Annotated in this window: 45 protein-coding genes (1 of these 45 running past the window's edge); 20 read left to right on the top strand and 25 right to left on the bottom strand. The window is 59.4% G+C overall.

Going from position 1 to position 57,671, the window contains the following annotated elements; genetic code table 11:
• Positions 1–1,218 carry the 5' portion of a PVC-type heme-binding CxxCH protein gene (locus tag M9Q49_RS35195; protein WP_254514041.1) on the bottom strand. 1,797 nt of this gene lie to the left of the window's left edge, so only the first 1,218 of its 3,015 coding nucleotides appear in the window; its start codon is at positions 1,216–1,218; its stop codon lies beyond the left edge, outside the window.
• Positions 1,219–1,526: 308 nt separating this feature from the next.
• Between M9Q49_RS35195 and M9Q49_RS35190 the strand changes: the two genes are divergently transcribed.
• Positions 1,527–2,534: an NAD-dependent epimerase/dehydratase family protein gene (locus M9Q49_RS35190; protein WP_254514040.1), complete on the top strand. Its 1,008-nt coding sequence runs from the start codon at positions 1,527–1,529 to the stop codon at positions 2,532–2,534.
• A gap of 103 nt (positions 2,535–2,637) precedes the next feature.
• The gene (speA, locus tag M9Q49_RS35185; RefSeq protein ID WP_254514039.1) at positions 2,638–4,572 is read left to right on the top strand and encodes a biosynthetic arginine decarboxylase; all 1,935 of its coding nucleotides are present in this window, start codon (positions 2,638–2,640) and stop codon (positions 4,570–4,572) included.
• Positions 4,573–4,613: 41 nt separating this feature from the next.
• Here speA and M9Q49_RS35180 read toward each other — a convergent pair whose 3' ends face one another.
• The 5 genes from M9Q49_RS35180 to M9Q49_RS35160 all read right to left on the bottom strand — a co-directional run bounded on the left by M9Q49_RS35180 (position 4,614) and on the right by M9Q49_RS35160 (position 13,496).
• Entirely contained in the window at positions 4,614–6,446 is a 1,833-nt protein-coding gene (locus M9Q49_RS35180; protein ID WP_254514038.1) for a M48 family metallopeptidase, read from the bottom strand.
• A gap of 46 nt (positions 6,447–6,492) precedes the next feature.
• On the bottom strand, positions 6,493–7,410 hold the full coding sequence (locus M9Q49_RS35175) for a DUF4886 domain-containing protein (protein ID WP_254514037.1): 918 nt from the start codon (positions 7,408–7,410) through the stop codon (positions 6,493–6,495).
• A gap of 123 nt (positions 7,411–7,533) precedes the next feature.
• Positions 7,534–8,913 carry a DUF1501 domain-containing protein gene (locus tag M9Q49_RS35170; RefSeq protein ID WP_254514036.1) on the bottom strand — a complete coding sequence of 460 codons (1,380 nt, stop codon included), beginning with the start codon at positions 8,911–8,913 and terminating at the stop codon, positions 7,534–7,536.
• Entirely contained in the window at positions 8,910–11,399 is a 2,490-nt protein-coding gene (locus M9Q49_RS35165; protein WP_254514034.1) for a PSD1 and planctomycete cytochrome C domain-containing protein, read from the bottom strand. The genes M9Q49_RS35170 and M9Q49_RS35165 overlap by 4 nt, the downstream gene beginning before the upstream one ends.
• Positions 11,400–11,480: 81 nt before the next feature.
• Positions 11,481–13,496 (bottom strand): YjhG/YagF family D-xylonate dehydratase, encoded by a 2,016-nt coding sequence (locus tag M9Q49_RS35160; RefSeq protein WP_254514032.1) that lies wholly within the window; start codon positions 13,494–13,496, stop codon positions 11,481–11,483.
• A 70-nt stretch (positions 13,497–13,566) separates the two neighbouring features.
• On the opposite strand from M9Q49_RS35160, the gene M9Q49_RS35155 reads away from it, so the two are divergent.
• Positions 13,567–15,063, top strand: coding sequence for a carboxypeptidase M32 (locus M9Q49_RS35155; RefSeq protein WP_254514031.1), 1,497 nt, complete (start codon positions 13,567–13,569; stop codon positions 15,061–15,063).
• 14 nt (positions 15,064–15,077) lie between these two features.
• Here M9Q49_RS35155 and M9Q49_RS35150 read toward each other — a convergent pair whose 3' ends face one another.
• Both M9Q49_RS35150 and M9Q49_RS35145 read right to left on the bottom strand, forming a co-directional pair.
• Positions 15,078–17,090, bottom strand: a complete 2,013-nt coding sequence (locus tag M9Q49_RS35150; protein ID WP_254514029.1) for a serine/threonine-protein kinase — start codon at positions 17,088–17,090, stop codon at positions 15,078–15,080.
• A 109-nt stretch (positions 17,091–17,199) separates the two neighbouring features.
• Positions 17,200–17,928 (bottom strand): RNA polymerase sigma factor, encoded by a 729-nt coding sequence (locus tag M9Q49_RS35145; RefSeq protein ID WP_254514027.1) that lies wholly within the window; start codon positions 17,926–17,928, stop codon positions 17,200–17,202.
• Positions 17,929–18,092: 164 nt separating this feature from the next.
• Here M9Q49_RS35145 and M9Q49_RS35140 point away from each other — a divergent pair, with 164 nt between their 5' ends.
• From M9Q49_RS35140 to M9Q49_RS35130, 3 genes are all read left to right on the top strand, one after another.
• Entirely contained in the window at positions 18,093–18,314 is a 222-nt protein-coding gene (locus M9Q49_RS35140; protein ID WP_254514025.1) for a hypothetical protein, read from the top strand.
• 90 nt (positions 18,315–18,404) lie between these two features.
• Entirely contained in the window at positions 18,405–19,304 is a 900-nt protein-coding gene (locus M9Q49_RS35135; RefSeq protein ID WP_254514024.1) for a hypothetical protein, read from the top strand.
• A 107-nt stretch (positions 19,305–19,411) separates the two neighbouring features.
• Positions 19,412–19,675 carry a hypothetical protein gene (locus M9Q49_RS35130; protein WP_254514023.1) on the top strand — a complete coding sequence of 88 codons (264 nt, stop codon included), beginning with the start codon at positions 19,412–19,414 and terminating at the stop codon, positions 19,673–19,675.
• Positions 19,676–19,677: 2 nt separating this feature from the next.
• Here the strand turns inward: M9Q49_RS35130 and M9Q49_RS35125 are convergent, their stop codons facing one another.
• From M9Q49_RS35125 to M9Q49_RS35110, 3 genes are all read right to left on the bottom strand, one after another.
• Positions 19,678–20,295: a hypothetical protein gene (locus M9Q49_RS35125; RefSeq protein ID WP_254514022.1), complete on the bottom strand. Its 618-nt coding sequence runs from the start codon at positions 20,293–20,295 to the stop codon at positions 19,678–19,680.
• Between the two features lie 84 nt (positions 20,296–20,379).
• Positions 20,380–21,453, bottom strand: a complete 1,074-nt coding sequence (locus tag M9Q49_RS35900) for a dienelactone hydrolase family protein (protein WP_254514053.1) — start codon at positions 21,451–21,453, stop codon at positions 20,380–20,382.
• Between the two features lie 601 nt (positions 21,454–22,054).
• A complete protein-coding gene (locus M9Q49_RS35110) occupies positions 22,055–23,719 on the bottom strand; it encodes a sigma-70 family RNA polymerase sigma factor (RefSeq protein ID WP_254514021.1) in 1,665 nt (554 codons plus the stop codon).
• An 819-nt stretch (positions 23,720–24,538) separates the two neighbouring features.
• On the opposite strand from M9Q49_RS35110, the gene M9Q49_RS35105 reads away from it, so the two are divergent.
• Complete coding sequence (locus M9Q49_RS35105) at positions 24,539–25,951, top strand: hypothetical protein (protein WP_254514020.1); 1,413 nt, start codon at positions 24,539–24,541, stop codon at positions 25,949–25,951.
• Between the two features lie 583 nt (positions 25,952–26,534).
• Positions 26,535–26,822 (top strand): hypothetical protein, encoded by a 288-nt coding sequence (locus M9Q49_RS35100; protein ID WP_254514018.1) that lies wholly within the window; start codon positions 26,535–26,537, stop codon positions 26,820–26,822.
• Between the two features lie 97 nt (positions 26,823–26,919).
• Here the strand turns inward: M9Q49_RS35100 and M9Q49_RS35095 are convergent, their stop codons facing one another.
• On the bottom strand, positions 26,920–27,537 hold the full coding sequence (locus M9Q49_RS35095; RefSeq protein WP_254514016.1) for a DUF2314 domain-containing protein: 618 nt from the start codon (positions 27,535–27,537) through the stop codon (positions 26,920–26,922).
• A 197-nt stretch (positions 27,538–27,734) separates the two neighbouring features.
• On the opposite strand from M9Q49_RS35095, the gene M9Q49_RS35090 reads away from it, so the two are divergent.
• The 7 genes from M9Q49_RS35090 to M9Q49_RS35060 all read left to right on the top strand — a co-directional run bounded on the left by M9Q49_RS35090 (position 27,735) and on the right by M9Q49_RS35060 (position 31,667).
• Entirely contained in the window at positions 27,735–27,881 is a 147-nt protein-coding gene (locus M9Q49_RS35090) for a hypothetical protein (protein ID WP_254514014.1), read from the top strand.
• 229 nt (positions 27,882–28,110) lie between these two features.
• Positions 28,111–28,488 (top strand): hypothetical protein, encoded by a 378-nt coding sequence (locus M9Q49_RS35085; protein WP_254514012.1) that lies wholly within the window; start codon positions 28,111–28,113, stop codon positions 28,486–28,488.
• Positions 28,489–28,777: 289 nt separating this feature from the next.
• Entirely contained in the window at positions 28,778–29,563 is a 786-nt protein-coding gene (locus M9Q49_RS35080; RefSeq protein ID WP_254514011.1) for an SDR family oxidoreductase, read from the top strand.
• A gap of 231 nt (positions 29,564–29,794) precedes the next feature.
• Positions 29,795–30,142, top strand: coding sequence for a ribosome hibernation-promoting factor, HPF/YfiA family (hpf, locus tag M9Q49_RS35075; protein ID WP_254514010.1), 348 nt, complete (start codon positions 29,795–29,797; stop codon positions 30,140–30,142).
• A 102-nt stretch (positions 30,143–30,244) separates the two neighbouring features.
• Positions 30,245–30,718 carry a PTS sugar transporter subunit IIA gene (locus tag M9Q49_RS35070; RefSeq protein ID WP_254514009.1) on the top strand — a complete coding sequence of 158 codons (474 nt, stop codon included), beginning with the start codon at positions 30,245–30,247 and terminating at the stop codon, positions 30,716–30,718.
• A gap of 152 nt (positions 30,719–30,870) precedes the next feature.
• Complete coding sequence (locus M9Q49_RS35065; protein WP_254514008.1) at positions 30,871–31,176, top strand: HPr family phosphocarrier protein; 306 nt, start codon at positions 30,871–30,873, stop codon at positions 31,174–31,176.
• A gap of 53 nt (positions 31,177–31,229) precedes the next feature.
• The gene (locus M9Q49_RS35060) at positions 31,230–31,667 is read left to right on the top strand and encodes a hypothetical protein (RefSeq protein ID WP_254514007.1); all 438 of its coding nucleotides are present in this window, start codon (positions 31,230–31,232) and stop codon (positions 31,665–31,667) included.
• 28 nt (positions 31,668–31,695) lie between these two features.
• Here the strand turns inward: M9Q49_RS35060 and M9Q49_RS35055 are convergent, their stop codons facing one another.
• Both M9Q49_RS35055 and M9Q49_RS35050 read right to left on the bottom strand, forming a co-directional pair.
• On the bottom strand, positions 31,696–32,232 hold the full coding sequence (locus M9Q49_RS35055) for a YfcE family phosphodiesterase (protein WP_254514006.1): 537 nt from the start codon (positions 32,230–32,232) through the stop codon (positions 31,696–31,698).
• 162 nt (positions 32,233–32,394) lie between these two features.
• The gene (locus M9Q49_RS35050) at positions 32,395–32,871 is read right to left on the bottom strand and encodes a hypothetical protein (protein WP_254514005.1); all 477 of its coding nucleotides are present in this window, start codon (positions 32,869–32,871) and stop codon (positions 32,395–32,397) included.
• 293 nt (positions 32,872–33,164) lie between these two features.
• On the opposite strand from M9Q49_RS35050, the gene M9Q49_RS35045 reads away from it, so the two are divergent.
• Entirely contained in the window at positions 33,165–34,067 is a 903-nt protein-coding gene (locus M9Q49_RS35045) for a sigma-70 family RNA polymerase sigma factor (RefSeq protein WP_254514052.1), read from the top strand.
• Positions 34,068–34,209: 142 nt separating this feature from the next.
• Positions 34,210–35,196 (top strand): alpha/beta hydrolase, encoded by a 987-nt coding sequence (locus tag M9Q49_RS35040; RefSeq protein WP_254514004.1) that lies wholly within the window; start codon positions 34,210–34,212, stop codon positions 35,194–35,196.
• A gap of 85 nt (positions 35,197–35,281) precedes the next feature.
• Here the strand turns inward: M9Q49_RS35040 and M9Q49_RS35035 are convergent, their stop codons facing one another.
• From M9Q49_RS35035 to M9Q49_RS34995, 9 genes are all read right to left on the bottom strand, one after another.
• A complete protein-coding gene (locus tag M9Q49_RS35035; protein ID WP_254514003.1) occupies positions 35,282–36,112 on the bottom strand; it encodes a CAP domain-containing protein in 831 nt (276 codons plus the stop codon).
• 431 nt (positions 36,113–36,543) lie between these two features.
• Entirely contained in the window at positions 36,544–39,264 is a 2,721-nt protein-coding gene (locus M9Q49_RS35030; protein WP_254514002.1) for an aminoglycoside phosphotransferase family protein, read from the bottom strand.
• Positions 39,261–40,001: a hypothetical protein gene (locus tag M9Q49_RS35025; RefSeq protein ID WP_254514001.1), complete on the bottom strand. Its 741-nt coding sequence runs from the start codon at positions 39,999–40,001 to the stop codon at positions 39,261–39,263. The genes M9Q49_RS35030 and M9Q49_RS35025 overlap by 4 nt, the downstream gene beginning before the upstream one ends.
• The gene (locus M9Q49_RS35020; RefSeq protein ID WP_254514000.1) at positions 39,998–41,170 is read right to left on the bottom strand and encodes an AAA family ATPase; all 1,173 of its coding nucleotides are present in this window, start codon (positions 41,168–41,170) and stop codon (positions 39,998–40,000) included. Before M9Q49_RS35020 ends, M9Q49_RS35025 begins: the two co-directional genes overlap by 4 nt.
• A complete protein-coding gene (locus M9Q49_RS35015) occupies positions 41,167–41,817 on the bottom strand; it encodes a hypothetical protein (RefSeq protein ID WP_254513999.1) in 651 nt (216 codons plus the stop codon). Before M9Q49_RS35015 ends, M9Q49_RS35020 begins: the two co-directional genes overlap by 4 nt.
• Before the next feature lie 86 nt (positions 41,818–41,903).
• The gene (tsaE, locus tag M9Q49_RS35010; protein WP_254513998.1) at positions 41,904–42,371 is read right to left on the bottom strand and encodes a tRNA (adenosine(37)-N6)-threonylcarbamoyltransferase complex ATPase subunit type 1 TsaE; all 468 of its coding nucleotides are present in this window, start codon (positions 42,369–42,371) and stop codon (positions 41,904–41,906) included.
• Entirely contained in the window at positions 42,368–43,294 is a 927-nt protein-coding gene (thiL, locus tag M9Q49_RS35005; RefSeq protein WP_254513996.1) for a thiamine-phosphate kinase, read from the bottom strand. The genes tsaE and thiL overlap by 4 nt, the downstream gene beginning before the upstream one ends.
• 10 nt (positions 43,295–43,304) lie before the next feature.
• A complete protein-coding gene (locus M9Q49_RS35000) occupies positions 43,305–44,666 on the bottom strand; it encodes a toxin-antitoxin system YwqK family antitoxin (RefSeq protein WP_254513995.1) in 1,362 nt (453 codons plus the stop codon).
• A 68-nt stretch (positions 44,667–44,734) separates the two neighbouring features.
• Entirely contained in the window at positions 44,735–45,067 is a 333-nt protein-coding gene (locus tag M9Q49_RS34995; RefSeq protein WP_254513994.1) for a hypothetical protein, read from the bottom strand.
• 187 nt (positions 45,068–45,254) lie between these two features.
• Between M9Q49_RS34995 and acs the strand changes: the two genes are divergently transcribed.
• Positions 45,255–47,204: an acetate--CoA ligase gene (gene acs, locus M9Q49_RS34990; RefSeq protein WP_254514051.1), complete on the top strand. Its 1,950-nt coding sequence runs from the start codon at positions 45,255–45,257 to the stop codon at positions 47,202–47,204.
• A gap of 54 nt (positions 47,205–47,258) precedes the next feature.
• Here acs and M9Q49_RS34985 read toward each other — a convergent pair whose 3' ends face one another.
• Positions 47,259–48,182 (bottom strand): hypothetical protein, encoded by a 924-nt coding sequence (locus M9Q49_RS34985; protein WP_254513993.1) that lies wholly within the window; start codon positions 48,180–48,182, stop codon positions 47,259–47,261.
• A gap of 62 nt (positions 48,183–48,244) precedes the next feature.
• Positions 48,245–49,123 carry a UDP-N-acetylmuramate dehydrogenase gene (gene murB, locus M9Q49_RS34980; protein WP_254513992.1) on the bottom strand — a complete coding sequence of 293 codons (879 nt, stop codon included), beginning with the start codon at positions 49,121–49,123 and terminating at the stop codon, positions 48,245–48,247.
• Between the two features lie 256 nt (positions 49,124–49,379).
• On the opposite strand from murB, the gene M9Q49_RS34975 reads away from it, so the two are divergent.
• Positions 49,380–51,104, top strand: coding sequence for an alkaline phosphatase family protein (locus M9Q49_RS34975; RefSeq protein WP_254513991.1), 1,725 nt, complete (start codon positions 49,380–49,382; stop codon positions 51,102–51,104).
• A 399-nt stretch (positions 51,105–51,503) separates the two neighbouring features.
• On the top strand, positions 51,504–57,671 hold a 6,168-nt coding region (locus tag M9Q49_RS34970; protein ID WP_254513990.1), incomplete at its 3' end, for a beta strand repeat-containing protein.

Here is a 57,671-nt window from a genome sequence, read left to right as displayed (position 1 = left end):
ATACAAACAGCCGTCCGGCGCATTGGCAAATTGCACTGGGCGGAACCAGGTGTCGCGCGAGGCCAGAAACTCCTTGTCTCTTTCGATGCGCGAAGCGCGGAAATCGCCTCCGGAAAAAACAAGTTGCTTGCGATGCACGATGTTGCTGCCGACATCGCCGACAAATGCCTGACCGACCATCTCGGGCCACGCGTCGCCGTTGTAGATCGTCAAGCCCGTGGCACTGGTGAAATAACCTGCCGGCCGGCCACCACCTTCGACAATGCCCGGCACGATTTTGTTGGCGCGCAACCGGGTGCGCACGATCCGCCACGGTTCCACCGGGCTGATGCGAAAGACATCGGCTTGCGGACCATCGGTGGCAATGCTCCGGCGAACCTGGCCCACGGCCAGATACGGATTGCGCGAGAGATAGCGATCTTCGTAGAGAATGGCTTGAATATGATCGCTGTTGCTGCAGACGAATCGATTTCCCCAAATGTCCGTCGTTGCCCCGTGCTGACCACCGCCGCTGATCGCGGCAAGATCCATGGTCTCCGGATCGAACGACAAATCGCGCCCGCGGAGTGACAAAGCCTTGCCGTTCGGATCGTCCGGCTTTCGCAATTCGGCGCCGCTGCTGCTAATGGCTGCAGTAATACGATTATCGAGCGACCACTGAAACGTATTCACCAGGCCTTGCACATTACTCGTCTCAAAACCGGTGAGCACGACTTTCTTGACGTCCGCTTGGCCGTCGCCGTTCGTATCTTTGAGATAGAGCAAGTCGGGAGCATCGGCGACGAACACGCCGCCGCGCCAGCAATGAATGGCCGTCGGCCACAGCAAGCCATCGGCGAAGGTCGTGCTCTTGTCGAACTTGCCGTCGTCATCGGTATCTTCGAGCAATTGAATTCGGCTGAGCTTTTCTTCGCGGTTCTCCGAATAGCCACGCATTTCGACGACGAACATCCGGCTGTTCTCGTCGAAGCAGATCGCAATCGGATCGGCGACAAGCGGCTCGGCGGCCACTTGTTCCAATCGAAAACCAGGAGCGATTTCAAACGACTTCATGGCCTCGGCTGGCGACAGCGGCGCTGTTCGCGGCAGTTCGGCGGCGTAGTCCTTGTCGAGCGTGTCAGGAGCGACGGGCTTTGGTTCTTGAGCCATCACATCACTGACGATGACGAAGCTACACGCGATCGCGTAGAGCAAACGGCGAAACGAAAGATGCGACATGGCAGTGCCTTTTTGTTGAAATAGCTCGGGCATCTTCGCCCGATTAGCACGGGATTTCAACCAAATTGCGCGCGGTTAGAATGAGAGGCATGAAAGTTTACGGACAACGAGAAAAGTCGGCGCGGCGAATCGCGCAAATCAACGGCTGGATCGTGCTGTGCGGTTTGGCGCCTGGCTTGTTATTGTTTGGTTTGAATACGTTTTTTGAGCACCCATCTATCAGCACGTGCCTCGGGGGAGTGGCGGCTCCCCTGGTAATTGCCGGTCTCGCTTGGCGGTGGATTCGATGGGGAAGAGGACTGATCTAAGTGCATGCACTCGTCACCGGCGCCAACGGGTTTCTCGGCCGCTATATCGTCGAACAACTGATCGCCCGCGGCGATCGCGTGCGCGCCCTCGTGCGGCGCGATACTCCCGAATTGACCGCGCTCGGCGTCGATCTCGCCCGCGGCGACGTGCGCGAGTTGCCGTCGGTGGTGAAAGCCGCCGCAGGTGTCGACGCGGTGTTTCACGTCGCTGCGATCGCCGGCATCTGGGGGAAGCTGCGCGATTACTGGGATGTGAACGTCAACGGCACGGCTAATGTGCTGGAGGCTTGTTACGTCAATAAAGTGAAAAAGCTGATCTACACCAGCAGCCCGAGCGTGACTTTTGCCGGTGGCGATCAGTGTGGTGTCGATGAGAGCGTGCCGTATCCGCAGAAGTTTCTCGCGCACTATCCCCACACCAAAGCCATCGCCGAAGAACTGGTGCTCGATCCTAATTGTCAGGATATTCTCACCGTGGCGCTGCGGCCTCATTTGATTTGGGGGCCTCGCGATCAGCATCTCATTCCGCGGCTTCTCGCGCGGGCTCGCAGCGGCAAGTTGCGTTACGTCGGCGATCGCCACAATCAAGTCGATGCAGTGTATGTAGAGAACGCCGCGACGGCCCATCTGCAAGCTGCCGACGCCCTCAAGCCGGGCTCGCCCGTTTGCGGCAAGGCGTATTTCATCACCAACGACGAGCCGGTGAACTGCTGGAACTGGATCGACCAGATCATGTCGCTCGCACACTTGCCGCCGGTACGAAGAGGCATCAGCACCCGCGGCGCGTATGCCGCCGGCGCGCTGCTCGAAGGGCTATGGACGCTGCTCCGCCGCACCGACGAGCCGCGAATGACGCGGTTCCTCGCGCTGCAGCTCGGCACTTCGCACTGGTTCGACATTTCGGCGGCGAAGCGCGATTTTGGTTACGAACCCAAGATCACGATGGCCGAAGGGATGCAACGGCTGGCGCTGTCGCTGCAAACACCTGCCGCGCCGGCCCATCGTTAATTTTCCCCGCTGCGGGAAATTGCCGTCCTTGCTATGCAGCCGAAGCGCGTATAATCATTCGTTTTCCTGTTCCGAAAATCACTTGCCTTGGGGACTGCCTGAGATGCTGAAAGATGCCGTGGAGCGTTGGACCATTACCGATGCCAGCGAGCTGTACGATGTGCCGCGCTGGGGTAAGGGCTATTTCTCGATCAACGCCCAAGGGCACATGGCGGTCCATCCCAACAAGGACCCCAACATCAGCATCGACATGAAGGAGCTCGTCGACCGGCTGCAGCTGCGCGGCCTCGATTTGCCGATTCTGTTGCGCTTCAACGGCATTCTCAAGGATCGCCTCCGCGAGATGCACGATGTCTTCGCCCAAGCCATCAAAGAGCACGACTACAAGGGTCGCTACGTTTGCGTTTACCCGATCAAGGTAAATCAGCAGCGGCACGTCGTCGAACAAGTCGTGCAATACGGCAAGCCTTACGGCTTTGGTCTCGAAGCGGGTAGCAAGCCCGAGCTCCTCGCCGTGGTCGCGATGACCGACGCCGTCACGCCGATCATTTGCAACGGCTTTAAGGATGCCGAGTTCATCGAAATGGCGATGCTCGCGCAGAAGATCGGCCGCAATGTGATTCCGGTCGTCGAGAAGTACACCGAGCTCGCGCTCATTTTGAAATACGCCGAAAAAGTCGGCGTGCGGCCGCAGATCGGCATGCGCATCAAGCTCGCCGCCAAGGGCTCGGGCCGCTGGCAATCGTCGGGCGGGTTCCGCAGCAAGTTCGGTCTGACCGTCGGTGAAATCTTGAAAGCGGTCGAAGAGCTGAAGAGCCGCGACATGCTCGACTGCTTCAAGCTGTTGCACTTCCACCTCGGTAGCCAGATCACCAACATCCGCCAGATCAAGGGCGCGATGACGGAAGCCGGCCGGGCGTATGTCGATCTGATCAAGCGCGGCGCGGGGCTCGAGTACCTCGACGTCGGCGGCGGTCTGGGCGTTGATTACGACGGCAGCCAGACCAATTTCGAATCGAGCATGAACTACACGTTGCAGGAATACGCCAACGACGTGGTATATCACCTGCAGAACGTCTGCGACGAAGCGCAGGTGAAGCATCCCAACATCATCAGCGAAAGCGGCCGAGCGGTTGCTGCGTATCACGCGGCTCTCGTCTTCGGCGTGCTCGGCGTTTCGGGCCAAGGAAACCCTGGGCCGAATGGCAGCGAAGAGCATTTGCCAGAGATCACGGAGCAGTCCGAACAGCCGTTGCACGACTTGATGGATACGTACAAAGGCGTGACCGCGCGCAACGTGCTCGAGAGTTTCCACGACGCTCAGCAGGCGATGGACGTGTCGATGACCCTCTTCGGCACGGGCTACCTATCGCTCGAACAGCGGTCCGTCGCCGAGACGATGTTCTGGGCCATCTGCCGCAAGATTCGCCGTTTTGCGGAACAGCTCGACTACATGCCGGAAGAGCTCGAAGGGCTCGACCTGATGCTCAGCGATACGTATTTCTGCAACTTCAGCCTGTTTCAATCGATGCCAGATAGCTGGGCCATCAAGCAGTTGTTCCCGGTCATGCCGATCCATCGGCACACCGAACGCCCGACCCGCCCCGCGGTCCTCGGCGACATCACCTGCGACAGCGACGGCAAGATCGATCAGTTCATCGACCGCCGCGACGTCAAACGGACGCTGCTGCTCCATACCTACGACGGCCAGCCGTATTACCTCTCCACGTTCCTCATCGGTGCCTATCAAGAAATTCTCGGCGACTTGCACAACCTCTTCGGCGACACCAACACGGTGCACGTCGACGTCGGCTCGAACAACGAAGTCATCCTCGAAGCCATCGTGAAGGGTGACACCGTCCGCGAAGTGCTCGACTACGTCGAGTTCGACCACAGCGACCTCGTCACCCGCCTGCAAACCGCCGTGGAAACGGCAGTCCGCGAAGGCCACCTTAGTTACCAAGAAGCAGGCCGCTTCCTAAAGTTCTATGAGGATGGGCTGAATGGCTATACGTATCTCGAAGAACCAGGGGACTAGTCGGAAACCACCAATCGCCACCGCCGCAGAGGCGGTGGCGGTTATTTCGCTGCTCCCTTCGCCTTCTTCTGCTTCTGATACTCCGCCGCGGCCAGGTACCTGCCGTAGTAGTTTTGGATCGCGCTGATCAGCGATGTTTGGCGGGCGAATTCAGAAATGGGGAGCGTTAGCGACTGTTTCCGCCCATCGTTGTAGTCGATCTTCAGTACGTTGTTTTCGAGCAAGAGGCCGGTGATTTCGGCAAAGCGAATTGGGGCCGGCCAGTTCGCGCGTTTGAACTTTTCGTGATCGAGCGACAAATCACCTTTGCGGCTGGTGAACGTCTCGGGCGGAAAGGTTTGCTCGACGATGGCCCGTTCTTCATCGGTTTCGGGCAAAAAGCGGTAAGGGAGCGACTGCTCGTGGATCGCGCAAAAGCGATCTTCGTATGCTTTCCACTGTTCTGCTTCCAGCGGTTCCGCGGCTGGAATGGTGCGATACCATTGGCCGTCGCCGGGCGTGGTCAGCAACGCCTGAGTATCGGCCGAATCGAGTTGCATGCCGAGGGCGGCGAGTCGCTGTTCGAGCGGTGGATGCGAGTCAAATGGATGGGCCGGGGCTAGTTCGCCGATGTCGGTGCTGCTCGCAAATTTCGACGCATATTCGTGAAATCCACGTTCGATGCGTTCGCAAACATTGATGTTTTCCAGTGCCCGCTCTTGTTCGAAGAGTTCCGCTTCGATTCCTGACCAATACTTCGAATAAGCCACCGTGCGGAGCAGTGCGCCGGCGGCATCGCGCGGCGAAGTCGCTTCCATGGCGACGCGATCGGCGCGAAATTCTCGCTGCCGGCTGAGCTTGCCCAGCGACAGCTGGAAGAGCGCGCGAAAGCAGAGCATGAACGAATAGATCGGCCAGGTCACAAAGCCATCGTGCAACGCTTTCAAATAGGTGTCGTACCGCACCAGCAGCGGTCCGATCTTCCGTGAGTAGAGCGTGTCCTGGCCGCTGAAGTGCGCCATCTCGTGCGCCAGCACCGCATCGGCTTCGCCGCCCTGCAGTTGCTTGAGCAGCGACAAACTGACGAACAGCGTCCTGCCGTGATACTCCTTGCCGCCGACAGTGACGGGGCGCTCGGTGACATAAAAATTATCGTCGATGCCCGCGATGATCTGATCGGGTGGTTCGGTTCCCACGCGGGCACAGATACGTTTCATTTCATCCCAAATCGGGCCGGCTGCGTCTTTTTCCAGCATTTGCCCCGGGACGACAAAGTCATTCTTCACGCGGCGAAAAATGGCAGCGATCACCAGGCACACCGCCACGACGGCCAGAATGCCGACCACAACGATCAGCTGCGGATAAAAACTGTTGGTCCACAGCGCTGTCATCCAATACGACAAGGCCACCAACAGCGTGCCTTGCGCGACCGCTTGCAGAGCTCCAAAGATCCGCAGTACATGCCAGCCCACCAGCAAGCTCAAGTACTGCGCGTAATGCGAGCGGAGCGAACATACCACGCAAATTCCCGCCACGACAAACACGCCGATTCCAAGCACGATCGACGCCCCCGCGATCAAGATCATCCAGCGAAACGTCGCGAAGTAAATCTTGAGGTTGCTGGGAACATCGCGGGCAAACTCCTCGTTCTGAACCAATCGAGAGAACGGCACCTTCGAGAAAAACTCAACCGCATTGGCCCGCCCTTCAGCATCAAGTCTTTGATCGGCTTGCACCTGGCTCAAGATCGTCTCTCGCATCATGCCGTCATAACGACTTTGCGCATGCCGAAAGAAGAAATAGCCGATGAGGGGAACAAGAAAGATGAGGAGCGCAGGGAGAACAAAGGTCTTGAAGAAGGGGAAGACCGTCGCGTTCTGATTGGCTGCGGGCATACGCTGTCCTTACTGGAGAGCCACTCCAGCTAAAGCTAGGAAAATACTATTTTGCGGCAGCATGCGCCGTCTCTTGCAAGAAGCGAGCGTAATCCGCATCCAGGCCGGCAATGAACTTATTGCCGACGCAACTCGTCTTGAAAAGCATCTCGTACCACACGCAAGCGCCCAGGTAGCGGCCCGCCGTGCTCGAGTGATGGCCGTCCATGCCGAGGGTGGTTTCGCCCTTGGCATCCTTGCTCCACTTGCGGCCGACGTGCAGTGAGTGCTTTTGGTCGGGGAGCTCAGGGGACTTGGCGGTCTTGGGATCGAACTTCGTGTCGGGTTTGTAGCCCCACTGCGCGTCGTTGTCGGCGGCCCAAAAAGCATCGCCAACAGGTATCAATCGCACGCCCAACTCACCGGCGACGGTGCGGTACGATTTGGCGAGCATCTCGTACATGTCCTTTTGCGTCTTCGGCTCGCCTTCCTTCGGCTTGGCAACGTTGAAGCGCGGATCGTCAACGCGATAAGCCCAGGTTTCGTGCAGCAGCAGTTCCGCATTCGGCGCGTGCTTTTTCACGTAGTCGCGCAGGTTCGTCGCAAACGGCTGATAGGTGTCGATGTTGTGGCTTTTGATGCTCGCCTGTTGAATCGTGACGAAGTCATACTTGTCCTCGCCGAGCAGATCCTTCAAGCCTTTGCCGTTGTATTGGCCAGCTTTATCGGTCGGGTCCTTCTCATTCAGCTGAGCGCGAGTCCAGTGCAGTTCCAGCGGACTGCCGCCGACAAAGGCCCCCTTTTGAATCAGCAAGTTCCCATCCGCTGCGGCCAAGTCATCGAGAAAGAAGGTCGCATCTTGCGAAAAGCTGTTGCCGATCGTGAAGAGGCGGACAGTTTTCTTCGGAGCAGGTTTCTCTTGGGCGCTGCTTATGGCGCAGGCCGATACCAATGCCAACAACATCAACGCGGTTCGACGAATCATTTGGTTATCTCGTTTATTACTTAGGCACAAAGCAGCGCAAACCCGGAGTACTGAGGAGAGGGAATTCAGATATTCATCATCGTATCTCGCCTCCCGCCTCTCGCACCTCGCCTCCCCCATCCCTCACGCCAGCACTTCCTTCACGACGCGCCCATGCACATCGGTTAAGCGAAAGTCCCGCCCGCCGTAGCGATAGGTGAGGCGTTCGTGATCGAGCCCCATCAGATGCAGCATTGTCGCGTGCAGATCGTGCGTGTGAACACGGCCGTCGATGGCTTCGTACCCGTAATCATCAGTCCGGCCGTAGGCGGTGCCACCTTTCACGCCGCCACCACACAGCCACATCGAATAACCTTTGTGATTGTGCCCGCGGCCGTTGCGAGTCGGATCATCGGGCGTGCGGCCGAACTCGCCACCCCACACGACGAGCGTATCCTTGAGCAAACCGCGCTGCTTGAGATCGGCCAGCAGACCAGCAATCGGCTTATCGGTCGCGCGGCTGTTGTTCCCCATGATCGCCTGCAAACTGCCGTGGGCGTCCCAGTCGCCATGCGTGATCTCAATGTACCGCACGCCCGCTTCGGCAAACCGCCGTGCGAGCAAACACTGCTTCCCAAACTCTGCCGTCGCCGGCTCATCGATGCCGTAGACCTTCAGCGTGTCTGCCGTTTCTTCCTTCGTATCGAGCACGCGTGGGAACTCGCTCTGCATCCGAAAGGCGAGTTCATACGCTTCAATGACTCCTTCGAGCTTCGGATTCACTTGCTGCGAAGCGAGAGCCTGGCGATTGAGCTCTTGCACCAGCGCGAGTTGCTCGCGCTGTTCGCCTGCCGTCAACTTCGGATTGGCCAAGTTGCTGACAACGGCTTGGCTGATTCCCTTGCCGTGCTCGCCGACCGGCGTGCCTTGATAAAGGGCGGGCAGAAACGCACTGCCGTACTGCCGCGCGGTACCGCTCTTCGGACTGATCGTCACGAAGCCCGGCAGCGATTGATTCTCGGTGCCTAGGCCGTACAGCGTCCAAGCGCCGACGCTCGGGCGGATGAATTGAAAGCTGCCGGTGTGGAGCTGATCGAGCGCCTGCGGATGATTCGGATTGTCAGTCAGACAGCCGTTGAGCAAGCACAACTCATCGGCGTGCTGAGCCACATGCGGAAACAGTTCGCTAACCCACAAGCCGCTCTCGCCGCGCTGTTTGAACTCCCACCGCGACGCCAGATACTGCAAATTTGGATTCTTGTGCGACGGCTTCCCGTCATCGGCTTGCAACTTGGGTTTGTAGTCAAACGTCTCGACATGCGTCGGCCCGCCATGCATGCACAAAAAGATGATCCGCTTGGCCCGGGCCGCAAAGTGCGGCTCCTTCGGCGCGAGCGGACCTTTCTCGGCAACGAGCTTATTCGCGCGGGCTTCCTCACCGCACAAGCCAGCAAACGCGACCATGCCAAAGCCGCAAGAGACTCGTTGCAGCATTTGACGACGAGAATAGTTGAGAGCGTTCATTGCAGGTACCGAAACTCCGCGCTGGCATAGAGTGCCTGAACAACGTGCATCCACACTACCACTTCGTCGCCTTGGACTCGCTCACGCTGAGCTGCGATGAATTTCAACAGCGTCGCATGTTCATCCTTGGTTGCGGCTCGGCAAAAGAATGCCTGAAACAACCAGTTCAGCTTCGCTTGATCGTCGTTCATCTTCAGCGACAACATCCGCTCGGCTGCCAATTTCGCCTGCGCCCACAGCCAAGGGCTGTTGAGCATGAAGAGAGATTGCGACGGAATCGTTCGCTCATCGCGCTGGGCGATGAGCAGGTTCGGATCGGCGAAGTCGAACGTCTGCAGCATCTCCTGCAACTGCCCGCGAACGATTGGCAGATAGATCGTGCGGCGATTCGATTCTTTGTGGATCTCCGCGAGTTTGGGATTCTCTTCGAGCAAGCCATTTCGCACGAGGCCGATGTGCGGACCGCGCGGCGGTTGCAGGTCGAGCGCACCGCTGATCGAGAGAACTGCGTCGCGGAAGGGCTCCACCTCAAGTCGCCGCGGCGTCATCCGCCAGAGCAAGACATTGTTCGGATCTCGGCTGCTGTTCGCTTCCTGGAAACGCGTGCCCAGCTGGTAGGTACGGCTGAGCATGATTTCGCGGATGAGGCGTTTTGTAGACCAGTTCGACTCCATGAACTGCGCAGCGAGATAATCGAGCAACTCAGGATGGCTGGGGCGTTCGCCGATCACGCCGAAGTTGTCGACGCTGGTCACGATGCCGCTGCCGAAGAGTTGCCGCCAAATGCGATTGACGGCGACGCGGGCCGGGAGCGGATTTTCTTTCGCGACCAGCCAGCGCGCGAGTTCCAGCCGGCCGCTCTGGTCGACGGGGATGGCCGGTTTTTCGCCGAGCGAGCAGAGCGTCAGCACGCCGCGCGGAATTCGTTCACCCGGTTTGTCGAACTCGCCACGGATCCGCAGCGTGCAGTCTTCGACCTGCGTCATCTCCTTCACACCCTGTGTGAAATCGGGAAGGGGCGGCGCGGCTTCTTCCATCGCTTTGGTTTCGGCCTTCAGTCGTTCGCGCTCAGCGAGTTGCACCTTATGCAGCGCAAGGAGTTCGTCGAGTTTTGGGTCGGGCGCGTCATTGCCAGCGCGCTGCCACTCGACTTTGATTCCGTCGATCTGTCGCTGCGTGCGATAAGCGATCACGGCAGCTTGATCGCGCTTTCCCATGAGTCCCCGCAGTTGCGCGCGATACTCAAACGCAGCCTCGCCGAGCTTTTCGGCATCGGCGCCGATCGGGTGCAGGTGATACCGCTTGTCGAACGCAGGCCGTTGAAAGAACGACGGCCCGAAGAGTGTATCGGTGCTGCGAAAGATGCCGGCCAGGGCGTAGTACTCTTTGGTTGGGATCGCATCGAACTTGTGATCGTGGCAACGTGCACAGCTGACGGTTAGTCCGAGCACCGCTCGCGTCGTGACATCGATCTGCTCATCGATCAGATCCATCGAAAAGAGTTCCGGCGCCGACTCAAACGTCTTCGGCCCGATGGCGAGAAACGCAGTCGCAATCCGCAGCCGATCGCGCTCCACCGCCGTTTCGGCAGGGAGCAGATCGCCGGCAAGCTGCTCGATGATGAACCGGTCATAGGGCAAGTCGCGGTTGAAAGCATCAATGACGTAATCGCGATAGTGCCAGGCAAACTGAAAGAAAATGTTCTGCGCCCGACCGTTCGAATCGGCGTAACGAGCCAGATCAAGCCAATGCCGCCCCCAGCGCTCGCCGAAGCGAGGTGAGGCAAGCAATTCGTCGACAACTCGCTCAAAAGCCTGCGACGATTCATCGGCGAGAAAGTTTTTCAGTTCCTGGGGCGTCGGCGGCAAGCCAATCAAATCGAAATAAGCCCGCCGCAACAACTGCGACTTCGGCGCATCGGGAACTGGCGTCAACTGTTGCCCTTCCCATTTGTCGGCAACCAGACGATCGATGTCGGTCCGCGCCCACGCCGAGCTTTTCAACCGAGATAAATCGGCCCGCACGACAGGCCGAAGCGACCAATGCTCGCGGGCTTTGGCGAAATCAATTTCCTTGCTCCCGGCAGGCTTGGTTACTTCATCGCGAGGGTCGGTCGCGCCGGCCGCGATCCAGCGTTCAAAATCGCCGATGACGTCGTCGGGCAATTTCCCTGTCGGCGGCATTTCCAAGTCTTGATAGCGAATCGCCGCGAGTAGCAAACTTTTCTTTGCATCACCAGGAACAACAGCCGGTCCGGAGTCGCCACCTTTGCGCAAGCCATCGCGATTGTCGACGAACAAGCCAGCCCGCAGTTCCTTGCTTTCCGCCGAATGGCAGGTGTAGCAATGCTTGACGAGGACCGGCCGGATCTTGGCTTCAAAGAACTCCACCGACTTGGGATCGAAATCGGCTGCCGTGGCCACGCCGGCGCACAGCAGCGCAGCGAGACATGCGAGGAGTCCGGCAGATCTTCGGTCCAGCAACATGGCAACGCAGGAGAGGCGGGAGGAAAGTGCGGGAGTTTTAGACTATCACACCCGCTCGCGCGCGGCCACGTTGAAATGCATTCAGCCGAGGTTGGCTGCCGTTTGTTCGCGGATCGCGGCTTCGCCCGCTTCGAGCGTGGCGATGATCTTCTCCACGTCGTAGACGCAGCCGCCCCAAGTGCCGCCGCCGGCGCGTTGCAGCGCGGCCCACAGCCGAGTGTCGGCCGGCAGATCTTTATCGGGCGCAAGATCGGCGCGCGGCGGACGTTCGGCGAGAATCGTGGCTCCTTCTTCTGGCGTGTATTCATTCACGCCATCGCCGATCCAATCGACCGAGCCGGTCAGTTCGTTGCGATCGACGACGATGCGAATGATGTCGCCATCGCGAACCTTGCCGATCGGGCCACCGGCGAGGGCTTCGGGACCAACGTGGCCGATGCAGGCGCCGGTGCTCACGCCGCTAAAGCGGGCATCGGTGACGACGGCAACTTCCTTGCCCCACTTCAGAAATTTGAGCGCCGAGGTGATTTGATACGTCTCTTCCATGCCGCTCCCCATAGGGCCGCGGCCGATGAGGACGAGAATGTCGCCCGGCTTGAGCGGCACGGCCGTTTGTCCTTTCACGGCGCGAATGGCTTCGCGCTCGGAAGTGAAGACGCGGGCCGGGCCAGTTTTGCGATACACGCCATCCGCGCCAACGACGCTCGGGTCGATCGAGGTCGCTTTGATAACCGAGCCTTCGGGGCAAAGATTGCCGTGCGGAAAACAGACGGTGCTGGTCAAGCCGCGCTTCCGCGCATCGGCGGGCGGGATGATCACGTCGTCGGGCGAAACATTGTCGCGAGCTTTCAGTACTTCGCGCACCATCTGCCGTCGCGGCGAACGCTCCCACCAATCGAGCACGTCGCCGACGCGATGGCCCGTGACGGTCAACGCATCGAGCTCGAGCAGATTCAAGGCACGCAGATGCAGCATGATCTCCGGCACACCGCCGGCGAAGAACATCCGCACCGTCGGATGCGCGACCGGTCCGTTCGGCAGCACCGAAACGAACCGCGGCACGCGGCGATTGATCTCGCTCCAGTCGGCAGAAGTTGGTCGCCGCAGACCGGCAGCGTGTGCGATCGCAGGAACGTGCAGCAGCAGATTCGTCGAACCGCCGCAGGCCGCATGCACCACCATGGCGTTACGCACACTGGCGTCGGTGAGAATGTCTTTCAATTTCAAATTGCGGGCGGCCAGTTGATGCACCGCGCGAGCGCTGCGAGTGGCCAGATCGAGCCAGATGGGTTGACCGCTGGGAGCGAGCGCCGAATGCGGAAGAGCCATGCCGAGGGCTTCGGCGATGACTTGCGAAGTCGCCGCCGTGCCGAGGAACTGGCAACCGCCGCCGGGAGTAGCGCACGCTGCACAGCCCGCCACGGCAGCATCTTGCAACGACATTTCGCCTTGCACGTAGCGAGCGCCGATCGTTTGCACCTTGCCGGCGTCCTCACCTTCAGTCGGCGGCAGCGTTACTCCGCCGGGAACGATGGCGCTGGGAAACTGCGAAGTTCCCGCGAGCGCAATCATCATCGCGGGCAGACCTTTATCACACGTCGCAACGCCGACAATCCCTTGCCGCTGCGGCAGCGAGCGAATCAAACGGCGGAGCACGATCGCCGCATCGTTGCGATAGGGCAAGCTATCGAACATGCCGACGGTCCCCTGGGTTCTGCCGTCGCAGGGATCCGAAACATGACCAGCGAACGGCACGCCGCCGAGCGATTTGATCTCGCGCGCCGCGGCTTGCACGAGCAGCCCCACTTCCCAATGCCCCGTGTGATAACCGAGCGCAATCGGTGTGCCATCGGCGGCTCGCACGCCACCTTGGGTACTCAGAATCAAATACTGCGGCCCGAGCAACTCCTGCGGCGACCAACCCATGCCGGCGTTTTGCGAGAGCCCGAACAAGTCGCCGCTTGACCACTCGCGGAGCATCGCGTCGTCGAGCGGTAGCGCACCTTGCGGGCCCACCGCGTGCGTTTGAATCGTGGCGACCTGATCGTTCGGTAGGGCAAGCAGATCTTCGAGAGGGAGGAGAAACGATTTGGGCATGGGATGTGCAAAGTGTAGGTGAGTCGTGCGCAAGCTGATTGCAGTCGCTTCATTGTAATAGAATGCAGCCATGAAGTCCGACGCTCGCCAGGCTTACGAATCGCTTCTCGACCATCTGCAGCAGTTGGCCCGTGTCACCGCCATCCATGAGCAACTGGCTTGGGATGAGTTGACGATGCTCCCCGACGCGAGCACTGAGTATCGCGGGCAGCAACTGGCCTACCTCGCCGGTTTGCAACACGAGATCGCTTGCGATCCACGACTCGACGAATGGTTGTCGTTGGTTGATGGCAATGGCGAGACACCCGCCGAGAAAATCAACGTCGCGGAACTGCGGCGACGGCATCTGCTTTCAAAACAATTGCCGAAGTCGCTGGTGGAGGAACTTGCGCGGGTAACGACTACCGCCCAGCACGAATGGGCTATTGCGCGCGAACAAGATGACTTCGGCCGGTTCGGTATTTGGCTGGATCGCGTGGTTGCGTTGAAACGCGAACAGGCCCGCTGTTGGTCAGCCGATCGCGATGGCTACGGAGCGCTGGTCGCCGAGTACGAGCCTGGTTTGCCGTTCTCGACGATTCAAGCCACGCTGGCCGAACTGAGCGCTGAGTTGCCGAAGCTCGTGCAAGATCGCGTGGCGGGGCAACGGCCTCGGCAGCAACCGCCGCCGCTGACGGGGAACTTCGACATAGCCACGCAGCGCAGGTTGTGCGAAGAACTGGCCCGGCAACTTGGTTTTGACTTTCGCCGCGGCCGGCTCGATACGGCCGCGCATCCCTTCACGACGCACATCAGCGCGCACGATTGTCGCATAGCGATTCGCTACAACGAGCACAATCTCGCACCGGTGATTTCGGTGCTGTTGCATGAACTGGGACATGCGCTCTACGACCAAGGTTTGCCGCCGGAGCATTTTGGCGAGCCCGTTGGTGAACCTATTTCGCTGAGCGTGCATGAGTCGCAGGCTCGGCTGTGGGAAAATCCCGTTGGTCGCTGCGTGGCTTTCTGGCAGTTCGCCCTGCCGCAGATTGAGGATGCATTTCCTGCGATTCGCGGCCTGTGGACGCCCGAGGATATCGCGGCTGATTTGCGGCGTGTCGAACCAGGCATCAACCGCGTTACGGCCGATGAGGCGACTTACAACCTGCACATTCTGGTGCGTGTGGAACTCGAACAAGCGCTGCTGCGCGGCGATCTCAAGGCGAACGATCTGCCGGCGGCCTGGAACAGCGCGTACGAACGCTTCTTGGGCGTGAAGCCCGACAACGATCGCGAGGGCTGTTTGCAGGACGGCCATTGGGCAGCGGGAATGTTCGGCTACTTCCCCACGTACACACTTGGCAATGTGATGATGGCTCAGTTAGCCCAGCACATGCCGAGTGCGATTTTATTGATCGACGAATTCATCACTCGCGGCGACTTTAAGGTGATCGTCTCCTGGCTGCGGATCAATCTGTTCAGCCGTGGCAAGCAACTGACCACGGCAGAGTGGGCCGAGAAACTTTGTCCGCATGAACTGCACGCGGGGCTCAACATCGAGCCGCTACTGCGGCGACTCGGTCGTTGATGCGGCAATCTTCGTCAGTGCGTCACCGGAATGGGTATCGTGAGATGCGAGAGTCCGAGCACGACAACCAGAAAGAGCACAACGATCCAGAGGACGTAGTGCCAGACCATCGAGTGCATCTTGCCCGTTTGCAATCGTTCCATCTGCCGCGCGACTTGCAGTGCGGCGAAGCCCGTTAAAGCAACCGCATGCGCCCAGCAGAAGAAATGAAAGGCCGCGTGATAACCGGTGGCGCTGGCTTCGACCGTGAGCCAGGGTGTCGGCTGACCGGCCGAAAAGCGTTGCACCAGCTGGCCGCCCTGCATCAGACGCTGACCGTGGAAATTGAAGTATGTGATGAGGCAACCGAGATACACCAGCGATGCCAGGGCCCCGATGATCCAGCACACGGTCTTACTGCGCAAGAAGTAAGCGACAATCACGCCCAGGTCGTACCACACACTCTCTTGATCACGCAGGCTCATGCGCTGCGCGTGCACGCGATCTTGCTCGGCGCGCAGGCGTTTCTCTTCTTCAATGACGCGGTCAACCGGAGGAGCGGCTTTGCGATTTTGCAACCAAACGACGAAGCCAATCAGCAAGCCAAAGCCCGCTGGCACTGCCAGGCCGAGCCACAGAATCCATGTGGGCCATGTGCGAACATTGCTGACGTTTTCCAATAACTTCATCGCGGCAGGATCGCGCGACGCGCCGCTCAACGTGTGCAGGCCGAACGCGCCTCCGCCGATGGCGTAATAGCCCACAGCACAGCCGCCCGCCGCAAGTGCACCAATGGCGAGTCCGCCGAAAGCCAGCAATCCAAACGCACAACCGCCGAAGGCGAATAGCAGGCCGAGCGAAACCCCACCGAGCGAAAACAAACCGACTGCGACACCACCGCAGGCAAAAACTCCCACCGCGCGGCCACCAATGGCAAGTCCGCCGATCGCGGTGTCTCCTATGGCGATGATCCCTTGCGCAATTTTTGGCTTGCCAGTCTGGGCGTCGATACCGGACGCGATGTGTACCAGTGGCCAACCAAAGAACTCCGCCTGCGAACGGTACTCACGGCCGACCATCCTCTGCAGTGCCGCAGGCGAGATCCCGGCGATCGACTGCACTTGGGTCTTCACCTCGCTGACGTGCTGGTAACGAAGTGTCGGTTCACGCTCGAGTGATCGCAGCACCACTTCATCGAGTCGCGCATCGACGCCGAAGGTCTTCGACGGCGGCGCAAACCGGCCGACGGGAAGCTCGCCGGTTAGTAGTTCGTAGAAGACCACACCGAGCGAAAAGATGTCGGCGCGATGGTCGACTTCTTTCGACCCTTGCATCTGTTCGGGCGCCATGTAACGGAGCGTGCCCATCACCTGATGCGTGTGAGTCAGATTTTGATCGGCTTGATCCTGGCCGAGAAGTTTGGCGAGGCCGAAGTCGGCGATTTTCACGCGGCCTCGTTTGTCGATGAGGATATTCTCCGGCTTGATGTCGCGATGCACGACACCCTCATCGTGGGCAAACTGCAGCGCATCGCAAACTTGCGAAACGATCGACAATGCATCCTTTGATGTTAGTCCGCCGCTGTGAATTGCCTGTCGCAGGTTGGCTCCGTCGACGTATTCCATCAGAAAGTAATACAGCCCATCGACCTGGCCGAAGTCATACACGGCGACGATGTGCGGATGATTCAGCTTGCCGAGGGCGCGGGCTTCGCGCGCGAAACGTTCGGCAAAGGCAGGATCGTTGCCGATCTCAGGCGGCAGGATCTTGATCGCAACGAGCCGATCAAGGCCCCGTTGCCGCGCTTTGTAGACCGCGCCCATGCCGCCCTTGCCCAGGAGTTCCAGAATTTCTAGCTGTGGAAACTTCGCGGCGAGGATGGCGATCTCCGGTGGCGAAAAACCGCCGGGCGGCGTAGCCGGAGAAGTCGCGCCGCCACTTTCGAGGCCAGCATTTAGCAGGCACCGCGGGCACAATCCGGCCGGCGCGTGCTCGGGAATCGGCATGCCACAGGTCGGGCAACAGCGGGAAATGGCAGGATCGTTCATGAGAGTCACAACCGGGTAGTGCCGGCGAAAAACCGGCTGAATGAGCTTTGCTACCGGTTTCTACAGGATAGTTTGCCACCCGTGACAAAAATAAATCGACACTTCCCGGTTATCCACCAGCGAGCACCTGAAACAGGTTCCGAATTTCATCGTCCACCTCGCTTTCGGTGGCAACGGTGTGGCTGACTTCTTCCCGCAGCAGTTCGCGATAACGCTTTCGCAATCGACTGCCCGCCTGGCGAGCGGCTTCTTCGGAGATTTGCAAATCGGTCGCGATCGCGAGAAAGGGGAGCCGATCGGAACCGCCGACGAGGACCTCCTTGAGGAGTTCGAACTGTCGTTCCTTGCCGGCGGCCGTCTGTTCCGCCTGCAACCGTTGCATCACGTGCTCGAGCAAGAGCAGCGCCCACTGCCGCTCGAAGAGTCGCTCCGGCGTTAGTTCGTGCGCAGGCTCTAGGCGGAGCCGCGACTCCGCGGACTCCAAATCCAAGGAGATGGGCCGCTCGCCGCCGCCGCGCTTTTGCGCACGCCCTCTTTCCCATTCGTTGACGAGAAAGTTCTTCAGCGACGTGAGCAGGAACGCGCGAAACTTGCCACGCTCGGGCGAAGCCGCGGCGAGCGAGTTTTTTTCGAGCAGTCGGGCAAAGAACTCCTGGGTGAGGTCCTGCGCCTCGGGCGATGCCAAGCCGCGACGGCGGACATAGGCATAGAGCGGGTACCAGTAGCGTTCGCACAGTGTCTGCAGGGCCGCGGTAGCCGATTTATTGTCGCCGCCCGCGCGCAGCACGAGGCTCCAGTGGGTCGTCGCAAAATCTGGCGTGCCGGAGTCACAACTCATGGTGCTGATTGTAGTGGTTGCAGTAACCAGTTCGGGAAATATCCCGGTAACAAAATCAGCATCGCTACGCTGGGCAGAGAAGACAACAAGACTAGCAAGCACTGCTGCGGCCTGCGAATCAGCACCAATCTGCGAACTCGCAGCCATAACACAGGAATCATCGGATGGTCGCCACGACAAAAACTCAGTTACCCGATTGCCAGTTCGAAGATAACGAATTCGATCCCGCAACCTCGGCCAACTACTGTGTCGCCTGGCGAATCCGTTGCCAGAATGCCTGGAATCGGCAGTACTTTGCCAATCGTTTTGAAGCTCACCGCCGCTATCTCGAATTGGTCGCTAAGGTGAGCGAGATTTGCCTGTATGTGCCCTGCGAGAGTCCGTGAGCCGGCATTTTGCCGCGGTACGGATTACGATGACAGCCGAGCACCCGAAATAGACCTTTTCTTTTTCGGGTGGTACGCTGACAATTCGTCATGGCTGCCTCCGCTGAGCATATCGAATCCGTCCTCCAGACCTGCGCGCAGGCCGCGGCTGCCAATCGCCGTACCAAAGCCCGGCAGGGGAACGTCGTCTTTCTCGATGCCGACCACGGCGACGAAGTGATGATCTCGGCCGACCTGCATGGCAATCGGTTGAACTTCAAACGGATACTGCAGATCGCCGATTTGCCGAACAATCCGCGCCGGCACCTGATCATGCAGGAAGTTTGCCACGGCGGACCGGCTTACCCTGGCGATGCAGGCTGCATGTCGCACCTGCTGCTGGAAGATGTCGCCGCGCTGAAGTGCGAATATCCCGAGCGGTTTCACTTTTTGCTCAGCAATCACGAGCTCGCCGAGCTGGGTGATTTTCCGATCTGCAAAAGCAAGCGGATGCTGAATTTGCAGTTTCGCGCCGGCATTGTCGAGCTCTACGGTGCGGCCGCGACCGATAAAATCCGCGGCGCTTATCTGCAGTTCATCAGTACGTGTCCACTGGCCATTCGGACCGTCGGCGGCGCGTTCATTTCTCACACACTGCCCGACCGCTGCGACGTGAACGGCTTTAATCTGAATGTGTTCGAACGGCCCCTCACGCCCGCCGATTGGCAACCGGGAAGTGACATCTTCCGCCTTGTCTGGGGTCGCGACTTTCGCGCTGCCAACGCGGCTGCCTTTGCCAAGATCGTCAACGCCAAACTGCTGATCCATGGCCATGAACCATGCGCCAACGGTGTGTCCACGCCCAATCCGCAGCAGATCATTCTGGATTGCTGCAGCGGCCGGGCTGCGTATGCGATCCTGCCGATATCGCAAACCATTACGCAGATCGAAGCGCTCAGCCGCATCGGCTATTTGTACGAACGGGTGAACGAGGAAGTCGCCGCGAAGTGAGGGCGCCTGCATGCCGCTGGGAATTGATCCGACGGTCGACTGAAGCAGAAGCACTGAAGGGACTGCTGCCAGGTCGCGAATTTGCCAAGGCTACTGGAGTTGTGGAAATGATTGCTCAAACGCCCGAAGAACGGTATCAGTACCAGGCTCGCCTGAAGGCTGAGCGTGATCAGCGCTGGAACCTGAAAATGGCAACAGAGCAAGGACGCGAAGAAGGTGAGCGCAAAGGCTTGGCCAGGCACATTCGAATGATGCAGGGCGTCTTGAAGCTTCCACAGACATCGCAGGAAGAACTGACGGCGATGGAATTGTCCAGCCTTTCCAAACTGTGCGACGATCTGGAAGGCAAATTGCCACCTGCTTCGGCCTGAGGTTAGCTCGCAGGGATCGCCCGCAGCCGATAAATCCACCGATACGTCTGAGCTCCCTCCTGCACCGGCTCGTTGAATTGCGTGTGCAGCTCTTTTTCCTGCAATTGAATCGTCGGCAGTGGCGAATCCTTGGCTTGTTCGCCCATGAACTCCAGCGTGAGTTTTCCCACTCGCAGTTGTACGCTGTTGTCTTGTTGTGCGTTTTCCACACGCGGGCCGATGCGGTAACGCGAGCCGAGGTTGGCGGGGCGGGACTTGGCGCGGCAGGCGATGTCGAAGCGGAGTGTCTGGTCGGCGGCTAATTGCTCGATGCTCGCCGACCAGTGGCCGTCGCCAGACATGCCCATGAGCAGGGCGACCGGCAGTTGCTTGGGCCGGGTTTCGATGCTGACGAATTGCAGCGGCGGGCTGATCGGCCAATCGTCATCAGCAGTGCCTTCGATGCTTTCTAGCAGCAGCACAGGTCCGACGATCTCGCTATTGGCCGGCACCACGAGGAACACGCGATGTTGCCAGCGATCGTGAGCCCGATCGAAATCGACGCGCAGTGCGTAGCCTTCGCCCAGCGGCAGTTCGAGACGGTTGGCAATCGGGGGAGCGGAGCGGGCGGGGCCAGGCATGCGACGGCTAACTTCAGGGCGACGAAATGCTTATCGAACAAGCCTCAATTGTCGCGGCAAACGATCCTTCGTAACAGGTGGCGCTCACCGGTTTGGCGCTCGCGGCGACTTCGAATGATTCTCCAGTATTCTCTTCGAGCGCCGCTGCTCTGGTTTAATTCGTTGCTCAGTTTTACCGATTTGCATGTTGATCCAACTAATCCCTGACGGGACGCCGTCGTCGATCATCGACTGGTAGTGGTCGCCGAAGCCAACCATGTCCAGCTCCACGTTGGAGTTCGTATTGCGAAGAATATTGGTGAAACCTTCGACTTGGTCCCGGTCCACCACTTTGTCCCCATAAGAGGCAAATAAGTAGACCGGACATTCAATGTGCTTGGCATGCGTGGCAGGAGAGGCCTTCGACATGTAGAAGGTTAGCGACGGCATCCTTCTCAACAATTTAAAAAAGGAGTCGGGTGGGAGAAACTTCGCAATGTCCGTGACCGGTGCGTAGGCAACACAACCGGCCAGACGAGGTTCATGAGCGGCAAACAGCAACGCGGCAGTTCCTGCGGAACTATGTCCCGCGGCGAAGATCTGATCTGGGTTGACTTCGGGGCACTTCTGCAGGACGTACTCAAACGCATTGCGAGCGTTCACCATCCCCGCGCAGGCGGCCTTGAAGTCTTTGTGGACCGTTTTGAATTCAGAGTCGGTCTTGAATTCCTGGCTGCCATCCATCTCGTACACCATCACCGCCATGCCGGCATGCACGTACGGCAGGTGTTCGGCAGCATCTTCGACAGTCGTGATCCGATCGAAATTTTTCCCCTGAAACAAGTTGCTCCCCGCCGCCGTGATTAAGACGCACGGAAGCGACCCGGGCGCATGCTCGCCCGGTGGCAGATAATAAAACAGCGAGCCGCCGTGGCCAGGAGTCGAGTAGTGCCCGTTGCGACTCGTGCCGAGCGGGATGCTGTGTAGCATCACATTGCCGAACCGCTTTTTCATGGCCGTCTGGTACGGCGGGAAATTCGGCAGAGGAACTTTTTCGAGATCGTAGCGGCCGTCGGACCCGCCGCTGCTATCGCCGCTGCGCGACTCGGCTAAGAAAAACAGGCCACCGCAGCAGACAAGCACCATCACACCGACAACCGCGAAGATGGTGGTAATCACCGTCCCGGCGCTGCTTTTCTTGGAGCCGCGACCGCGATTGATTACTGGCGTCTGCCGCGGTTTTGTCGTGACAACAAACGGCTGGGGCTCCGGTGGTGGCTGATAGACGGGCTGCTGATAAACAGGTGGTTGATACTGCTGCGGTGGATAGGGCGGCTGCGGATAACCGGGTTGTTGGTAGTTGGGCTGTTGGTAGCCCGGTGGTTGATAGGGCGGAGTTGGGCGCGGCTGCGGGGGATGATTCGGTGGCGGATAATTCGGTGGTGCATAGCCGGCCGGAGGTGGCTGTGGCTGCCACATTTGCGGAGGAATCGGCGGCTGCTGCGGAGGAGGAGTTGGTGGCGGCAGCGGATTGAGCGGAATTGCCCGCGGCAGAGCGCGAGGTCGCGACCGAGGATCTGGTGGCGGCTGGCTGTTGTCTGGCATTGGACAGTCGCTTCAGGAAGGCTGCGAATAACGAAACGTTCAGACTACATGGTGCGTGGGGTATTGCAACTCCTTTTAGCGTAGGGAGTAGCCATCGAACCCAACTTTCAAACGAAAAAAGGGATGAGCTTTCGCTCATCCCCGAAGGTTGCTTTTCAAAATCTCACGGCCGAATTTAGTCCGGCAGTTCGATGTGTTCGCTCATCGCGACCTGACGAGCCTTCGTCAGAGCACGCGACTCAATCTGGCGGACGCGTTCCTTGGTCACACCCATTTCGGCGCCGACTTCTTTGAGGGTCAGCGGTTCTTGGCTGTGATCGAGGCCGAAGCGGCTGATGATGATCTGCCGTTCGCGTTCGTCGAGCTGGGCCAGGATCTTTTGCACCTGCGACTCCAGCGTGTTCTGCACTACTTCCTGATTTAGCGAGTCCGGCCGGCTATCGGCTTGGCCGACGAACAGTTCGTCCTGGCTGGTGCGGAAGCGGTCGCGCCGCTTGTACTCTTCCGGAATGGTGCGGGCGAAGTTCTTCATGATGGCCCACGAGGCGTACGTGCTGAACTTGTTGCCGCGCGAGAAGTCGAACTTCTCGACGGCACGGATCAGCGACATATTGCCATCGCTCACCAGGCTGAAGAAATCTTCCGTGCCGCTCACGTGCCGCTTGGCGATCGAAACCACCAGCCGCAGGTTGGCCTGCACGATCTCGTTCTTCACCTTGACCGCTTCTTCGTACAAGTTCTCAATCTCGTTCATCTCGCTGGTGCGAGCGGCGGCGGGATTGAGCTGATCGCGAAGCGTCTTGGCCTTGTGCTTCAGGAAGTTGAACTTGCGGAACAAGTGCATCTCCTGCTCACGAGCCAGCAGCGGCACTTCGTAGAGAGCAGCCAGGTACGGCGGCAATCCACTCGGGCTGCGCAGCTTGCGCGTCGGGGTTTCTGGCACCGGCATCGGGCCAAAGAACTCTTTTTCGTTCTCGGGCGTGAAGCTTTCGTGGTGCATGTATTCGAGCGGCAGTTCCAAAATCCGCTTGGCGCGAACTTCGTTCAGCACACGATAGACCGTGGTCCGCGTGCGGCAGTACCGCTTGGCGAGCACGTCGATCGAATCACCGCGTTTGGCTTGCTGATAGATCCGCTGCTTCTGCTCGTCCGACAACAGGCCCGTCTGGTCCGGGAAAATGGCCAGATGGGGATTCTGCTGATCGAAGTTTCGCAGGGTGTAACGAATCGTTTCGACGCTCCGGTTCATCCGCTTCGCGACGCGGCGAGCAACTTCCGAGGGGCAACCGCCAGCCGTCGCCAGGCGACGAGCGCGATCGATGATCTCGGTCTTCTCGATTTCGGTCAGCTGGCTAAACTTTTCGCCGCGTTTGATCTTCTCTTCGTTCTGGGTCATGAAGCGTTCGACGCTGCTGCGCAGGAAACCCACGCGTTTGCGACGTCCTTCGAACACAAAACGACGGCTCACCAGACCCTGCTCACGCCAACGCGCGATGGTCTTGGTCGAAACCTTGAAGAGCTTGCTGAGTTCTTCGACGGTGTGCACCGGCTCGCCGGCATCGCCGACGGGGATGTTGGCGGCGTCAGATACGTCTTCGACAAACAGCCGGAGATCGTGAATGGCGTCTTTCCCGTCCATCACCACGCTCGGAGTCGCTTCGGGGCGATAGTCCGTAATGCGGAAACAGAGGTACTCGTACGTATAGTTGCGTTCCCGGTCCATCTCGGCGAGGAGCCGTTCGGCCCGGTTTACTTGTTCGATTTTCTTTTCCCGAGGCGCGAAGCGAACCTGCTGGTCTCGCAGCTGCTTGAGGGACGAGTTGACATAACTGGCATGCATGATAAGCCTCTATTCTACCCGGTTTATGGCCGGGATTTTCCGATCCGCCGACTGTTCCTGGCCTCCTGCCGCCGACTGATCGATTGGGTCCGCCTCTTGCCAGTGAGCCTCTTGCTCACTAACCGCCGAACTCCTGCACTCACTTACGCTTGCAGATCAACGTTTGTTCTCTCTCACCATCAGATACCGGGTGTCGAGCAATTCCTTACACTTGTTGATGACTCTTAGTTGGTTTTTGCCGGACGTTTGTCACATTCTGAAAGACACCGCGCCTTAAAATTTGTGACAGCCACTCGGGCAACGCTTTGGAGGGATGCATTTGCTATGCCGCGTTGGACACCTTGGCCAACGGTACGCGGCAAACCGCCGTTATTGAGTAAGTCACATCCGCTGTAACTCAAGTTCGCGCTTGCGCTTTGGATTTCTCCCAACCCGCAATCGCGGCACATATTCTCAGGGCCGAATCGATCGAAAAGCGCCACGTTTTGCCGTTCTCTGCGTGACTTTGCTATCACAGCGACCAGATCGCTTCCGGGGACAACAATCCAGTCTCACCAGCACAAACCACACGCCGGACAATTGGGTTTTGTTGAACACCGCCACCGTCCCAAACCGATGATCACGATGCTTGTTACCCCGCGGAATAGGACTAATCCGCAAACTGGGTAGGTCGGGCGAAGGGGCGAAGTCTCGATTCGGGACCGCCGTCTCAAATCGGGATCCAAAATGACGCATCTCCGCCACTATAAACACTTCGTTGCCAGCACCGATTCCTTGTCCGCTGAAATTTCTCGGCGGAAATTTTTGCGGGTTTCGGCAGTGGCAGGCCTTCTCGCCACTGCGGGAACTGCTACCTACGCTGCCGACGACGCCAAGCCCAGCAAGGACGGCGCGCTGCTGCTAGCAGTCAACTCCAATGAGACGCGCACCCAGCGGGTGAAGGTCGCTGTCGAAGTCTCCGGCCAGATGAAAATGAACCCCACCGGGCGGGAAGTGAAATTCCTCCCCATGTCAGTAACCGCCGACCAGCTGTTCTTGCAACGGCGGCTGCCGGAAACAAAGCCGGCCGGAAAAGACTCGGCTGCCACTCGCCTGGTTCGCCACTACGAAACGGCGGAAACCAAATTCAATCTGAAAAACACCGAGTTCAGCGAGAAGCTGCGCGACGAGCGCCGATTGGTCGTGCTGCAGGCCGAAAGCGACGAGGGGATCTACTTCTCGCCCGAGGGGCCACTGCTCCGTGAGGAACTCGAACTGATCGACGTTCCCGGCACCGGCGTATTGCCTGAGTCGCTCCTGCCCGGCAAAGCCCTGAAGGTTGGCGAAACCTGGCCGGTGCCCGATGCTGCCGTGGTTCGACTGCTCAGTCTCGATGCCGTTCACAAGCATGACGTTGTCGGCAAGTTCGACGAGCTGCGCGATGGCATTGCGATTCTCTCGCTCGAAGGAAAAGTCACCGGCGCGGTCGGTGGCGTTTCGAGCGAAGTAAATCTCAAAGCCAAGATCAACCTCGATCCCAAGGAGCAACTCCTCACCTGGATCGCCCTCAGCTTCACCGAAAATCGCGCGGTCGGCCATGCCCAGCCGGGTTACGACGTCACCACGCGGATCCGCATCCTCACGGCCCTCACCGACGACGCGCCCGAGCTCAGCGAAAAGTCCCTCAGCATGCTGCCCCTCACGGCAGGCCTTGGTCAAAAGCTGCTGACCTTCCGTTCCGAAAAAGGTGGTCTCGAGCTCAACCACGATCGCCGTTGGCGGGTGATGACCGAGCGTTACGACAGCGCGGTCCTGCGGCTTGTCGATCGTGGCGAACTCATCGCCCAATGCAACATCGCCAAACTCAAGAACTTCGCCAAGGACGAGAAGCTCACGATCGAAGCCTTTCAGGGGGACGTGAAGAAAGCCCTCGAGCAAAACAAGGGCACCATCGCCGAAGCCTCGCAAAACACCACCGATAACGGCTTGCTGGTGTACCGCCTGCTCGTCACTGGCGCTGCCTCGGAAATTCCGATCCAGTGGACCTATTATCACGTCTCCGATTCCGAAGGCCGCCGCGCTTCGCTGGTCTTCACCATTGATGCGAAGCTCGTGGAAAAGTACGCCCACATCGATCAGGAACTAATCTCTGGCTTCCGCCTGTTCGACCCACCGAAGTCCGCCGGCGAACCAACACCGGCCGAAAAGCCCGCTGGCGAAACAGCGCAAAAGCCCAGCACGGCGACCAAATAGCCCCCCTTTCAGACCCCTAGATTATTGCAAGCAATACGAAACTCGATTTCTCGCGCAAATCATTACAGTAAAAAGACTTGGCAGCAAAACCAGCCTGCAATATCGCGCTGGAATATTGCACTTTATTGGTAGTGGCACATTAAGTAGACCCGCAAAATAAGGCGGGAACAACTGCCGCTAATCATCGATGCCCGACCCAAACCGTGCCGGATTACGCGGTGGAGTGAAGTCTTTCGTCATTATTGCCAAACGGAATGCCCATGGCCCTCATGACACCCCAAACCGCGAGACTGACTATCGCCACAATGTTCCTGTTCGTTTGCGTTGCGGCGTACTGTTACTGCGCGTATGAGTGCAAGGCGATTCAGGGTAGATGGGAGCCGGTTACCGGGTCTGACGGCGGCTGGAGCTTCGGCACCAATGGGTATGCCGACGCGCCTTTGGGTGGCAGGTCGCGTTACAGCGTGTATCCGCTAATTCGCAGAATCAAGTGGGGAGAGGTGTATCTCCCCTACAAACGAGATGGCGATGATCTGAAGATTTGGATGCACGAGGAGCCGCACACTTTTAAAAGAGTTGGGACATGACCCGCGAATCCCGCGCACCTCTGATTGTCGCCATCGTGCTGTTGCTCCTGCCAGTGTTGTACGTGGGGAGTTATTTGGTGCTGGTTCAACCAGGTGAAGATCGGCTTGAAAGAGTGAGCATGGATCGCATCGCCTTTCGGAACTACCGCATGAATGGCGACTGGCCATCGCGAATCTTCTGGCCCCTAGAGCAGATCGACCGGAAGTTGCGGCCGGGAGTGTGGGCGAGTCCGGCGTTTGAGTCACGCTCAGGGGCATCGCCAAAGATTCCGGTTTCCCCTTAATTCCGCCTTTCCCGGCTAAGGTCCACTTAATGTGCCACTACCACTTTACTGCAACCCAAACGGGTGGCATTGAATAAGCCAGAGCCACCCTCAAAATCTACTCCGCCTCCAATACCGCCATGATGTGCAGCGGATGAAATGACACGACGTCGCCGCAGGCTAGAACCTGTGCGTGATGCGGGTCGTTGGCGAGTTCGCCGACGTAGTTTTCGTCTTCGTCGCGGTCGGTGATTTGCACCCACATCCGCTCTGTTTCATCATCCTGCCGTTCGGCGTCTTCGGCGGCGAAACGAAAAATAAGCTTCACATAAGTGCCGGGCGGAAGATCGTCTCGCGTTTCTTCCGGCGGAGGAGTGATGTCGTCGCGATATTGCGACAGCCAGAGCGCGTCTTCCAGGTAGTAACCGTTTTCGGCGAACGTGGGATACGGATTGTTCTTCTCCAACAGCCACGGTGCTCGAACGCTACTGCGTGTCGCTCGCCAGCCATACGGCAGATCACGCAACTGCGCGAGCGCGGCGTCGCGCGTCACCATGCTCGCCAGCGAAACGACGCGCGCAACTTCCGCGGTCGCCGGCTGATCGTCATCGCCATGAAACTGCCAACCGCCATCGAAGTCGTGATACACGCGCAAGATCGGCGAACCCTCGAGCACAAAGGTCGTGGTAAAGCACGCAGTGTTCGGCTCGTCGTGGAAGGGCCAGGCTTGATTCACGGGATCCCCTTTTCCAGCAGCATACTCCAGCTTCCGCCGATTGTGCGGAATACTCCGTGTAATCTGCTTGGGCCAAGTTTTTTGAAATCCGCTCGCAGGCAAGCCGATGACGAGGAAGAGACGCCGATCTTTCTTTCCCTGCCCACTCACCGGCCATGTGCGACACTTCCAGCTTATCCGCCGCTCAGAACTCTGCCGTGCAAACGCAGATTATGATCAGCGTTCTTGGGAAGGCCCAAGCCGCTGACAAGCAACAGGGCGCAGCCATCAATCAGATGCTGCAATCGGCCGCCCAAATCGGCAAGACGCTCGATACCGGCAAGCAGCTCGATCTCTACGCGTAACTCCCAGGTAGCCCGACGCGTGAGCGAGGGTTTGGGCGCGAAGACTCTAGATCCACCCACGTGCGACAGCACAACCGCGATGGTGCTGCCGCACGTTGCCAATTCTTGCGTCCACGCGCCCAAACCCTCGCTCACGCTGCGGGCTTTCTTGCGGCGGCGAAAACCAATGCGCCTTACACTGCGTCTTATTCAGGTGGCGCCTCTTCAAATCCGACGGAAAGACCTTCTCGTGAAAAACCTCCCGCTCCTTGCAATGGTTATCTGTCTGTTCGCCACGCCGGCCGCGTTTGCCAAACGCTCGCCGCCGGTGAAGGTCGATCCGGTTCGGCAGGGAGCGGTCGAGTATCGCGTGCCGCATGACCAGATGGGCTGCGTCGAGGCTTGGGATGTGTCGACCGATCGGCTGATCTGGCGGAAGCAGGTGTATGTCGTCCGCTACGATGTGGTGCTAGAGAAGGACGTGCAGGATGTCTTCATCACCCTCGTGACGCCGACCAAAGGAACGCTCGTCATCAAGAACGAGAATCACTCCGAGTACGTGCTCGACCTCGATACCCTGCAGGTAACGGTGACGAAGGGAAAGCTCGTCGAACACGTGAAGCGGTGAGGCGTCGGAGAGATGAAGGGTTGAAGAGAGGAAGAGGGTAGGGAAAACAACAGAGAACCCTTCACCGTTAGGCTGTTCCTCTCTCGCCTCTCGCCCCCCGCCTCCTCCCTCCCCATGCCTTCCGCCACCGACTACCATCAGGGTCGTTCAAGCGGCAAATCAGGGCAGTCGAATCGACTGTAGCTGAATTCGCCAGAATTCAGATGGTCACGCCCGATTGCCACCTCTGAATTCTGGCGAATTCAGCTACTTCGCATTCGTTCTGCCAATTCGGGCGGGATGAGTTTCCATGGCGAGTGAGTTTCTGACAAAACTGTTTGGGCTCGACGGCCAGGTTGCCGTGGTGATCGGCGGCACCGGCGTGCTCGGCGGTGCGCTGGCCGAAGGGATCGCTGCGGCGGGGGCCATTGTGGTGATTGCTGGCCGTTCGCAGGAACGGGGCGCCGAGCGAGTGGCTGCCATCGAAAAAGCGGGCGGCCGGGCGATCTTTCTGGAAGTGAACGCCGACCAGCGCGAGAGTGTGCAGCAGCTTCTCCGCAGTACGCTCACGCGGTTCAGCCAGGTCGACATGCTGGTGAACTGCGCTGGCACGAACAGCGCCATTCCTTATGCCGAGATCACCGACGAGCAGTGGAACTCGGTGATCACGAGTCAGCTCTTTACGACGCATCTCGGCTGCCAGGTTTTTGCGCCTTACATGGCGACTCAGGAAAAGGGGGGCAGCATTCTGAACATCGGCAGCGTGACCTCGCATTTGCCGTTGTCGCGCGTGTTCGCCTATTCCGCCGCCAAAGCCGCCGTGGTGAACCTGACGAAAAACCTGGCCCGCGAATATGCAACGCAAAAGGTCCGCGTCAACGCGATCTGCCCCGGCTTTTTTCCTGCCGAGCAGAACCGCAAGATTCTGGACGCCGCGCGGGTCGAAAACATCCTCCGCCAGACGCCCATGGCCCGGTTCGGCGAACCGAGCGAACTGGTCGCCGCGGCCATCCTGCTCCTCTCGCGCGGGGGGGGATCGTTCATCACCGGCGAAGATCTGTATGTCGACGGCGGGTTTACTTCGATGCGGTTTTAACCGCCCGCAAACAGCGCAAGGCCTTGCCGCTGTGCGATCTGCGGCGACCGACGGTTGCCCGACTCCTGATTCCCGCCTGCTGGCCTCATCGTTACATTGGATTTAAACGGAGCGGCGCACAGCATTTCGGCTTTGCGCATTTCCCGTGAGGTACGATTTTTCCTGCCCTGTTGCTCGTCGCAGTAAAAGCTAGACTAGAGGGCTTCCCTTTTGACTTTTGGAGTAGCATCGGTGCAGATCAACATCTCGGCACGGCATGGCCATTTGAGCCCCGGCACCCAGGAAAAAATTTCCGATAAGGTGGAATCGATCCGCCGGTTGTTTGACCGGATCACGGCGATTCAGGTGGTGGTCGATCTCGAACATCGCGACGAACCGAGCGTGGAAGTTCGGATCCTGGCCGAACATCACGACGAGTTCATCGCCACCGTGAAGGCCGAAAATGTGCTGACCGCGCTCGATGGAGTCATCGACAAGGTCGAGGCCCAAGTGCGAAAATTCAAGGAACGGCTGAAGGATCATAAGGCGACCGGTCATAAGCACCTGGAGCCCCCCGTCGCCGAAGCGACAGATGAATAGTCTCGCGAGCGAGGCTTTCGCAATCGCGGTGAATCGAACAAACTTGATTTAGATACAATGCGGCAGTCGCTGGCTGCTCCTTTCATTGCAAGGAACTGAGAAATGAAGTTCAGTGATTTTGTACAGGTCGACGCCATCAAGGCCAGCGTGACCGCTCTGCAGAAGCCCGACGTGATCCGCGAACTGGTCGAAGGCTTGGCGGCAGCGGGCGCCATCAATGCCGCCGATCAAGAAGGCATCATCGCTGCCATTCTGAAGCGCGAAGAACTCGGCAGCACCGGCATCGGCCGCGGCGTGGCCGTTCCGCACACCAAGCACCCCAGCGCCACCAAGCTGGTCGGCACCGTGGGCGTGAGCCACGAAGGCGTTGACTTCAACAGCCTCGACGGCGACAAGGTTCACCTCTTCTTCCTGCTCGTCTCGCCGCCGGATCGCCCAGCCGATCACTTGCGGGCCCTGGAAAATATCTCGCGCCAGCTGCGCGACGACACGTTCTGCCGCTTCCTCAAGCAAGCGACGTCGGTACAAGACATTCGTCAATTGCTCGACGAAGCCGATCACAATCAGTTCGCCTAAGTTTAGTTTGCCTCGTTCGCAGGGCAGCGGATCATCGTTCCGCTGCGATTTTTCTGCATCGGTTTCAGCGCAGTGTTTTTCGGCGGACTGCGCTGCAGGTGTGAGTTTTTTCGCTCGCACCCTTTTCGGTTCCCTCTTTGGCGTTGTTCGTCATGTCCGAGCCCACAGCTGAACGTCTCGTTGTCGTTGTCAACACGCAGGGCTTTCATGCGCGCCCGGCGCACCTGTTCGTCAAAATGGCGATGACGTTCAAGAGCAAGGTGCAGATTCAAAAGGGCAACCAGATCATCGACGGTAAGAGCATTCTCGATCTGCTCACCCTCGGCGCCGGCAACGGCACGCAATTGAAACTGAAAGCCACCGGCCCTGACGCGGCCGAATCGCTCGACGCACTCGCTCAACTCGTCGAGGGCGGTTTTGGCGAGTTGGAGAATGGCCACGAACCGGCTGCGACGTAGTTCAGCCGAAAGTTAGCCAGCCGCGGCGAAGTGAAACACTTGGCAGCAATTGCATGGCTCCTCATGATTTTCGCGTTGTGCTGCTCGCCGCGAGCGACACTGCCGTTCGCTTTGCTCGTCAGTTCGTTACCAACGAGCTATCGCTGGAATTTCGGTACCGAGTGTTGCTCAATCAATCGTACGATGGCAACGCGTCTCCCGACGACGTGCTGTATCCCGACGATGACGGCGTGGAGCTAAGCAACCTCACTGCGGATCAAGTCGTCGACTGTCTCTGCCGCGACGGCTGTTGGCCGCAGTGGATCGATATTTCTGCCAACGCTGTCAGCCCTGACTACACCCTGTTGCGTCTCTTGTGTTGCGGCCGATTCACTGACAATCCGGCGAAGTTGTATTACCAAGGGACTGGAACCGGTCCATTCGGCATCAAAGGGCCAATGTTCCCGGTGGGGCACATCAACGGAACGAAGTTCACGCTGCCGACGGTTTAGTGCTCGCTAGTGAACACCAAATCTCGTGTCAGGCCCCTTCTACCGCCGCCGGCAGTGGTTCGCTCGGTGGAGCTGTCGGGAGCAGATCGATGATCTGCACTTCGCGCGTGGTGGTCTCCAGCACCGCGATTGTCGGCCGGCCAAAGCTCCAGCCGCTGGTTTCGCCGGGGTTAATCAGCATTCGGCCATCGGGCTCGCGCTCGACGCGGGCCTTGTGCGTGTGGCCGACGATTTGGATATCGAACTCTTCGTTCAGGCCGCGCAGCTGCCGTTTCATATGCACGATAACGAACCGCGTGCCGTCGTTGGCCGTGTAGCGCACCGGCGCTTCTTCGATCGTCCCCAAGCCGGTGAAACCCGACTTCAAGCCGATCTTGTTGCCTTCGTTGTCGCCGAAGCAAGCGACGACTTTGCAATTCAGCCGCTTCAGCGGCGGCACGCTGATGGTCGAGACAATGTCGCCGGCAAATAGCACGACCTCGACCTGCTCTTGATTAAAGCGTTCGACGGCCAGCCGAATATTGGCCAGGTGATCGTGAGCATCGGCAAAGATTCCAATTCGCATGGAAACATTTTCATCGCCAGCCGGAATAGCTGCAAGGTCGCGTAGTTCGAAGCCATGCTTCGAATGAGCGGCCGCCAGTAGGACCGCCGATCAGTCTGTCTCGCTCGTTCGAAGCATGGCTTCGAACTACGCGATCCTGCTCGAGCTAACTGAACAACCGAATCAATATGGTGCGTGCCAGAAATATCCCTTCCCGCGTTGCCGGTCGTAGGCCACGATCGTTCCGCCGCCGCTGTCGCGGTGATGGTCGTATGCCAACCCTTGCGAGACGAGGGTTTCGCGCGTGGCCAGCGTCCGTATTTGTTCCCGCTCCTGCCGGAGCGTGGGGTTCGGCATGAGGTCGGGGAGCGGCATGCGGATGAGGCAATAGCGGGGCACGCGCACGGGCCTGTTGATCGTCGTCAGCTTCTCACCCGACCATTTCACGAAGTCGTCTTCGGGAATTTCGAATTCATACGCGGTGAAGGCATACGACTTGTAGTACGAGACATTCTTCGCAGCGGCGGGGAGCCAAGGGACGGAAGGCCGGCTCTCGCCATACTCGACGCGGGTCAGCACTCGGTGGAAGCCGAGATACAGCCAGAGGAAGACCGCAACGGTCGTCACCAACAAAAACAATCGCTGCAACGAAAAATTCACGGCTGAACCCGTAAGCACCGAGCGGATGAACAGGTGGTACCGTTTATTTTAGTTGTTGCGACGAAAATCGTGCACATTCTGGCCTGCTGCGAGCCGTTAGGTCGCGCATTTGTAATTCTTTGACCCTCCGCTCTACCCGCACAGCCGGCACACTCAGCCACAGGACAGTCCGCGTGCAGTCATTGCCAGCAGTGGACGATAAATCCTTTGTCAACGGAAACGTTTGACATGGCCCAGGGATTTTCGGGCACCGCAATGGCTCCGCATCGTTTAGGTTATTTCGCACGATGGCCATGCTCAAACGCAAGACGGCCGCAGCCGCGGTAAAGGCTGCGCCCCGTAAGAGCGTCTCGTTGCAAACTCCGCTGGAGACTTATCTCCGCGAGATCAACGAAACGGCACTCCTTACCGCGAAGGATGAACAAGAACTGGCCGCCGCGATCGCCGATGGCGATGTGCGGGCTCGCGACCGAATGGTCCGTGCCAACCTGCGGCTGGTCGTCAATATCGCCCGCGGTTACACGGGCAAGGGCCTGAGCCTGCAAGACCTCATCGAAGAGGGCAACCTGGGCCTGCTCCGCGCGGTCGAAGGCTTCGACCCCGGCGTCGGCACGCGGTTCAGCACGTATGCCAGCTACTGGATCAAGCAATCGATCAAGCGCGCTCTGATCAACAGCGCCAAGACGATTCGCATTCCGGCCTACATGGTCGAGCTGCTGAGCAAATGGCGTCGTGCCAGTGCTCGCCTCACCGAAGAACTCGGCCGTACGCCGACGCCGGAAGAAGTGGCCCGCGTCCTCGGCTTGCAGAAGAAGAAGCTGCCGATCATCAAGAAGGCCATCCGCATTTACAACAGCACGCCGCAGACCGATCAAGCCGAAGCTGGCTGGTCGCTGGGCGAGATCGTCATGGACGAGCGTCTGAAGAACCCCGAAGACGTGATGGTCGAAGACGATTCGCTGAAGCATATTCGCGAAATGCTGACGACAATGGACGTGCGGGAAGCGACCGTTCTGAAGATGCGGTTCGGCCTCGAGAACACCGAGCCCCACACGCTGAAGGAAATCGGCGAAAGCCTCGGCCTGACCCGCGAACGCGTCCGTCAGATCGAAACCGAAGCCCTCGCCCGCCTCGCCGACAGCTTGAAAGATCCTCGCGAACGCGAGATGGAAGCCCTCGAAGCGATGGGTGACTAGTCAGAGTCGTCTTTCACTCCGTGAAAGAACGCGTCTTCTGTAGGGCGGACCATTGGTCCGTCTTACGTTTTCAGCGTCCTGGTTGATTGCTACGATGTCGGCTTCTCTGCCGGCATCTCAGTTCAACGATCAGGAGCTCTCTATGCGCACGTCTCTCCGCTTTGCGGCGGCTTTGGCTTTACTCTTTTGCTGGAGCGGTTTCGCCGCCGCTCAGAAGGCTCGGCCAAACCTGCCCAAGGGTTTCGTCGGCGAGTACGACGTGAAGTACGTGCCGGATGGCGACGCAGCCCAGGCACTCGACATCGTCTATCCCGAAACTCCGAGCGACAAGCCGTTGCCGCTGCTGGTGTGGATTCACGGCGGCGGTTGGAGCGGCGGCAGCAAATCAGAGATGCCGTACCTGAGTCAGCTCGCGCGCGGCTACGTGGTGTGCAGCGTTGAGTATCGCTTCAGTCAGAAGGCGATCTTTCCCGCGCAGATTCAAGATTGTCAGGCCGCGATTCGCTTTCTGCGGGCGAACGCCAAGAAGTACAGCATCGATCCCGAAAAGATCGGCGTGGGTGGCGCTTCGGCGGGCGGGCATCTGGCGGCGCTCGTCGGCACGAGTGGCGGAAAGAAGGCATTTCCGGCCATCGGTGGCAATGAAGATCAATCCGACCGCGTACAGGCCGTTTGCGACATCTTTGGCCCGACTGACTTTTACACCGTCATCAAGCAGGCCGAAGCCGACAAGAACGTGAAGAACATCTTCAAGTGGAATACGGATGGTGATCCCTACCACAAGCTGATTGCCGCCAAGGTGGGCGAGGACAAGGAGAAGTGCGAAGCCGTCAGCCCGGTGAAGTATGTCAGCAAGGACAACCCGCCGTTCCTGATCCTGCACGGCGATCACGACACCCTCGTGCCGTATGCTCAAAGCGAAGAACTGCAGGAACTGCTGGGCAAGGCAGGTGTTGAGAGCACGCTGCAAAAGCTCCCCGGCGCGGGGCATGGCGGAGCTTCGTTCCTACTGCCGGGCGTCATCAAACTGGCGACGTCGTTCTTCGACAAGCACCTCAAGGGAGTCGATGCCAAGATCGAAGCCCTGCCCGAGAGCGAAGTGAGCATCAAACCGGCGACGCCGAAGTAAGCGATCGGCGTTAGTATCCGCCTCGGGCCTAACCTACCCCCCTCCTCGGAGTACCGAGGAGAGGGAACGGGGATTCATAGCGACCTTAGCCAGCCGTGTCTTTGTTCGGCTTGGCTTCGGTGTCTTTCACTTCGGTTTCGGCCGAAGCGGGGACGACTTTGCCTTCGGCTTCGGCGTCGGCTTCTTCCGCAGCCAGCTTGGCAGCGGCGGCTTCTTCGGCCTTTTCCTTGTCCTTGGCAAACACGGCCTTGGCGTCGGCTAGGTCAGCCGCAGTGCCCGAACCATAGACGCTGACCCAGTAGGTCTGGCCGTTACGCGACTTGGCGTAGCCGAAGCCCGCTTCGGTCGTTTCGGGGCTGACGATGGCGGCGTAGTGACCGCCGCTACCCTGCCAGCCGGCAAAGGCCGAGTCGATGGTGGCGTAGTTCCAGCCGATGTTCTCGCGAACATTGCCCCGGAAGCCGAAACGCCGGGCCCGACCCACATAGCCCAGATTGACATCGTGGCTGAAGGCCCCGGTCGCGGCCATGTACTCTGCGTGGTTCTGGGCTGCCTGGCACAGTGCCGGGTTCAGCCGATGGGCTCGCAGGCCAACGCGGCCGCGGATGCCATTGCTGCGTTGCAGCATGGTGACCATCGTCGGCTGTTGATACAGCGGCACTGGTGCTGCCTTGGCCGGCGAGGCCGCGGCGGCCTTCTTCGCATCGGTCTTCGGCTGTTCTGTCTTGGGTGTGACGGTCGTAGCAGAGACAGTCTTCACCGCTGGTTGGCTTTGGGTGTCCTTTCCACTCGCCCCGACGCTCTCTTGCGTCGCCTTGGCGTTACTAGTTTTGGGAGCAGAAACCGAATTCGCCGGCTGTTGCGCCGCCGCGATTCCCGCCGAAACCAAAACCAATCCCCATGCCAATAACTTCATCCTGCAAACCTCCCTGAGAAACCTTGACGTTTACGCTGACCGCATAAATTGCGAATCATGCGTCGGCCACGCGGCCTGTGCGGGGCTCATTGACGCTAACCGGTCAAGCGGCGGCAACCAGGGTAAGGCTTCGATGAGGGACTGAACCCCCTCCAATTAGGTGGCTCGCATGCAAACTTTTACATATCAGAGACAAAAATAGCGAGATTGGACAGTTTGGGAAGAGTCGCTAGCGGTGTATGATCTCACCTTTTTTGGTTTATGGATGGCGCAACTGCGCAGCGACTTAGCCGCCAGTCGCTCACGAATGCCTAAGGAAATACAGAAGGAAGAACGCAGAATCCAGAACGAAGACGGCACGAGATACCGACGAGTCCAGAATCAACAAAGCTGATTTATTCTGCGTGCTGCATTCTTACTTCTTCATTCCGCTACGTCGTAACGACGCTCACCAGCGATGCGCTGAAGGCATGCAAGGTGCGTCGAATCGAGTGTGGCGTCTCCTGTAACGCCGGGGTGCCGGTGAAATAGGGCGAGCCGAACAGGCCGTGCGTGCTGCTCCAACCGGCCGTTTCGCCGTCCTGCAGAATCAGCGTTAGCTCGGCGACCTGCGGGTTGCTGCTCCGCAGATGAAGCAAGCCACGCGAATCGAGCCAGGCTTGGCTGCCGTCGTCCCAGGTTGCTCGTTGCAACAGATATCCGCTGGGAGCGTCGACGTTGGCAAACGGCCGCAGCTGTGGCTGCCGAACCTCTGACCGGCCGCTATCTCGCCACCGCATCCGCGGCAGAGCGTCGAGCGTCAGCTCGAGGCCCTTGCGGCTTCTCAGGGCCAGGTCTCCTCGGGCCGTCACATAAATGCCGTGGAAGTGCTGCCGCAGATTGACTTTACTTCCCATGAACTTCGCCACGTGCTCCTCGGCGAAGTAAGCTGGGTCGCCCCAAACTTGCCGGCAACCTAGCTTATCGAGGCGGACCACCACCTGCTTTCGATCTTTATCCTGCAGCACCAACGTCCGGTTGTCGCGTGATTGCGCCAGCAAGGTGACGGGCAGCGTATGGCCGGTGATCAGTTGGCTCGCATGCCCCGAGATCAAATCAATCGCATAGCCGTCGCAACGAATGACCTGCGGAACTTCGCGCTCGCCGGCGATTCCCAAAATCTGATGAGCCGGAGTCGATTTGAGTGTATAGCCTGCCGTCAGGCCGATCTTGTCGCCCCGAACCGTGATCGCACCGACGAACTGCGTGCCGTTGCGGAGAAAATACCGGCCGCCGAGGTGCCGGTCGACCACTTTGCACGTAGCCAGTTCCTCGCCCGACCAGGCAAAAGCCACCGCGCGATGCGGTCCGATCAAAAAGATGTGCTCCGCCGTCGCCGTTACCGTGGTGAACTGCTCCTGATGGTTGTGTTTCAGCAGGGCCACACTTACATCTCGCTCGCCAGGCCAAACCTGCAGGGCATACAACCCACGGACCGACAACGTGCCGACCACCGCCCGATAGGGCGCGTGCTCGCTGACGCTATCCGCCCACAACACCCGGCCCCGCGGCATGTTGTCGGCCAACTGCTGCGGACCGATGACGGTGTCCGTCCACCAAGTGAGTCGGTAGTCCTTATAAATCGCCAACACGCCTTGATCGCCGATTGACCAGGCCCGCTCGATCGACAGGTCATGCGGAATTCGCAGCGGTACCTCTTTTAGCCGGCAGAACGCCGGCAGTTTGCCGTCGCCGGTCACCAGCGGCACGAGCGGTTTGCGGGCCGGCGTGAGAATCTCCGCCAGATCGAACCGGCATTCGCGTTTGAGAACCATCTCGCGCAGGCCGAGTTCCATCAACCGCACCCGGCCGGCGCGGTTGATGGCGGCGATCCAAGCGCCGTCGAGATTGGCGGCCCGCAGTTGCTTGCGGAACTCCTCATCGGCGAGCGCATCGTCGCTGGTGACCAGCACCACATCGCTGGGCAGATTTTCGCCGTCGGCGTTTTTGAGCTGCAATTGCTGAATGGCCGGCAGAGCCTTTCCGAGGTGAAGATCGGTTTCGAGCGCGGCGAGTTGTTGCTGCAAGCCGTCCTTTCGCGTCAGATCAACTTCGACCAACTCCTCGCCGCGAGCCCGATAGGCTTCGATCGCCAGCCGTTCGTCGCCGGCCGCCGCCAGGGCTAAGCCGACCGAAGTGATGAACACTCGCGGCACGCCCCACTGCCGCAACCCACTGTCGAGCACGATCATCCGTCGTAGCGGCGGTGACTTTGGCGGCGTCTCGCGGCGGTAATAAAGAGCCTCGCCGGTCGCAATCCGGACGGCCAGCGTCAGATCATCGTAGGCCAGTTCGCTGAGCAATAGTCGATCGAGCGCTCCCCGGTTGGCGATGTCTGAAACCCCTCCCAACGGCAAATCATCCGGCTCCGCGAGTGGCCGCGGCAAGGCAATCGCGGCCAGCAACTGACGAGCCAGTCGCGCCACACCGCCGAGTTCCTCGTCGTCGTTCAGCTCCGTCAGCAGCATCCGCACCCGCTGGCCGCTAGTGTACTCCACTTCCAGCGGCGCGGGTTTTACTTCCTGCTCGAGGCCCGTGTCGCACCAGGCAAGAAATTCGTCCGGATCAAAACGCTCGAGCGCACTCCGCAGCGACATGAACGTGTGCCACAGATCGGCGGGCTTGCGTCCCAAGTTTTCTAGCTGCAGCGCCGGCTTGGCGAGCAACTCCACAATTTCGTCGGCAGTCTCGACATCGGTCTCGCGGTTCGGCTGATCGGCGAACAGGTACCACAGCAGTTCGCTCTTCCGCTGAGCGGTCTGAAACAAGTCGCGAGCAACTTTGTGTACGTCCTCCAAGCGATCTAGCACTTCAACGACGCCGCGAGGCAAACCGCTCGCCGGATAAAGATCCTCGAGGGCTCGTTCCAGAGCGGTACGACTTGCGTGCCAACTCTCGCGACAGGCCGACAGAATCAACAGGACCACCGTCAGCTCGGGCAAGCCGCGGCCGCTGTTCGGCTGCGACGCGAGGACAACGGCCAGCTCTTGTCGCAAGGTAATCGTGGGACCATCGAGCCAGGCGATGGCACTTTGCTCGTCATCCCAGTGCCAAAACTCCGGCCGAGGCGGCGCGAGATACGAACGGGCAGCGGCGATCTGGGCGGGAGTCATTTGTCATGCACTCCCGCTGCCGTCGCCCGCACCGCAGCCCGGCGGGCGGCGACGAAGTCATCCTGGCGAATCAACTCCCACCTGCCATCGGCATACCAGAGGGCGAGGTCGTGGTCGCCGAGTTGCAATACGCGGCGGATGATCGCGACTTCGACGGCCGGCGACCAATGCCAACCGGCCGCCGTAAAAATCCCTTTCTCTTCCCAAAATCGCTGGCCCGTGAGCGGGGGCAGCGGCGAGCCGACGATGAGGACCTGATTGTCGCCGTTCATGGCGAATTTCAGCGGATTCAACCGAACCTGCGCTGCGCTCAGCGCGTATTGCTCCCAATCGCGGAGCGAAGTCAGCAGCGCAGTCGTTTCGCGCTGAACGGTATCGCGCACGAGCGACAATGTCAGCTGCGGCCAAGTGCCGCTGACGATGCGCAGCGGCGGTTGTTCGGGCTGGATGAAATCGCGGAGCTTTCGCCAAGCTCCCGTCGGCAGCCGACCACAAGGAAGCAGCGAACCAGTCGAAAAAAGTTCGTCGCGCTCGCGAATATCAAATCGTTCCAAGCCGGGCGTTTGCCGCAAGCGCAGTTCATCGGCGTCATTCAAGGCTTCGCCGCGGAGCCAGACTTGCTCGCCGACAACCAGCGCTTCGGCGCCGCTCAAAAAACGAAGCGACGCCAACCCGGCCACAGCGGTCAGCGGCAACGAAGCAGCCCAACCTGCGTTCTCGCTGCGGCGATCGCTCATGCCGAAGTTCCTCCACTTTGCTGCCACAGCTCTTCGAACTGCCGCTGCAAATGTTCGCGCTGTTGCTGAGCGGCAACCCAAGGAATCCGCCCCGCGAGAATGCTTAGTTGGTCGCGAAGCGTTGAACGCTCTGGGGAATCGGTCGTCGCAGCGGCGAGCTTGGTTTTTAGTTCATGCAAATCGCGGGCAAGGGCTTCTAGATCGGGCAATATGCCCTGCGAGCGCGGATGCGCCGACGACTTCTCTTGCTCGCTGGCTTTATCGACGGCTTCCTGCACGATGGCGGCGAGAACTTCGCGCTGTTCTTCGGTATCCCAGATGTAGCGGAGAATCCATAGGTCGGTTTGCGTGGCGACATTTCTGCCGCAGAGCAGCGCACTCGCCGCAACCAGCCGTTGCAACTTCACGGCGCGGCGATCGGAAACGGGAATGCCGGCCTGGCGAAGCCTGAGGATCAATTCGGTGTACGCCGGCCGAAGCGGCACGAGATCGACGTGCGACAACTGCTGCTGTAACCGGCGAATTTCATCGGCAGAAATCGGATTGGTGACCACTTCGTGCTTGCGAGCATCAAGCTGCCAACCGGCGACTAGAACCTCGCTCAGTTGATCGCCGGGAATGTTGTCGCAGTGCACTCGGAGCAAGAACCGATCGAAGAGTGCGCCGAGCGTTTCATCTTCCGGCAACCGATTGCTTGCGCCGACGACCATCAGCGTCGGCAAGTGGCGTGTCTCGCGACCGCGGCGAAAGATCCGCTCGTTCAGCACCATCAGCAGGCTATTCAAGATCGCACTGTTGGCGTTCAGCAACTCATCGAGAAAAACAAGCGACGCCTCGGGCAACATCCCTTCGGTGTTCGTCAGCAACTCTCCTTCGCGGAGCTTGCGAATGTCGAACGGCCCGAAGAGTTCGTTCGGCTCGGTGAATCGCGTGAGGAGATAGTCAAACACCTTGCCGTCGAGCCGGCGCGAAAGTTCGCGGACAACGGCGCTCTTCGCCGTGCCAGGCGGGCCGAGCAGAAAGAGGTTTTCGCCGCCGGCGAGACACACGCCGAGCAGGTCGACAATCTCGTCCTTGCCGACAAAGGCCCGCTTGAGCGGCGACAGCACGTCGTTCACCAGTCGTTGGCCTAGATGCGGATCAAACTTCGGTTGCACTTCAGCAGTCATGCGGCAGGAACTTCCTTGGGTTCTTCCAGACTCTTCGACAATTTTCCCGCCAATTGCGGAAACGCCCCCACCGCTCGTCGCGCCGCGAGTCGGACTCGCGGATCGGCCAGCCGAGATTCATCGCCGGTTTGCAATACGCGATCGAGATACAACTGCCACACGCCGGGGTTTTCGGCGAGCGCGGTGACGCGTGTTTTCCCCAGCTCATTGAGTTCGACACCGGCGATGCCCACCGAGGACAACGGCCAGCAACTGCCGAGATCGAGCAGGCAGCGAACCAGCGGATCGTCGTGCGACCGCGCTCGTGCCAGCCGCACCAGGTCCGGCAGAAAACGGAGACACAGGTCGACCGAAAATTGTTCGCGAGCGCCGGCCAATTCCGGGCCGTGCAACGATTGCTGCAATCCCGCGACCGGCGTATCGCGAAAGACCAAGACCTGAGCACTGCGGTAGATGGCCATCGCTCCGAACAACGCCGATGTTTGATCGAGCGGCGGCAGGTCGCGCGGCAGTTGTTGTCGCCAGGCTAGGTCGTGTTGCTCGAGCAAGGCCCACAACTGCGGATCGTCGAGCGCGATGTCTCCCTCGGCCTCAACCGTCACCCGGCTGTGGTGGAAAAGTTGCTGGAGAAAATGAGTAAGGGGCATGATTTGGTTGTAACTGCTGGTGCGTGGCGAAGCGAGTTGCCATGGCAAGAGAGGAGTAATTCTAAAGCCGGTAATCCACCGGGGCGTTAGAGCGCGCGCAGCGCGGCGATGACTTGGCCGAGCTCGTCACCGATGGCTTCGATGCGGAACTGGCGAGTTTGTTCGCCGGTCACTTCGATTTGAATGAGGAGATAAGAATCAGGGAGCGCGGGTTCGACCTTATCGGCCCATTCGATGAGCGTGAGGGCCGCCTCGTCGTAGAGTTCATCGGTGCCGAGCTCGCGGAATTCGTCGGCGTCGTGCAGGCGGTAAGCGTCGAGATGGTAAAGACGCCGCGAGCCGTTGTATTGCTGGCAGAGGACGAACGTCGGGCTGGTGACATCGGCGGGGTCGATGCCCGCCGCCGCGGCCAGGCCCTGGACGAAGCGGGTCTTGCCGGCTCCGAGAGTGCCGCAGAATGCGATCGTCGCGCGCTGCGGCAAAACGCTGACGAGCATGGCCGCCAGGCGATCGGTATCGGCCAGCGAATTTGAGCTGAAGACGTACTCACTCAATGCTCGTACCCTCGCGGCTCGAGCGGCAGAACTTCGCCGCTTGGCAGTTGCTGTTTCAAACCAGGCTCGGCCGTGAACGTGCCGATTTGCGTGAGTTGGACTCCCAGCGGTTGTTCGCGCAGCAGACGATCGGCTTCGCGCGGAGGAACGGCGAGGATCAATTCGAAGTCTTCGCCGTCGGTAAGTGCATGACGCCAGGCTGCGGCGAGATCTTCGCCGCAATGCTCGGTCGTTGCGAGCGTGAGCGGAATGTGTGCGAGCTCAAGCAGCGCACCACAACCGCTGGCCGAGCAGATTCGCGACAAATCGAGGGACAAGCCATCGCTGACATCGATGGCAGCATGAATCTCGGCACTCAATTGCTGCAGCAGCAGTGCCTCGCGCACGCGTGGCGTGAACGTAAGATGCCTTCCTTCGATGCTGCGGCCGAATTGGCCCGTCACGAGCACGGCATCGCCCGGTTCAGCGCCGCTCCGCAGCCAAGCCTTACCAACAGGCACTTCGCCGAGCGCGGTGACGCTGATCACCAGCGGCCCGCTCCAGCTATTCGTATCGCCGCCGGCAATCGCGCAACCCAGCTCTTCAGCGAGCGGCAACAGCCCCTCGAAAATGCCTTTCGCCATGGCCAATGCTTGTTCAGCGCCATCTTTCTTGCTCACTGCGATCGAAACAAACGCCGCCACGGGCTTGGCCCCCATCGCGGCCAGATCGCTCAGATTTACCGCGAGCGCTTTGCGTCCCGCGGCAGCGGCCCCGCATTCGTTCAGCAGAAAATCGGTGCCGTCCATCAGCATGTCGGTGGTTACGACGGTTTGCTGTCCCGTTTGCTGCGCTAGGAGCGCAGCATCATCGCCAACGCCGAGCGGGATGTTTGTTGCCGCTGGAATTCTTTCGCGCAACCAGCGGAGAAATTCGAGTTCCATAACCTCTAGATTAACCAAACGGATCGACGATGCGCGCTGGAAAGGGATTGTTGTAGCGTTCGCCCTCGGTTCGTCCGGGCCGCGGCGTGAAGATCAGCTTATTCCCTTGCTGCTCGACGCGGCAGCCCGTGGCCTGCAGCAACAAGCCGAGAGCATCGCGGCGGCGGTACGTGGCGTGCTTTTCCGAGGTCGTTCTCCCGCGGCGAGGTTCTTTGGGCAACAGCACTGAGTAATCAAACTCGATGCTCGTCTCGGCCAGGAGTTGATCGATTGCGATCGGGACGACATCGTGAGCACTCACGGTGAACACATTGACCCGCGTTTCCCACTCGTGGGCTTGCGTGCTGCCTGGTTCGAATGCAACCTGCGCGACACCCGTGCGATCGATAAACTCTTCGCCATCCTCGGCGGGCACCAGCCAAAGTTGGCCGTAGCGATAGTCGAAACGAAAACCGTTGGCGAGAGTTTCTTCGCAGAGCGTCGCGGCGAGTAACCCAGGACTGTTGAAGTCGAGCCAAGAGTCACCCTCGCGATTCTCCCGAAACACAACGGCTTTCTCCGGGTTGCCGAGAAATCCCAGCACCGAATAATCACCCCTGCCATCCTCGTACCAATTTCCTGACTTGGCCGTTTCGAAAAACTTCGCCAGCCGCTCATCGTCGACATACGGGCTCCGCAGCCAGGCGATAAAGTGCTCGACAATCGGTACATCGTTCCAAAGGACAAGATCGCCGTGACGGTACTCAGCCGTGCGAAGAAGTTCGCCGCTGGGTGAGGCCCATTTCCGCTTGACGTGACCATTGATGCTGTCCCACTCCGAAGTGACCACGACATGTGGATTTGGAAGTGGGCGCGCCCATTCTTCGCCGGGTAATGTCAGCGGCGCAAGATAGGGAAATCCGGGCGGCGTTGGCGATCCGTACCGTTCGCTTATCAAGAATCGCCACGTGCCATGCGGCGCATTGTCTCGGTACTGTCCCTCCGTAACCCATGTCGTGCCGTCACCCGCGCGAAAGGGGCCGTGCATTTTGCCGTGCCGATAATACCCCTCGATCAAGACTCTTCCCTGCTCATCAAAGCACTGTCGTAGACCGTGTAGTTCTCCTTCGTAATACGTGGCCAGATAGTGAGGTCGGCCATCGCGCTGAATTCTCAGAGGTCCGTTGAGAACTGCCTTGCCCCGCCAATCGCGGCGATAAGTGGCGATCTCGACTTCTTGAAAAAGAGGGTTTTCAGCGCCACTCGATGATAAATGCCTTTCTTCCCAAGGCCAGCGATACACCGCAATGGCGACCGCCACCAGCGTGATCGCGAGCAACAGCGTGCGCAGGCTGAAGCGAAGAGGAGACCAGTTGCGCGTGGGTGTTGTCATGAGTGGGCCTGCCAACGTCGCGAGCAATTCTACGCGTGCCGGCAGCATAATTCATCTTCTCGGGCAACCTAACGTCGGTCGTAGGAAATAATGGGAGTGTAGCCCAGGTTCTCGAGTTCGGGCCGCAAGTCAGGTACGGGTGGATTCCTCATTAAATCCTGCGACATGATCCAAATGACGTGAACTTGATTGTTCTCGCGCTGAACGTGCACCCTGACAACGCCCGGTTGTGCGCTCAACCAAGTCTCCAGCGACGAATCGTCTGCGGGCAGACGACCACATTTGGCCTGAATGCCGTAGCCATAGGAGGGCTTGATTGCCTTTGCGCCGATTCCGACGATTGCCGACAGAGCGCAGACCACGGACAGGCCGATCAATAATGTTCGCAGGGAGAATCGCATCTCCGCCATTCTACTTTCTCAACCCAGCGGCGAGCTCTATTTATCGGGTGGCGACCGGCTGGGCTGGGCGACAATCGGCCACTAGTTAATGGGTTGTTTTCCAGCGATGATACTACCGGTCCGCAGGGAAGCGGGCGCTTTCGACTCTCCAGGATTTGTGAAACGTGTGAAGCAAGGGCGAACGGCGATGAGCGGTGGTCAGATCGATTCGGTGATGCAAGAAGACCGGAAGTTTCCCCCCACGGCAGACTTTCAAGCCGCGGCGAAGATTGGCTCGTTCGCGGCCTACGAATCCCTGTACGAAGAGTCGATCCGCGATCCCGAAAAGTTCTGGGGCGAACTCGCGAGGAAAGATCTCCATTGGTTCAAGCCATTCAATAAGGTGCTCGATTGGCAACCGCCGTTCGCCAAGTGGTTTGTCGGCGGCACGACCAATGTCAGCTACAACTGCCTCGATGCCCATCTAAATAGTTGGCGCAAGAACAAAGCCGCCTTTATTTGGGAAGGTGAGCCCGGCGAACAGCGGACGATTACTTATGCTCAGCTGCATCGCGAGGTTTGCAAGTTTGCGAACTCGCTGAAAAGCCTGGGCCTCAAGCCCGGTGATGTAGCGACCATTTATATGCCGATGGTGCCGGAGCTGGCGATTGCCATGCTCGCTTGTGCGCGAATCGGTGTGGTACATAGCGTGGTCTTCGGCGGGTTCTCGGCCGAAGCGATTGCCGATCGCAACAACGATGCGAAAGCCAAAGTCGTCATCACGGCCGATGGCGGTTGGCGCCGCGGCAAGTTGCTCGAATTGAAAGCGACCGTCGATACCGCGCTGGCGAAGTCGCCGACGGTGCAGAACTGCGTGGTCTTTCAACGGGCCAAAAACAATGTGGCGATGAAGGACGGCCGCGATCATTGGTGGCATGACATCACCGCCAAGGCTTCGGCTGATTGCCCGGCCGAGCAACTCGACAGCGAACATCCGCTGTTCATCCTTTACACCAGCGGTTCCACCGGCAAGCCGAAGGGCATCCGCCACACGACGGCAGGTTACAACCTGTTCGTGAAGAAGACCTTTGAATGGGTCTTTGATTATCGCGACGACGACATTTTCTGGTGCACGGCTGATTGCGGTTGGGTCACCGGTCACAGCTACATCGTCTACGGCCCGTTGTCGGCGGGCGCTACGACGGTAATGTACGAAGGGGCTCCGAACTGGCCCGAAGAAGACCGCTTCTGGGACATCATCGAACGGCATCGCGTAACGATTCTTTACACGGCCCCGACGGCGATTCGGGCATTCATCAAGTGGGGCGATCATCACGTCGACAAGCATGACCTCTCGAGCCTGCGGCTGCTCGGCACGGTCGGCGAAGGGATCAATCCCGAAGCGTGGATGTGGTATCACCGCAAGATCGGCGGCGAGCGTTGCCCGATCGTCGATACGTGGTGGCAGACTGAAACGGGCGGCATCATGATGAGCCCGCTCCCTGGCGCCATCGCGACCAAGCCCGGCAGCTGCACCAAGCCGATGCCCGGCGTCGTGCCGGTGCTGCTCGATGAGCAACTGCAACCGGTCGGCCCCAATCAAGGCGGCATGCTCTGCATCGCCAAGCCGTGGCCTGGCATGCTTCGCGGCCTGTGGGGCGATGACGATCGCTATGTGCAGCAATATTGGACGAAGGTCCCCGGCAACTATCTGACCGGCGACAACAGCCGCGTCGACAACGACGGCTATTACTGGATCATGGGTCGCATCGACGACGTGATCAACGTCAGCGGCCATCGTCTGAGCACCATCGAAGTCGAGAGCGCTCTCGTCAGCCATCCGAACGTCGCCGAAGCCGCTGCCGTCGGCCGGCCTGATGAACTGAAGGGTCAGTCGGTCGTCGTCTTCGTCACGCTCAAGAGCGGTGAAGCCAACGATGCGTTGAAAACCGCGATGAAGCAGCACGTCCGCAAGGAAATCGGTGCGCTCGCGGTGCCGGACGACATTCGCTTTACCGGTTCGCTGCCGAAGACGCGCAGCGGCAAGATCATGCGGCGGCTCTTACGCGATATCGCCGCCGGAAAAGAATCGGTGCAGGATACGAGCACGTTGGAAGATTACAGCGTGCTGGCGAAACTCCGCGGCGATGAAGAGTAAATCTTCGTAACTTCTCCGCTCCAGGCCGGACCAATAGTCCGGCCTACTTTTTCTCTAGAGTGGTGCTCGCCGCGGCCGGGTGGCGGTGCGGGCGGGCATCGGTGTCGTGCCGCCGCTGAGATCGACGGGCGGCGCATCGCGGTCGTCTTTCAGCTGCCCGTGAGCATGAGCGGCAATCGCTCGTTCCACTTTCACTGCCGGCAGCGGTTCGCCGGCCGTTTCTTGACCTGGCGGATTTCCCCAAACGCAGCGGCCACCGTTGCGCGTTTGCAGTTCGTAGCTGATTCTGCCGTTCGTATCTTCGCTCACCACGATGCGATACAAACCGAGCGCCGACCAACGATCACCCCAGGCCGCTGCGATCTTGGCGGCTGCAGTCACGCGAGGATTTCCCCAGTCCGTGCCATACGGTCCCGCCGGCGCGGTGTCGCCAGCGTCGATCCGCAGCAGGTCCGGCAAGTTGCGAGCGGCAAAGGCTTCGCTGGGCGAGGGCAGCAGCGTCGCTTTCTCATCAATCAGCAGTAGCTCGGGCCGGCCGCGGTAAGCAACCTCGACGGTCGCCATCGGCTTGCGATATTCCAGATCGACGATGACCTGCGCCGGATACGACTTGCGAACCTGCTTCACTTGAGCAACCCAATTGTGCACGGCAAAGGCTCGGCGCACGCGATCGAGGAGCGCCCGTTCGCGCAGATCCATGCGAGTCAGCCCGCCGTCGCGAATCGCTTCGGCTTTGACGTCTCCCTCGATCCAAGGTGGCTGCGAAGTGACTAGCAATTGCTCGGTGGTGACTTGATAAGGCTCGGAAGCGAGCGAAGGTTCGCCCCAACGCTGCCACGCTTCTTGAAAGCCCCAATAAGCCGCGCCGCAAAGGATGATCAAGCCGACCAGTGTGCGATAGCGAGGATGAAACAAGACAGAAACCACCGACGGACTGCTTTCGACAGGCTTCGCCGGTGGCGGGGTATTTTTTTTCATGTGCGAACTCCATTTCTAAACACTCTTCGCTCCGCAAAGAGTTCTCTCTGACAACTCGGCGACTACCAAACTTCAATCGCCAGTTCCAAATCGATGCCATTCCGATCGGCAACCACCTTGCGAATGTGCGCGATCAGATCGAGCACGTCGCTGGCCTTGGCTTTGCGGCCGGCCACGAAGTAGTTGGAGTTCCGATCGCTGATCGATACATCGCCGCGGCGCTCACTCTTGAGGTCGGCTTCGTCGATCAGGCTGGCGGCAGTCCGCCCGCCAGCGTCCTTGAAAATGCAGCCCGTATTTTGATCGCTGAGAGGGAGAGAGGCCTTTTTCAGGATCCACTGCTGCTGCATTTGTTTCGTCAGCCAGGCTGGATCGCCGGGCTCTAGTTCCAGTTCGGCAGACAGAATTACCAAGTCGTCGAGACTGCTGGCGCGATAACCGAAACGCAGGTCTTGCTTCTGCCGAGTTTTGACTTCGCCGGTCGTCGACAACACCGTTGCTGAGACCAGCCATTGACCGATGTCGCCGCTGTGCGTGCCGGCGTTGGTGTGCAACGCGCCGCCGAGCGTGCCCGGAATGCCGGCGAGCATTTCAATGCCGGCCAGTCCTTCGCGAACGGCTGTTGAGACGACATGGCCGAGCTTCGCACCGCCGCCGGCGGTGATGCGCCGACCTTGATGAGTGATGTTGGCAAAAGCGCCAGCCGTCAGTTGCACGACAACGCCCTTCACGCCTTCGTCGCGCACGAGCAGATTCGAGCCACCGCCGAGAACTCGCAACGGCAAGCTATTCTGCTGGCAGCGCTTGACCAATTCCACGAGCTCGGCCTGCGAAGTCGGCTCGGCGAAGTATTGCGCCGCTCCGCCAAGTCGCAGCCAGGTGAACGGAGCCAGCGGCTCCTGCTCGCGAACGAAATGTTCCAGTCCCGTCAGAATTCCCATGCCCGCCTGGTGCTCCAGAAAAGCCGTGCTTCAAAACCGTGATTTCAGCCCGCACATTCTAACGCAATCCGCCGCGCCCGTCATTGCCGATGCAGCGGATGATAGCACCTCGCGACAGCTTGACGCATTTCCTTGCACATTCTTTAGCCAACCTTCGCGGGCTGCTCGCTTGAGCCCCCTAGCGAACGCAATTATAGTCACGAGTCTCCCCTTGGCCCTGCCGCTAGCAACAACCTTCCTTCCACTGGTTTGCCGCATGCCTGTTCGCTTGCTTTCGATCGGTTCTTTTTTTTCGCTGCTAGCCCTCGTCTTATTTGGCTCGGCGCAGGCCCAGGAAAAGACCGGACCGCGACTGATGGTGGTCGTTAGCGTCGATCAGTTCTGCCAGGACTACCTCATCCGTTTTCAGGACAACTTTCCCGAAGACACGAAGCAGAGCTTCTTTCGCAACGTGCTGCAGAACGGCGCTTTCTATGCCAACTGCCATCACGCTCATGCGATCACCATCACGGCGCCGGGGCACTCGGTGCAGCTGACGGGCGCTTATCCGGGCACGACCGGCGTGATTGAAAACGATTGGTTCGATCGCGCGACGGGCAAGATTCGTTACTGCGTTTCGGATCCGCTCGTCGAAATCATCGGCATCACCGGCGGCAAGCCGATGTCGCCGCGGGTACTGCTCGTCGATACTGTCGGCGATCGCTTGAAACTCGCCAACAGCCAGTCGAAGGTCTTCGGCGTGGCGATCAAGGATCGGGCTTCGATCTTGATGAGTGGCCATCGGGCTGACTGCGCATTTTGGATGGAAAAAAATCAGTGGGTCACATCGACCTATTACCGCTCCGACCTGCCGGGCTACTTTCGCAATATGAACGACGCCAAAGCCGTCGAACAATTCCGCGGACAGACTTGGGAGTTGCTGCTACCGAAGGAGAAGTATCACAACCAGCAGTTCGCCGACGACAACGTGCATGAGAACCCCCCGTCGGGATGGACGGCTGCGTTTCCGCATGCGATGGCCAAGGCCGGCGAAATGACGGCCGACAAATATGGCGATCACGTTTTGTTTTCGCCCTTCGGCAACGACTACACGCTGCTCGCCGCGCGCACGGTCATCGAAAATGAAAAGCTTGGCGCCGATGACGCTCCCGATTTGCTGACGATCAACTTTTCGTCGAACGATTACGTCGGTCACGCCTTCGGTCCGCTGAGCCTGGAAGTCGAAGACATTACCTATCGCACCGACCGCCAGCTAGCCGGTTTTGTGAAGTATCTCGATGAGCAAGTCGGCGCGGGCAAGTGGACCTTGGCTCTAACGGCTGATCACGGCGTGGCGCCAATTCCAGAATTGGTCGCCGAGCGCCCGCAGGTTGGCGAACGCACACTCCCCGCCAAGCGCAACCCGATCGGCGATTCGAAGGTCATTAAAGAGACGCTCGAAAAACTCCTGCGGCAAGAAATCAAAGTAAAAGAGCTGCAGGATCCAAAAACGAAAAACGTGATTCTCGATCTCGACTCGAATCAGGTCTATCTGAACTACGACCATCCGAACTTGAAAGCCAATCATCTGGTGCAAGCCCGCGAGCTGATTCGCGATTGGCTGCTGCGGCAGAACTACGTCGCCGCCGCATACACGCGCGAAGAACTCCTCGCCGGCGGCGATGCTCGGCTGCTCGCCAAGATGCGTCTCAGTTTCAATCCGCAGCGCAGCGGCGACGTGCAGTATTGCTACACGCCTTACTCCATCCCCGGCGTGTCCGGCGCCAAACCGCGCGGCACGACCCACGGCAGTCCGTGGCATTACGACACGCATGTGCCGATGCTGCTAATCGGCAACAGCATCGTCACGGGCAAATACGAACGCCGCATCAGCCCGGCTTTCCTCGCTCCCACGGCATCGCGACTCCTCGGCGTCGATTCTCCCGGCGGCTGCCAGGAAGATCCCCTGCTCGAAGCCCTGACGCCGAAGGCGAAGTTTTGAGCCAGTCGGCTAAGAATATAACAGGGAATTGCGATTTGCATTTTAGCCTAAGCTATTCGTGCAGAAGGCCTTAGGAAAAACGCAGACGCGATTTTCATAACCCCTCGTCCTTGTTTTTTCAATCCTCAAGATATCGACTGAAGTCGTTTTTTAACAACGACTTACTTGCGAAACCCTGACAGACGGCCAGTCTGATGACCGCCCGTCGAAAGGCGAAAATTTCGCTAATCGTTGGATATTTTTCTTGACCGTCGTTATACTCCTCACGACTACTGCAGATTCCGCCATCGCTGCAATCTGAACGGCTTGGTTTCGTGGGAACAGAGAACCAAGGCTGGTTGTATTTGTCGGTAGCCAGCAATCTCCATCTATTCTCTCTGTTTTCTCGGTAGCCTCTTCATGCTGAGCCGCACCCGCTCTCTGTACGCTCGTTTCTTGGGTCGATTGGGTAAAAACCCCCGCAGTAAAGACGCTTCAAGCGCGAAAAAACGCCGCGCGTTTTTGGAAGCTCTCGAGCCGCGGATGGTGCTGCATGGCGATACGTCGCAAGAGATTTTGCCTCCCGACGCGCCCACCGACGTGTTGACGCCGGTGGCATTTATCAATCAGGGCAAGCTGGTTGTGCGGTCGGCGACTGGTTCGGAATACAACAACGAAATCATCGTCAAGCAGGACGGCGAAGGGAACATTCTCGTCACCGACGTCCTCTTGCCCTTTGATGGCACGACGATTCCCGGCGCGGAACTGCTGGAAGATCAGCACACGCTAAAGATTCCGCTCAGCGCGATTCCGACGCAGCAGTTGCACGTGTTTGGCGGCAACGGCGACGACACGCTGCGCGTCGATATGTCGCATGGCAACGCGATTTTGGAGAACGGCCTGTTTTTCTACGGCGGTGGCCAGAACAGCACCGACCCGGGCGATCAGATCATTTTGGAGAACGGCGAGGTCGACAGCGTCGATTACTCGTTCGTCAACGATAACGACGGGTCGATCGCGGTCGATGGTCACCTGCTGACCTACGTGGGACTTGAACCTGTCATCGATAACCTTTCGGCGACGACTCGTAGCTTTACATTTACGGGTGGCGCGGAGACGGTATTGATCAGCGACACCGGTGGCGCCGACGGGGTGACGACAATCAACAGCACGCTGGGCGAATCGGTGGCTTTCACAGCGCCGACCACGTCGCTGACAGTGATCACCAATGGCGGCGACACGGTGAACATCAGCGGCTTTGATGCTGCGTTCAACACGCCGCTGATTTCGCTCGAAGGGACAACGAGCACCAACACCTACAATCTGGGCACGGGCAACGTCATTCCCGATGCGACCAACGTTAACCTCGCCGGCAATGCAGCGCTGGTACTGAATGCCGCGAACGGCGAAACAATCGGTGCGTTGTCGTCGACCGATGCCACGCCAACGGTGACGCTGAACCAAACGTTGACGACCGGCAACGCCACGAACTCGACGTTTTCGGGCGTGATCTCCGGAGCGGGCGGTCTGACCAAGGTCGGCACGGGAACGTTCTCGCTAACGGGCACGAATACCTACACCGGCGTGACGGCGTTCAGCGGCGGTATTCTCAATGCAGCCACGATCACCGATTACGGCGTGCCGGGCGCGCTCGGCGCGCGGCTCGCTGCGCAAGAGACCGCGGCGGGCGACGGCATGGGTTTCGTGTTCCGCGGCGGCACGTTGCAGTACACGGGCGCCACGCCGCAGAGCACGAATCGCCAGATTCGCGTGCAAACGACCGGCGGCACGATCAACGCCTCGGGCAGCGTCGCCGCGGCCACGCTGACATTTTCCTATAGCGGAACGAATACGAACTGGTTCGACACGGGCGGCCAGCGCACCTTCACGCTAACGGGCACGAACACCGGCGCGAATACGTTTGCGCAGCAGATTACCGACCAGTCGACCAACCCGACGAACCTCACCAAGGCCGGCACGGGAACGTGGTGGGTGACCAACAACGCGAGCAACTACACAGGTATTACTGCCTTCAACGGCGGCATTTTGAATGCTTCGACCGTCACCGACTACGGCGTGGCGAGCGCGCTCGGTGCGCGACTCGCATCGCAGGAAACCAGCGTCGGCGAGGGGATGGGCTTCGTCTTCCGCAACGGCGGCACACTGCAATACACGGGTGCAGTCGCCCAGTCGACGAATCGCCAGATTCGTGTGCAAACGACTGGCGGTGGGCTCGATGCATCGGGAAGTGTGGCGACCGCGACGCTGTCGTTTACCTACAACACGACGAACACCAACTGGTTCGATACCGGCGGCGTTCGTACGTTCCGCTTAGGCGGTACGAACACCGGCGCCAATGTATTCGCGAATCTGATTACCGATCAGGCGGCTAGTCCCACGAGCATTACCAAGACCGGCGCGGGAACCTGGAACCTGACCAACACCGCCAGCACCTATACCGGCGTGACGGCGTTCGAAGGGGGTATTTTGAATGCTGCTACGATCGCCGATTACGGTGTGCCGAGCAGCTTGGGTGCCCGCACTGCAGCCCAGGAAACTGCAACGGGCGACGGCATGGGTTTCGTCTTCCGCGGCGGTACCTTGCAGTACACAGGCGCGGTTCCGCAGTCGACCAATCGCCAGATTCGTGTGCAGACGACGGGCGGCATGATCGATGCTTCAGGAAGTGTGCCAACCGCGACGCTCTCGTTTACTTACAACACGACGAACACCAACTGGTTCGATACGGGTGGCGTGCGAACCTTCCGCTTGGGTGGCACAAACACCGGCCCGAATGTCTTCGCCAACATCATCATCGATCAGGCAGCCAGTCCAACTAGCATCACCAAGACCGGCGCGGGTACTTGGAACTTGACGAACACGGCCAGCACCTACACCGGCGTGACGGCGTTTGAAGGCGGCATTCTGAATGCTGCCACGATCGCCGATTACGGTGTGCCGAGCAGCTTGGGTGCCCGCACTGCAGCCCAGGAAACCGCAACGGGCGACGGCATGGGTTTCGTATTCCGCGGCGGCACGTTGCAATATACGGGCGCGGTCGCACAGTCGACGAATCGTCAGATTCGCGTCCAAACCACGGGCGGCACGATCGATGCTTCCGGTAGTGTGCCGGCCGCGACGCTCTCGTTCACCTACAACACGACGAACACTAACTGGTTCGATACGGGTGGCACGCGCACGTTCCGCTTGGCTGGTACGAACACCGGCCCCAATGTCTTCGCCAACATCATCATCGACCAGGCAGCCAGCCCGACCAGCATCACCAAGACCGGCACGGGCACTTGGTACTTGACCAACACGGCCAGCACTTACACCGGTGTGACAGCGTTTGAAGGTGGCATTCTCAATGCCGCGACGATTACCGATTACGGCGTTGCAGGTAGCCTCGGCGCGCGTCTGGCAACGGCAGAATCAACGGCTGCGGAGGGGATTGGGTTTGTCTTCCGCGGCGGCACGTTGCAATACACGGGGAGCACTGCGCAGTCGACCAATCGTCAGATGCGCGTGCAGACCACGGGCGCAACAATCGACGCTTCGGGATCGATACCAGCCGCTTCGTTGAGCTTTACCTACAACGCGGCGAATACCAATTGGTTTGATACGGTGGGTGTCCGTACGCTGACGTTGACGGGCACGAACACGGGCGCAAATACGTACGCACAGATCATTGCCGATCAAACCCCTAACGCGACGAACCTGACGAAGTCGGGAACAGGTAGTTGGACGGTAAGCGGTGTGAATACCTACACCGGCGCCACAACGGTTAGCGACGGAACGCTGCGCAACGGCAGTGCGAACACGTTTACCTCGAAGGGGGTGTTGAACATGTCCGGCAACGGCGTGTTCGATCTGGGTGGTTTCAACGCGGCGTTTACGAATGTCGGCACGAGTGCGACTACCAATACGATCACCAACAACGGCGCGAATGCCGCGTTTACTGAATCCAATCAGTCGAGCACCATCAGCGCACTGATCACCGATGGCACTGGCGTGCTGACTTTCAATCTCGCCAACCCCAATGCCAACGTCACTCCATTCTTGCTGACGAGCCCGAATACATTCTCGGGTGGTCTGCTGTTGCAAAACACTGCCGCCGGCACACGATTGCGCATCAATGGCGCAGTTACCACGGTGGGTACGCCGGGCGCGATTGTGAGCAGTCCGTTTGGACGCGGCGCGATCACGATCGGCAGCGCGGCGACCGACAAGGCGCAAATTCTGTTCGATACCGCCGCCAATATCACGCTAGTCAACAACGTGATTGTCAACACGGCCCTCGGCACCGATCAACTCGGCGGCATCCGCATCGATACGACCGGCAACGTGATGTCGGGCACTGCAACCGCCAACCTGGCCCGCATCAAAGTGATGGGCGCAGGTGCGATGACATTCACTGGCCAATTGACAGGAACGAATGGCCTCGAAGTGCTCGCCTCGGGCGGCGTGACGCTGAATAACGCAACCGCCAGCCCCAATAACTATGCCGGCAACACGCTGGTCGGCGTGATTGGGCGTTTGAATCTCGGCGCTGCCAATCAGATTCCCAACGGTGCAACGGCGGGGCTCACGCAGGTCGATGGCACGCTCAATCTCAACGGTTTCAGCGACACCATCAACGGCCTCGCGGGCCAGGGCGTGGTCGACGGCATCAGCGGTACGCCGACATTGACGTTCGGCGACAACAATGCGACCGGCAATGACTTCGGCGGCACGATTCGCAATACGGCCGGCACGCTCGGAATCGCCAAGATCGGCACCGGGGTGCAAACCATCAGTGGTACGAACACCTACAGCGGCCCGACCGACATCAATGCTGGAACGCTGCAAACCGGAGTCAACGTTCCGGTTCCAAATTTTAGTTTCGAATCGCCAGTCCTCACGCCGGTTAACACCAATTCTTACAACAATGCGACTGCCACCTGGACCTTCCTGGGCCTTAGCGGTTTGATCAACGGCAATGGCGGCGGTTTCAACCCCGCTGGCCTGGTGAATGGCAATCAGAACGGCTTTGTGCAGACACTCGGCAACTTCTCGCAGAGCATTACGTTCGCGAGCGCCGGAACTTACACGCTCCGATTTTTGACCGAGTCGCGCAGCAGCGGCGCGAATCCTTTCAACGTGCGCGTCGACGGCACGGTTGTCCTCGCCAATGTCACTCCTGCTTCGAGCACTTCATTCAATCTGGTCACAATCCCCGGTCTCGTGCTGACTGCCGGCGCCCACACACTGCAATTCGAAGGCTTGGAACCGACGCTCGATCGGACTTCGTTCATTGACTATGTGACGATCTCGGGCTCGGGCAATAGCAATGCCATTCCCGATACCTCGGTGGTAACGGTGGCGGCGACGGGCGTGCTGGCTCTCGCCAATAGCAACGAAACAGTGGGTCCTCTCAACGGCGCTGCAGGCAGTAGCGTGACGCTGGGCAGCGGTAACCTCACGATCAACAATACCGCGGCTGGAACCTTTGCGGGCAGCATCTCCGGCACGGGTCTCGTCGCCAAGAGCAACACCGCCACGCAAACGCTGAGTGGCGCAAGCACTTACACCGGCGCTACCACGGTAACCGCCGGTACGCTGTCGGTAACCGGCTCGCTCGTGAGTGCGCCGACGGTGCAGACTGGCGCCACGTTGACCGGCACCGGCACGACCGGCCTGCTGACGATCAATTCCGGCGGCACGCACGCGCCTGGTACCGCGATTGGCACAACAACCGTCAACGGCAACTACGTCGAAAACGGTGCGTTGCAGATTCAAATCGGCTCGCCTTCGGGCAGTGTGGCGGGCACCGACTACGACCAGGTAAAGGTGCTGTCATCGGGAAGCGTTGCCATCGGTGCGTCCGCAACCTTGGTGGTGACCTACACCGGCGCTGCGGGCACATTCAATCCCGGCAGCGGCCAGGTGTATGTGATCATCGACAATGATGGCACCTCGCCGGCAGATACAACGGGAACATTCAACGGATTGCCCGCCGGCGCGACAGTGATGGTTGACGGCAAAGCCATGACTATTCAATACAACGGTGGGGATGGAAATGACGTCGTGCTGGTCGGACCAACGGCATCACTCTACGTCGATGATGACTTCCCGGCGTCGGGTGTGGTTGATGGTGATCGGGAGACTCCCGGGGTGCAGTCGGCGACGATGGGGGTGAATGCGTTTCAGTCGTTGGCAGCGTTGTTTACGGCGCTGCCGAGTTACAGCGGTGTGATCATTGTGAATGGTGGTGACTATTCGGCGACTCCGGCGGCGCTCGCCGGTGGTGGCGATGTGACGCTACGGTTGGTGCAGGATCTGACGCTGAATGAACTCAACGTGACGCTGGGCGCGCTGACAGGTAGCGCCGGTGATCAGATCGTGACGCGGTTCTTTAACTCGGCGAATGCGAATTTGATTTTGACGAGTGGGTCGTTCCCGGGCGTGATCAGCGGCACGGGCAACGTGGTGAAGAGTGGCACCGGCGCGGTGACGCTCAGCGGCACGAATACGTTCAGCGGTTTGACCGATGTGCAGGCCGGGACGCTGCAGATTTCGAATGCGAGCGCGCTCGGTACGACGGCGGGC

This window comes from Anatilimnocola floriformis (assembly GCF_024256385.1).
Classification (GTDB): Bacteria; Planctomycetota; Planctomycetia; order Pirellulales; family Pirellulaceae; genus Anatilimnocola; species Anatilimnocola floriformis.
The sequence above is the reverse complement of the archived record's forward strand: the minus strand, read 5'-3'. Positions and strand labels throughout refer to the sequence as shown.

Bases quoted from the DNA above. Each gene is read 5' to 3' on its own strand.
- speA (WP_254514039.1), top strand. From the start codon at position 2,638: ATGCTGAAAGATGCCGTGGAGCGTTGGACCATTACCGATGCCAGCGAG.
- M9Q49_RS35180 (WP_254514038.1), bottom strand. From the start codon at position 6,446: ATGCCCGCAGCCAATCAGAACGCGACGGTCTTCCCCTTCTTCAAGACC.
- M9Q49_RS35175 (WP_254514037.1), bottom strand. From the start codon at position 7,410: ATGATTCGTCGAACCGCGTTGATGTTGTTGGCATTGGTATCGGCCTGC.
- M9Q49_RS35170 (WP_254514036.1), bottom strand. From the start codon at position 8,913: ATGAACGCTCTCAACTATTCTCGTCGTCAAATGCTGCAACGAGTCTCT.
- M9Q49_RS35165 (WP_254514034.1), bottom strand. From the start codon at position 11,399: ATGTTGCTGGACCGAAGATCTGCCGGACTCCTCGCATGTCTCGCTGCG.
- M9Q49_RS35160 (WP_254514032.1), bottom strand. From the start codon at position 13,496: ATGCCCAAATCGTTTCTCCTCCCTCTCGAAGATCTGCTTGCCCTACCG.
- M9Q49_RS35155 (WP_254514031.1), top strand. From the start codon at position 13,567: ATGAAGTCCGACGCTCGCCAGGCTTACGAATCGCTTCTCGACCATCTG.
- M9Q49_RS35150 (WP_254514029.1), bottom strand. From the start codon at position 17,090: ATGAACGATCCTGCCATTTCCCGCTGTTGCCCGACCTGTGGCATGCCG.
- M9Q49_RS35145 (WP_254514027.1), bottom strand. From the start codon at position 17,928: ATGAGTTGTGACTCCGGCACGCCAGATTTTGCGACGACCCACTGGAGC.
- M9Q49_RS35140 (WP_254514025.1), top strand. From the start codon at position 18,093: ATGGTCGCCACGACAAAAACTCAGTTACCCGATTGCCAGTTCGAAGAT.
- M9Q49_RS35135 (WP_254514024.1), top strand. From the start codon at position 18,405: ATGGCTGCCTCCGCTGAGCATATCGAATCCGTCCTCCAGACCTGCGCG.
- M9Q49_RS35130 (WP_254514023.1), top strand. From the start codon at position 19,412: ATGATTGCTCAAACGCCCGAAGAACGGTATCAGTACCAGGCTCGCCTG.
- M9Q49_RS35125 (WP_254514022.1), bottom strand. From the start codon at position 20,295: ATGCCTGGCCCCGCCCGCTCCGCTCCCCCGATTGCCAACCGTCTCGAA.
- M9Q49_RS35110 (WP_254514021.1), bottom strand. From the start codon at position 23,719: ATGCATGCCAGTTATGTCAACTCGTCCCTCAAGCAGCTGCGAGACCAG.
- M9Q49_RS35100 (WP_254514018.1), top strand. From the start codon at position 26,535: ATGACCCGCGAATCCCGCGCACCTCTGATTGTCGCCATCGTGCTGTTG.
- M9Q49_RS35080 (WP_254514011.1), top strand. From the start codon at position 28,778: ATGGCGAGTGAGTTTCTGACAAAACTGTTTGGGCTCGACGGCCAGGTT.
- M9Q49_RS35070 (WP_254514009.1), top strand. From the start codon at position 30,245: ATGAAGTTCAGTGATTTTGTACAGGTCGACGCCATCAAGGCCAGCGTG.
- M9Q49_RS35065 (WP_254514008.1), top strand. From the start codon at position 30,871: ATGTCCGAGCCCACAGCTGAACGTCTCGTTGTCGTTGTCAACACGCAG.
- M9Q49_RS35060 (WP_254514007.1), top strand. From the start codon at position 31,230: ATGGCTCCTCATGATTTTCGCGTTGTGCTGCTCGCCGCGAGCGACACT.
- M9Q49_RS35055 (WP_254514006.1), bottom strand. From the start codon at position 32,232: ATGCGAATTGGAATCTTTGCCGATGCTCACGATCACCTGGCCAATATT.
- M9Q49_RS35045 (WP_254514052.1), top strand. From the start codon at position 33,165: ATGCTCAAACGCAAGACGGCCGCAGCCGCGGTAAAGGCTGCGCCCCGT.
- M9Q49_RS35040 (WP_254514004.1), top strand. From the start codon at position 34,210: ATGCGCACGTCTCTCCGCTTTGCGGCGGCTTTGGCTTTACTCTTTTGC.
- M9Q49_RS35035 (WP_254514003.1), bottom strand. From the start codon at position 36,112: ATGAAGTTATTGGCATGGGGATTGGTTTTGGTTTCGGCGGGAATCGCG.
- M9Q49_RS35030 (WP_254514002.1), bottom strand. From the start codon at position 39,264: ATGACTCCCGCCCAGATCGCCGCTGCCCGTTCGTATCTCGCGCCGCCT.
- M9Q49_RS35025 (WP_254514001.1), bottom strand. From the start codon at position 40,001: ATGAGCGATCGCCGCAGCGAGAACGCAGGTTGGGCTGCTTCGTTGCCG.
- M9Q49_RS35020 (WP_254514000.1), bottom strand. From the start codon at position 41,170: ATGACTGCTGAAGTGCAACCGAAGTTTGATCCGCATCTAGGCCAACGA.
- M9Q49_RS35015 (WP_254513999.1), bottom strand. From the start codon at position 41,817: ATGCCCCTTACTCATTTTCTCCAGCAACTTTTCCACCACAGCCGGGTG.
- thiL (WP_254513996.1), bottom strand. From the start codon at position 43,294: ATGGAACTCGAATTTCTCCGCTGGTTGCGCGAAAGAATTCCAGCGGCA.
- M9Q49_RS35000 (WP_254513995.1), bottom strand. From the start codon at position 44,666: ATGACAACACCCACGCGCAACTGGTCTCCTCTTCGCTTCAGCCTGCGC.
- M9Q49_RS34995 (WP_254513994.1), bottom strand. From the start codon at position 45,067: ATGCGATTCTCCCTGCGAACATTATTGATCGGCCTGTCCGTGGTCTGC.
- acs (WP_254514051.1), top strand. From the start codon at position 45,255: ATGAGCGGTGGTCAGATCGATTCGGTGATGCAAGAAGACCGGAAGTTT.
- M9Q49_RS34985 (WP_254513993.1), bottom strand. From the start codon at position 48,182: ATGAAAAAAAATACCCCGCCACCGGCGAAGCCTGTCGAAAGCAGTCCG.
- murB (WP_254513992.1), bottom strand. From the start codon at position 49,123: ATGGGAATTCTGACGGGACTGGAACATTTCGTTCGCGAGCAGGAGCCG.
- M9Q49_RS34975 (WP_254513991.1), top strand. From the start codon at position 49,380: ATGCCTGTTCGCTTGCTTTCGATCGGTTCTTTTTTTTCGCTGCTAGCC.